The sequence below is a fragment of the Achromobacter deleyi genome, from assembly GCF_902859705.1.
Taxonomy (GTDB): Bacteria; Pseudomonadota; Gammaproteobacteria; order Burkholderiales; family Burkholderiaceae_B; genus Achromobacter; species Achromobacter deleyi.
Genome location: NZ_CADIJO010000026.1, coordinates 1 through 57,474 on the forward strand (window position 1 = coordinate 1; position 57,474 = coordinate 57,474).

The window sequence follows — 57,474 nt, forward strand, 5'->3', positions numbered from 1 at the left end:
AGTACCAAGTTTTTCAAGATTCCTGCGAATCGGGTGGTTGAGATGGGGATGCAGGTTGAACTTTAAGGTTCTTTTTTAGCGTTGTGGGTTCTTGAGACGCCCGGCGCGTTGTGCCTGCTTGACGGTGGGTTTGGCGGCGGTGTGCTTGGGGCCTAAAGTCTTTGGTGGGGCGGTGGGGCGCCAGAGTCGGCCGCGCGGGGGGCATTTTTTTGGCGTTTGGGCGGTGGGGTGTGTGAGGTTGCTGGATTTGCACGGATAAAAAAAGCCCCTTGAGCGATCAAGGGGCTTTTTGTTGGGCGGGAAGAATTACTTCTTCTTGGCCTCGTCCTTCAGTTGGGGCAGCGAGGTGCCGGAGGAGGAGAGCAGGCCGGTCTTCACGTAGGTGAACAGCTTTTCGCGGGTGTCGACGATGTCGAGGTTGCGCATGGTGAGCTGGCCGATGCGGTCGGCGGGGGTGAAGGGGGCGTTCTCGACCTTTTCCATCGACAGGCGCTCGGGGGCGTACGTCAGGTTGGGCGATTCGGTGTTGAGCAGCGAGTAGTCGTTGCCGCGGCGCAGTTCGATGGTGACTTCGCCGGTGATGGCGCGGGCGACCCAGCGTTGGGCGGTTTCGCGCAGCATGATGGCTTGGGGGTCGAACCAGCGGCCTTGGTACAGCAGGCGGCCGAGCTTGCGGCCGCTTTCGCGGTATTGCTCGATGGTGTCTTCGTTGTGGATGCCGGTGACCAGGCGTTCGTAGGCGATGAACAGCAGGGCCAGGCCGGGGGCTTCGTAGATGCCGCGGCTCTTGGCTTCGATGATGCGGTTTTCGATCTGGTCGCTCATGCCCAGGCCGTGGCGGCCGCCGATGCGGTTGGCTTCGAGCAGCAGTTCGACGGGGTCGCTGTATTCGACGCCGTTCAGGGCGACGGGCTGGCCTTCTTCGAAGCGCACGGTGACTTCTTCGGCCTTGACGACGACGTCGTCGCGCCAGAAGGCGACGCCCATGATGGGCTTGACGATGCGGATGCCGGAGTTCAGGTGCTCGAGGTCTTTGGCTTCGTGGGTGGCGCCCAGCAGGTTCGAGTCGGTGGAGTAGGCCTTTTCAGCCGACATCTTGTAGTCGAAGCCGGCTTGGCGCATGTATTCGGACATTTCCGAACGGCCGCCGAGTTCGTCGATGAAGCGCTGGTCGAGCCAGGGCTTGTAGATCTTGAGGTCGGGGTTGGTGAGCAGGCCGTAGCGGTAGAAACGCTCGATGTCGTTGCCCTTGAAGGTGCTGCCGTCGCCCCAGATGTTGACGTTGTCTTCCTTCATGGCGGCCACGAGCATGGTGCCGGTGACGGCGCGACCGATGGGCGTGGTGTTGAAGTAGGTGATGCCGGCGGTGGAGATGTGGAAGGCGCCGGCCTGCAGGGCGGCGATGCCTTCGGCCACGAGCTGCGCGCGGCAGTCGATCAGGCGGGCGTTTTCGGCGCCGTAGGCCAGGGCCTTGCGGGGGATCTCGTCGTAGTCGGCTTCGTCGGGCTGGCCGAGGTTGGCGGTGTAGGCGTACGGGATGGCGCCGTTGTTGCGCATCCAGAGCAGCGCGGCGCTGGTGTCGAGGCCGCCGGAGAAGGCGATGCCGACCTTCTGGCCGGTGGGAAGGTTCGGGAGGATAGTGGTCATTGTTTGAGGTAAGACGCCAACGGGGCTTTGACAGCAGACTTTGACAGCAACAGGCCGCCAAACAAGAAATCAGACCGCTATTTTAACTCTTTTGGTCCGGGCGGGCGGCGGGTGCGGCAGGGGCGTCCGGGCGGGAGCCGGGCAGGGGCCGGGCGTGGGGCCGCGCAGGGTCTGGCGGACGCCAACCTGTCCGAATTGTCAGGGAGCGGACAGCGTGCGGTCCCGCTGGGCTTTCTACAGTAGGGCCGTACTGACTGTCAGCCGCGCGGGCGGCGCCGAGAAAAATGAACACAGGCAAGCGGATAGCGCCCAGGCGGGCGGCGGTGGGGCTGGCGGCCCTGCTGGCCCTGGCCGGCTGTGCGGTGGGGCCGGACTATCAGCGTCCGGCCATGGACCTGCCGTCCGGTTACAAGGAATCGGGGCCATGGAAGACGGCCAATCCGGGTGTGATCGACGGGCGGCAGCCCTGGTGGGAGGCCTATGGCGATCCGACCCTGAATGATCTGATCGGGGCGGCCAACGCGGCCAACCAGACGGTGCAGCAGGCGCAGGCGCAATACCGCCAGGCGCGGGCGGCGGCGGACGCGGCCCGGGCGGGTTTCTGGCCGACGGTGGGCGCCAATGTGTCGGCGCAGCGTGCGCGGGCCAAGAGCAGCGGCGTGATCGGGGTGTCCAACAGCTACGCGGCGGCGATCGACGTGTCGTGGGAGCCGGACCTGTGGGGCGCGGTGCGCCGCCAGGTCGAGGCGAGCGACGCGTCGACCCAGGCCAGCGAGGCCAACCTGGCGGCAGCGCGGCTGAGCATCCAGGCGGCGCTGGCGCAAGATTACCTGCAACTGCGGGCGGTGGACCGGGAAAAGGACCTGTATGCCCGTACGTTGCAGGCCTACGAACGGACGCTGAAACTCACGCGCAGCCAATACGACGCGGGGGTGGCCCTGCGGTCTGACGTGGCGCAGGCCGAGGCACAGCTCAAGACTGCCCAGGCCCAGGCGATCGATCTGAACGTGTCGCGCAACCAGCTGGAACACGCCATTGCGATCCTGACGGGCCGGGCGCCGGCGCAGTTCAGCCTGGCGCCGCTGCCGGCCGGGCAGCCCTGGATGTTCCGGGTGCCCGAGGTGCCGACCGGCCTGCCGTCGGATCTGCTGGAGCGGCGCCCCGATATCGCGGCCGCCGAGCGCCAGGTGGCATCGGCCAATGCGGGCATCGGCGTGGCCCGGGCCGCGTATTTCCCGTCTCTGGTGCTGTCGGCTGCGGGCGGTTTTGGCGCAGCCAGTTTCGCGCAATGGTTCAACGCGCCGGGCCGGGTCTGGTCGCTGGGGGCGGCCCTGGCCGAGACGATATTCGACGGCGGCCTGCGCAAGGCTCGGGACGCCCAGGCGGTGGCGGTGTTCGATGCCAGCGCGGCCCAATACAAGCAGACGGTGCTGGGCGCATTCCAGGAAGTCGAGGACAACCTGTCCACGCTGCGCGTGCTGGACGACGAGGCGCGGGCGCAGGACGACGCGGTGGCGGCCTCGCGCCTGAGCGAGCAGTTGGCGCTGGCGCAGTACCGCGCGGGCACCACCACTTTCCTGGCCGTGGCCACGGCGCAGGCGCTGACGCTGTCGAACGAACGCAACGCGGTGCAGCTGCGCGGCCGCCAGATGGTGGCCAGCGTGGCGCTGATCAAGGCCGTGGGCGGCGGCTGGAATGCGTCCGCCCTGAATGCGCCGGATGCGCAGGCGCTGGCCGCGGCGGGCGGCGCGCCCGCGGTCAAGGCAACGGCAGCCGGTGCTGCGGCAGCCGACAAACCCTCTACCCAGAACGAGTAAGTCCATGGACAACGCGGTGACTTTTTCCCATCGGGGCGCGGGCGGCAAGAAGGCCGCGGTGCTGTTGCTGGCTCTGGCGGCCTGCGGGCTGGCGGCGTGGCTGCTGCTGCGCGGGCGCGGCGAGACGGCGCCGGTCGCGGTGCCGGCGGTGCCGGTGGCCACGGTGCTGGCGCAGCAGCAGGACGTGGCCCGCTATCTGACCGGCGTGGGCACGGTGACGTCGGCGGCCAGCGTGACGGTCAAGGCGCGCATCGACGGCCAGCTGGACAGCGTGGGCTTTGTCGAGGGGCAGGACGTGAAGGCCGGCCAGGTGCTGGCCAACATCGATCCGCGCGCGCTGCAGGCCCAATTGGCCCAGGCCCAGGCGCAGCGCGCCAAGGACCAGGCCACGCTGGTGAACGCGCGGCTGGACCTGCAACGCTATACCCGGCTGCAACGCGAGGACGCCGCGACCCAGCAGACGCTGGACACGCAGCGTGCCTTGGTGGCGCAACTGGAGGCGGCCACGCAGACGGACGATGCGTTGATCAGCTATGCCCGCGTGCAGCTGGACTACACCCGCATCGTGGCGCCGATCTCGGGCCGGGTGGGTGCGCGGCTGGTGGACCCGGGCAACATCGTGCACGCCGCGGACGCCAATGGCCTGGTGGTGATCAACCAGATCGACCCGATCACCGTGCTGTTTTCCCTGCCGGAAGAGGCGGTGCCGGGCATCACCGCGGCCATGGACAAGGGCCAGGCCCTGACCGTGGTGGCTTATGCCCGCGGCAGCAACGAGCCGCTGGAACAAGGCCAGCTGGTGCTGCTGAACAACCAGATCGACACCACCACCGGCACGGTGCAATTGAAGGGCCGCTTCGACAACCCGCGGCATCGCCTGTGGCCGGGCCAGTACGTGAACGCGCGGCTGGTGCTGGATGAACATGAAAGCGCCGTGACGCTGCCGGTGGCGGCGATTCAGCGCAGCCAGACGGGCACCTTCGTGTACACGGTGGACGGCGCGGGCGTGGCCCAGGCGCAGCCGGTCAAGGTGGAACGCATGCAGGACGGCCTGGCGGTGATCCAGGAAGGCGTGAAGGCCGGCCAGCGCGTGGTGGTGGACGGCCAGTACAAGCTCAAGCCGGGCAGCAAGGTGCGCGAACTGGCGCCGGCGGCGGGAGGTGGCCAGTGAGCATTTCAGCGAACTTCATCAAACGGCCGATCGGCACGTCGCTGCTGGCGCTGGCGATTCTGCTGGTGGGTATCGCGGCCTGGCCGCTGTTGCCGGTGGCGCCGCTGCCGCAGGTGGACTTTCCCACCATCCAGGTGCAGGCCAACCTGCCGGGCGGCAGTCCGGAAACCATGGCGTCCAACGTGGCGCAGCCGCTGGAACGCCAGTTTTCGCTGATCGCGGGCCTGTCGCAGATGACCTCGGTCAGCGCCATCGGCATGACCCAGATCACGCTGCAGTTCGACCTGAACCGCAGCATCGATTCGGCGGCGGTGGACGTGCAGGCCGCCATCAACGCGGCCACCGGCCAGTTGCCGGCCAACCTGCCTAACCCGCCGACCTTTCGCAAGGTCAATCCGGCGGACGCGCCCATCATGGTGATGGCGGTGCAGTCGGACACGCTGCCGCTGATCCAGGTGAACGACTACGCCGACAACATCCTGGCGCAGCAGATTTCGCAGATCTCGGGGGTGGGCCTGGTCAATATCGGCGGCCAGCAGAAGCCGGCCGTGCGCATCCAGGTGGACCCCGGCAAGCTGTCGGCGCTGGGGCTGAGCCTGGAAGACATACGCGGCGTCATCGCGACGACCACGGTGAACCAGCCCAAGGGCACCATCGACGGGCCGCGTCAGAGCTTCACCACCTATACCAACGACCAGTTGCTGTCTGCGGCGCCCTGGAACGACATGGTGCTGGCCTACCGCAACGGCGCGCCGATCCGCGTGCGCGACGTGGGCGTGGCGGTGGACGGGCCCGAAAACACCAAGCTGGCCGGCTGGGCCTACGCCGGCCCCGCGGCGCCGGCCGACAACACCATCACCAACGGCCGCTCGATCGTGCTGCAGATCAGCAAGCAGCCGGGCGCCAACGTGATCGACACCGTGGACCGCATCCGCGCGGCCCTGCCCAAGCTGGAAGCGTCGATTCCGCCGTCGGTGCACGTGAACACGATCATCGATCGCACCCAGACCATCCGCGCATCGGTGCAGGACGTGGAATTCACGCTGACGCTGACCATCATCCTGGTGGTGCTGGTGATCTTCCTGTTCCTGCGCAACGTGGCGGCCACGTTGATTCCCTGCGTGACGGTGCCGCTGGCGCTGATGGGCACGGCGGCCATCATGTACGTGGTGGGCTTCAGCCTGGACAACCTGTCGTTGATGGCACTGACGATTGCGGTGGGCTTCGTGGTGGACGATGCCATCGTGATGCTGGAAAACGTGTACCGCCACGTCGAGGCGGGCATGTCGCCGATGGAGGCCGCCTACAAGGGGGCGGGGGAGATCGGCTTCACCATCGTGTCGATCTCGGTGTCGCTGGTGGCGGTGTTCATTCCGCTGCTGCTGATGGGTGGCATCGTGGGGCGGCTGTTCCGCGAGTTCGCGGTGACGGTGACGCTGACCATCGTGGTGTCGGTGCTGGTGTCGCTGACGCTGACGCCGATGCTGTGTTCGCGCTACCTGAAGAACCACCACGGCGACCGCCACGGCCGCCTGTACCTGCTGTTCGAGCGCGGCTTCGATGCGATGCTGCACGGGTACGAGCGCGGCCTGAAGCTGGTGCTGCGGCATCAGTTCGCCACGCTGTGCGTGTTCCTGGCGACCGTGGGCTGCACGGTGGCGCTGTTCCTGGTGATTCCCAAGGGCTTTTTCCCGCAGCAGGACACGGGCTTCATCTTCGGCTTTGCCGAGTCGGCGCAGGATTCATCGTTTTCGCTGATGAACCAGCGCATGATCCAGATGGCCGACGTGATCCGGCAGGACCCCGACATCGCCAGTTTCGGTTTCAACGGCAGCCAGAGCACCTACAACACCGGCAACTTCTATATCGGCCTGAAGCCCAAGGACGAAGGCCGCACGGCGTCCGCCGACGAGGTCATCGCCCGGCTGCGGCCGCAGCTGGCCAAGCTGGAAGGCGTGACGCTGTTCATGCAGGCCGGGCAGGACATCAACGTGGGCGGGCGGCTGTCGCGCACGCAGTACCAGTACACGCTGACCGATTCGAACCTGGACGAATTGAACGTCTGGGCGCCGCGGCTGCTGGCGAAGTTCCGCGAATTGCCGGTGCTGACGGACCTGGCATCCGACCAGCAGAACGCCGCGGCGACCGCGTCCATCACGATCGACCGGGCGCGGGCCTCGTCGTTCGGGATATCGCCGGCGCTGATCGACGCCACCATCTACGACGCCATCGGCCAGCGCCAGGTGGCCCAGTATTTCACCCAGATCAACAGCTACCACGTGGTGCTGGAGGTGACGCCCAAGCTGCAGCAGGACCCGGACCTGTTCTCCAAGCTGTACCTGACCTCGCCTTTGACGGGCCAGCAGGTGCCGCTGTCGACCTTCATCAAGCTGGACACCAACAAGACCGCGTACCTGTCGATCAGCCACCAGGGGCAGTTCCCCGCGGTGACGATCTCGTTCAACCTGGCGCCGGGCGCCTCGCTGGGCGATGCGGTGCAGGCGATCCAGCAGGCGCAGGCCCAGATGGGCGTGCCGGCCAGCCTGACGGGGGCGTTCCAGGGCACGGCCAAGGCCTTCGGCGATTCGCTGTCGAGCCAGCCGTACCTGATCGCTGCCGCGCTGATCGCCGTGTACATCGTGCTGGGGCTGCTGTATGAAAGCTACATCCACCCGCTGACCATTCTGTCGACCCTGCCGTCGGCCGGGGTGGGGGCGCTGGCGATCCTGATGCTGGGCGGCTACGACTTGAGCGTGATCGCGCTGATCGGCATCATCTTGCTGATCGGCATCGTCAAGAAGAATGGCATCATGATGATCGACTTCGCCCTGACGGCCGAGCGCGAGCACGGCATGGCGCCGGCCGAGGCCATCTACCAGGCGTGCGTGCTGCGGTTCCGGCCGATCATGATGACGACCATGTGCGCGCTGCTGAGCGGCCTGCCGCTGATGCTGAGCCACGGCCAGGGGTCGGAATTGCGCCGGCCGCTGGGCTATGCGATGGTGGGCGGGCTGATCGTGTCGCAGGCGTTGACGCTGTTCACGACGCCGGTGGTGTACCTGTACCTGGATCGGGCGCATTTCTGGTACATGCGCAAGAAGCAGGAGCGGGCCGCGCGCAAGGCTGCCCTGGTGCAGCCTGGGCCGGGAGTTGAGTCAAAATAAGCGCCTGTGCATGTCGATACACCCTAGCGGGGCCGCAATGAAGATCCTGATAGTCGAAGATGAACTGAAGACGGCGGATTACCTGCGCAAAGGCCTGGGCGAACAGGGCTGCGCGGTCGATGTGGCGCACAACGGCATCGACGGCCAGCACCTGGCGCTGGAGCACGACTACGACGTGATCGTGCTGGACGCCATGCTGCCCGGCATGGACGGCTTTGCGGTGCTGCGCTCGCTGCGCAGCGTGCGCCAGACCCCGGTGATCATGCTGACCGCCCGCGACGGCGTCGAAGACCGCATCCGCGGCCTGCACGACGGCGCCGACGATTACCTGGTCAAGCCGTTTTCCTTCCTGGAACTGCTGGCCCGGCTGCAGGCGCTGACCCGCCGCGGCCGCGCCCAGGAACCGGTGCAACTGCGCATCGGCGACCTGCAGATCGACCTGATCAGCCGCAAGGCCTGGCGCGCCGGCACGCGGCTGGACCTGACCGCCAAGGAATTCGCGCTGCTGGCGGTGCTGGCCCGGCGCCAGGGCGAAATCCTGTCCAAGACGGCCATCGCCGAGCTGGTCTGGGACATGAACTTCGACAGCAACGTCAACGTGGTCGAGGTGGCCATCAAGCGGCTGCGCGGCAAGGTCGATGCGCCGTTCGACCGCAAGCTGCTGCACACCATCCGCGGCATGGGCTACGTGCTGGAACTGCGCGACGGCGAGTCGCCCGAATGAAATCGTCGCTGAAAACCCGGCTGGTGGCCATGTTCGCGGTGGCGGCGGCGGCGACCTTCGCGTTGACGGGCGTGGCGCTGTACGGCGTGCTGGACCGCCAGCTGGACCGCATCCAGCAGGACGCGCTGCGCACGACGGCGCACGAGGTCAGTTATTCCCTGACCCGCAGCGGCGACCCGGAACGCTGGGGCCGCTTCAAGGCCAAGCTCGATACCCTGACGCCGGCCGACGGCAGCCTGCGCTTCTGGGTGCTGTCCGACGACCCGGCCTATGAATACGGCAAGGGGCTGGCCGACATCGACCGGCTGGAACGCCGCGCCGATGGCTTTGGCAGCATCACGCTGCCCGACCGCGAAAACGCGCTGTTGACCATCACCGTCACGGTCGAGCCGTTTCAGCAGCGGCCGCGCGTGCGCCTGATCGTCGGCATGGATTCGGCGCCGTATGCGCACACGCTGCGGTATTTCCTGTGGGCCATGGCGGGGCTGTCGCTGACCGCGATCCTGCTGGTGGGCCTGTTGGGGTTCTGGGTGGCCCGGCTGGGCCTGCGGCCGCTGAACCGGCTGTCGGCCGAGGCCCGGGCGCTGCGGCCCAGCGCCTTGTCGCAGCGCTTGAGCATGGCCGCGTTGCCGGTCGAGCTGGAAGACCTGGCCACGTCCTTCAACGGCGCGCTGGCGCGGCTGGAAGGCGCCTACAACCAGCTCGAGGCTTTCAATGCGGACGTGGCGCACGAACTGCGCACGCCGCTGACCAATCTGATCGGCCAGACGCAGGTGGCGCTGTCGCGCCCGCGCAGTTCCGGCGACCTGCAAGAGGTGCTGCAGTCCAACCTGGAAGAACTGGACCGCCTGCGCGCCATGATCAACGACATGCTGTTCCTGGCCCGGGCCGACCAGGGCGAGGCCGCCACGGGCCGCATTCATGCGGTGCTGGCCGACGAGGTCGGCAAGACGGTGGAGTTCTTCGAATTCCTGCTGGACGAGGCGGGCATGCGCGTGCGCATCCAGGGCGAGCGGGACGCGGTGGCGTTGATCGACACGGCGCTGTTCCGGCGCGCGGTGACCAACCTGCTGCAGAACGCCATCCAGTATTCGTCGGCCGGCGCCGAGATCACGGTGGACGTCACGCGGCAGGGCGGCATGCTGGAGATCGCGGTCAGCAACCCCGGCCCGCCGATTGCGCCCGAACACCTGCCGCACCTGTTCCAGCGCTTTTACCGGGTAGACGCCGCGCGCCGCGGCGACGGGGTCGAACACAGCCATGGCCTGGGCCTGGCCATCGTCAAGGCCGTGGCGGCGATGCACGGGGGCACGGTGTCGGCGGCCAGCGCCGCGGGCGTGACGCGGGTGGCATTCAGCGTCGAGGCCGAGCCCACGCCCTGAAGCGGGCAGGGGGCGCTGCCCGGTTGGGGCGGGTGCCCAGGTCAGAACCCTTGGCTGGGCCCAGGCCCGCCTTCACGGCGCAAACAGCGCGGCCAGATTCAATTGGCGGATCAATTCGCCGGTAGCCGCCGCCAGCCGGGTGGCGGGGCGATGGCGGGCGCTGGCCAGCACCAGATTGTTGGTGATGGGCGGCGACTCGATGTCGCTGAGCGACAGCGCGTGTTCGGCCGCCGGCCCGCGCGCCGCCGAGCGCGGCAGGATGGCGTAGGCGTCGCCCTGCGCGGCCAGTTCCACGATGGTCTGCACGGCGTCCACCTCGGCCGCCACTTGCAGGCGCACCCCCTGGGCGCGGCAGACGCTTTCGACCAGGGTGCGGATGGCGTTGGGCAGGCTGGGCAGCACCAGCGGGTACGCGCCCAGCCCGGCTACGGCGATGCGGTCGGGCAGGGGCGGCTGGTGGTTGGCCGCCGCCACCAGCACCAGGTTTTCGCGAAACAGGGATTCATAGGCCAGTTGCGGCGATGGCGCGGGGTCGTACAGCAGGGCCAGGTCGACCCGGCCGGCCAGCAGCCATTCGCGCATCTGCGCGCTCAGGCCTTCGGCCACCGCGATGGATGCGTCGGGAAAGCGGCGGCGAAACGCCTGGACCAGGGGCGGGGTCAGCACGCGGGCGATGCGCGGCGGCAGGCCGACCACCACTTTGCCGGTGGGCGTTTCGCGCAGGGTCTGCAGGTCTTGCTTGGCGCGATCGGCCAGGGCCAGCAGGGCGCGGGCGTGTTCCAGAAAGCGCAGCCCGGCCTCGGTGGGTTCGGCGCCGCGGCCGTTGCGATACAGCAGGTGCTGGCCCAGTTCCAGTTCCAGCAGCCGCACCTGGCGGCTGAGGGTGGGCTGGGCGACGTCCAGCATTTCGGCCGCGCGCGAAAAGCTGCGCCGTTCGGCCACGCGCACGAAGTATTCGATCTGCTTGAGGTCCATGGGGTGGGTGTTGATATTTATATTTTCTATATCTGAAATCAAAGATATAGCATTGTTAGTCAGCCCGCAATCCGGGAGGATGGCGTTTTTCCCGCAGGAACCCGCCGTGCCCGATTGCCGTCCTCCGCTTGCGTCACCTTCCCGTCCCCGCCATGCGTTGCCGGCCGGGGCTTGCGACACGCACTGCCACGTGTTCGGCCCGGCCGACGTGTTCCCCTATGCCGAGGGGCGGTCGTATACGCCGCCCGATGCGCCCTACGCCAAGATGGCGGCGCTGCACGCACACCTGGGGGTGCAGCGCGCGGTGGTGGTGCAGGCCAACTGCCACGGCAGCGACCACGCCGCCTTGCTGGACGCGCTGGCGCAGAGCCAGGGGCGCTACCGTGGCGTGGCGCTGCTGGGGGCGGATGCCACCGCGGCCAGCGTGCGCCAATTGCACGAGGGCGGGGTGCGCGGGGCGCGCTTCAATTTCGTGCCGCACCTGGGCGGTGCGCCCGATCCGGCCGTGTTCGATCACGTCATCGGCCTGATCGCGCCGCTGGGCTGGCATGTGTGCCTGCACCTGGACGGCGCCATGCTGCCCGAGCTGCTGTCGCGCCTGCGCGCGCTGCCCGTGCCGTTCGTGGTGGATCACATGGGCCGCGTCAAGGCGTCCGACGGCGTCGATGCGCCGGCCTTTCGCGCGCTGCTGGACCTGGCCGCCGAACCCAAGGCCTGGGTCAAGGTGTCGGGCATCGACCGCATCGCCTCGGGCCGCCGGCCGTTTTCCGAAGGCATTCCCTTTGTACGGGCCCTGGTGGACGCGCTGCCCGAGCGCACGCTGTGGGGCACCGACTGGCCGCACCCGAACGTGGCGGGCGACATGCCCGACGACGGCGAGCTGGCCGACGCTTTTTTCCTGGCCTGCCCGGACGCGCCATCGCGCCAGCAGGTCCTGGTGGACAACCCGGCGCGCCTGTATGGATTTCCGTAGCGCGCTCATCGCCTGACCGCAGGCAACAACAAGACACGACAATCCCGAGGAGACAACCATGTTCAAGAAACTCGTATTCGCAGGCCTCATGGGCCTGGCCAGCCTGAACCCGGCGCACGCCGACGGCCCGGTGCGCCTGATCATCGCCTTCCCGCCCGGCGGCCCCGTCGACCTGGTGGGCCGGGTGCTGGCCGAACAGCTGGGCAAAGAGCTCAAGCAGCAGGTCATCGTGGAAAACAAGGCCGGCGCCAACGGCAATATCGCCGCCGCCTACGTGGCCAAGGCGCCCGGCGATGGCTCGGTGCTGTTCCTGACCAGCGTGGGCGCGGTCGCCATCAGCCCGGCGCTGTACAAGGACTTGCCGTATGACCCGGTGCGCGATTTCGCGCCCGTGTCGCGCGTGGTCAACAACGCCACCGTGTTCGTCGTGAATCCGGCCAACCCGGCCACCGACGCCGCCGATTTCGTCAAGCGCTCGCAGGCCGACAAGCAGTCCGTGGCCGTCGGTTCGTCGGGCATCGGCAGCATTCCGCACCTGACGCTGGAAATGTTCGCCGACGCCAGCCACGCCAACGTGCTGCACGTGCCGTACAAAGGCGCTGCGCCGGTCATCAACGACGTCATGGGCAACCAGGTGTCGGGTTTCTTCGGTGACGTGCCGGGCCTGATCGGCCACATCCAGGGCGGCAAGCTCAAGCCGCTGGGCATTGCCGCGCCCACGCGCCACCCGCTGTTGCCCGACGTGAAGACGCTGGCCGAGCAGGGCATCACCGGGGTCGAGTCCAACAACTGGTATGGCATCGTGGCGCCCGCCACCACGCCGGCCGCCACGGTGGACAAGCTGAACCAGGCGCTGCGCGCCACGCTGGACAACGCCGCCGTGCGCGCCAAGCTGGAGAAATTCGGCGCCCAGGCCGCGCCCAGCACGCCGCAGGAACTGGCCGCGCTGATCGCTGCCGACCGCGAGAAGTGGACCGCGCTGATCCAGCGCAAGAACATTCGCCCGGAGTAAGCCATGGATGCCTGCCGAGTCACACCGGTGGCGCCGGGCACGCGCCCGGCCCTGGCCGACATCGAATCGCGCATCGCGGCCGCGCGCGGCCGCATCTCGCCCCTGTACCAGGTGCTGCTGAACAGCCCCGCCGTGGTGCAGGGCTGGGAAGCGATGCTGACCGCCATCCGCCTGAACACGTCGCTGTCGCCGCGGGTGCGCGAGCTGATCATCCTGCGCGTGGCGACCCTGAACAACGCGCCCTATGAGTTCGACGCCCACGTGCCGCACGCACTGGCGGCGGGCATGCCGGTTGCTGTGGTGGAACAGCTGCGCGCAGGCCCGGCGGTGGCGGCCGTGACGGGCCTGGAAGCGGGTGAAGCCGACGTCCTGGCCCTGACCGATGCGATGACGCGCGACATCGAGGTGCCGGACGCATTGTTCGCACCGCTGCGCGCGCGGTACAACGACCAGGAACTGGTCGAACTGACCGCCACGGTCGCGGCCTACAACATGGTGTCGCGCTTTCTGGTGGCGTTGCGCGTCGGACACTGAAAGGAGCAGGGCATGGACAAGACGGTATTGCTGGTGTCTTTGGGCGAGCGCTTCGACGCCGCGCGCGCGGCCGATATGGCCGCGCGGTTGACGGACGGCCTGGCCGGCCTGCGGGTGCGGGCGTTCGCGGCCATCGAAGAAGACGACACCTATGTATATGTGGACGGCGACACGGGCGGCCTGCCGGAAGTGCAGGCCCGCCTGGCCGAACTGTTTCCGGGCGCCCAGGCGCGCGTGCTGCACCTGACGCTGGACCTGGCCGGCGCCTCGGCGGGGGCGGATGCGCCCTGGCACTACATCGTCGAGACCGATGTGCTGCCCGAGGCCGAGGCCGACCTGAATGCCTGGTACGACCAGGAACACCTGCCGGGCCTGGCCTCGGTGCCGGGCACGGTGCGCGCGCAACGCTTCGAATGCCGTGATGAGGGCCCGCGCTATCTGGCCTGCTACGACCTGCAGACCCGCGAAACCTTCGGCAGCCTGCCCTGGTTGGCGGTTCGCGCCACCGACTGGAGCAGCCGGGTGCGCCCGTCGTTCCGCAACACGCGGCGCACCATGTTCCAGAAGATTCTTTAAACCAGAAGAACGGGGAGACAACGATGAAAAAGCAGTGGGCAAGCTGGGTGCTGTGGGGCGCTGCCCTGGGCAGCATGGGGATGGCGGCACACGCCGCACCGGTGGCCGCCGACGCGCCGGCGGGCGCCGTGCAGCGCGTCACGGTGCTGCCGGGCAACGGGGCCAGCATCGAGGTCCTGGTGCAGGGCCAGGGGCCGGCGCTGGTCTTGCTGCCGTCGCGCGGGCGCGGCGCCGAAGACTTCGACGACCTGGCGGCGCGCCTGGCGCAGGCCGGCTATCGCGTCCTGCGGCCCGAGCCGCGCGGCATCGGCGCCAGCATCGGGCCGATGACGGGCATCACGCTGCACGACCTGGGCAACGACATGGCTGCCGTCATCCGCAACGTGGCCAGGCAGCCCGCCGTGATGGTCGGCCATGCTTTCGGCAACTGGGTGGCGCGCACCACCGGCGTGGATCACCCCGAGCTGGTGCGCGGCGTGGTCATCGTGGCGGCCGCGGCCAAGCAGTATCCGGCGGGCCTGAGCGAACACGTGGACCGCAGCGCCGACCTGTCGCTGCCCGATGCCGAACGCCTGAAATCCATCCAGTACGCGTTCTTTGCATCGGGCCACGATGCCCGCGTGTGGTTGAACGGCTGGTATCCCGAGGTCAGTGAAAGCCAGCGGCTGGCAGGGAAAGCCACGCGTCAGTCCGACTGGTGGTCCGGCGGCAACAAGCCGCTGCTCGACCTGCAGGCCGGCGCCGACCTGTTCAAGCCGGAATCGACCCGCAACGAGATCCGCGACGAATTCGGCGACCGCGTGTCGGTCGTGGTGATCCCCGGCGCCGGCCACGCGCTGGTGCCCGAGGAACCGCAGGCCGTGGCCGACGCGATCGTGCACTGGGAAAAGCGCCTGAAGCCTTGAGGGGCGTGGGTTGCTGTTGGCCCCTTCACGGGCCTTGGCCTGGCCAGGACGAAAAAAAAGCAGCCCGACGGGCTGCTTTTTTTGTGGGCGCGACGCTTACTTGATCTGGCCCAGCAGCAGGAATTCCATCAGCGCCTTCTGCACGTGCAGGCGGTTTTCGGCTTCGTCCCAGACCACGCTTTGCGGGCCGTCGATGACTTCGCCGGTGACTTCCTCGCCGCGGTGGGCGGGCAGGCAGTGCATGAAGACGGCTTCGGGGTCGGCGGCGGCCATCATTTCGGCGTCGACGCACCAGTCGGCGAACGCGGCGCGGCGTTCTTCGTTTTCGGCTTCATAGCCCATGCTGGTCCAGACGTCGGTCGTGACCAGGTGCGCGCCCTGGCAGGCCTGCATCGGGTCCTTGAACTGGCGCAGCACCTTGTCGGACGGGTTGCCGATGCGGGCGGCTTCGAGTTCGTAGCCGGCCGGTGTGGACACGTGCAGCGTGAAGCCCAGCATTTCGGCCGCGTGCAGCCAGGTGTAGGCCATGTTGTTGGCATCGCCCACCCAGGCGACCGTCTTGCCGGCGATGGGGCCGCGGTGCTCGATGTAGGTGAAGATGTCGGCCAGGATCTGGCAGGGGTGGAATTCGTTGGTCAGGCCATTGATGACCGGCACGCGCGAATGCGACGCAAAGCGCTCGATGCGGGTCTGCTCGAACGTGCGGATCATGACGATGTCGACCATGCGCGAAATGACGCGCGCGGTGTCTTCGATGGGCTCGGAGCGGCCCAGCTGGGAATCGTTGGAGGTCAGGTTGATGACCGAACCGCCCATTTGGTACATGCCGGCCTCGAACGACACGCGGGTACGCGTGCTGGCCTTTTCGAACACCATCGCCAGCGTGCGGTCGTGCAGCGGCATGTGGGGTTCATAGCGTTTGAATTTTTCCTTGATCAGGCGCGCGCGGTCCAGCACGTAGGCGATCTCGGCGGACGAGAAGTCCTTGAACTGCAGAAAGTGCCGCAACGGGCCGTTTTGAGTCGTGGGAGGAGTCATGGTGATGTCGCTAGTCTGGGGGCCCGGTCGGACTCGTGGCCCGGGCGGGAGGTTGATTATGTATGTTCGGCCAGAAACTGTCGAATCAGGGGGACCAGGATCTCTACGATCTGGTCGGCCTCCTGGCGCGACAGGATCAGCGGCGGCAACAGGCGCACCACGCGCTCGCGGGTGACATTGATGAGCAGGCCGGCGTCCAGGGCGCGGGCGGCCAGCACGCCGCAGGGGCGGGCCAGCTCGATGCCCAGCATCAGTCCGCGGCCGCGCACCTCGGTCACGCCCGGCGTGCCGGCCAGTTCGGCAGCAAGCCGGTCTTTCAGGTGGCTGCCGACCTGGTGGGCGTTATCCAGCAGGTTTTCGGATTCCAGGGCGTCCAGCACGGCCAGCCCGGCCGCGCACACCAGCGGGCCGCCGCCGAACGTGGTGCCGTGGCTGCCCGGGGTGAACACGCCCGCGGCGGGGCCGGCGGCCAGCATCGCGCCGATGGGGACGCCGCCGGCCAGGCCCTTGGCCAGGGTCATGACGTCGGGCACGATGTCGGCCCACTGGTGGGCGAACCACTTGCCGGTACGGCCGATGCCGGACTGGACCTCGTCGATCATCAGCAGCCAGCCGCGTTCGGTGCACAGGCGCCGCACGTCCTGCAGGAAGGCGATGTCGGACGGGCGGATACCGCCTTCGCCCTGCAGCGCCTCGAGCAGCACGGCCGCCACCCGGGGTTCGGCGTCACCGGCGGCGCGGATGGCGTCGGCGTTGTTGTAGGGCACCTGGATGAAGCCCGAGGGCAGGGGCTCGAAGCCCTTGCGCGCTTTTTCGCTGCCGGTGGCCGCCAGCGTGGCCAGGGTGCGCCCGTGCCAGGACGAATCCATGGTGATGATGTGCGCATGGCGATTGCCGCGCTGGTAGGCGTAATAGCGCGCCAGCTTGATGGCGGCCTCGTTGGCTTCCGATCCGCTATTGTTGAAGGCCACTTCGCGCATGCCGGACAACGCGGTCAGGCGGGCGGCCAGCGCGGTCTGCTGGGGCACGTCGTAGATGTTCGAGGTGTGGATGACCCGGGCCGCCTGCTCGCTGATGGCGGCCACCAGGCGGGGATGGGCATGGCCCAGACAGGAAACGCCGATGCCGGCCAGCGCGTCGAGGTATTTGCGGCCCTGGGCGTCCCAGAGCCAGACGCCCTGGCCGTGCGTGAACGATACCGGCAGCCGGGCGTAGATGTTGGCCAGAGGCGAGGTCATCGGGGGTCCTCCTGGGCTTTTTCCCTGGGCGGATCGCCTTTCGGGACAGGGCAAAGGATCAATCATATACAATTCGCGGCGCGGGGCGCATGTTTGATCACGCCGAAGATCCGGCCCAGTGAAGGGCGTCCCGTAGTGAAGAATCCATGGCAACTCGCGTCAGACAATTCGTAATTCATGGCGTTACCGAAAGCGGTAGCCGCTTTCGCCCCAGCGATTGGGCGGAACGGCTCGCCGGCGTAATGGCACAGTTCCGGCCCGCCGGCTGTGCTGGTAACCACCTCACCTATTCGCCCTACGTGCTGCCCGTCGTCATCGACGGCGTGCGCGGCATCGTGGTCGATCTGCGCCTGCGCGACCTTGAGCCGCTGGCGTACAAGTTCGTGGTGGATTTCGCCCGCGACAACAACCTCAAGACGGAAGAGCGCGAAATCTAGCGCCTGAAAACCCAAAAGCGCCCGAACCGGGCGCTTTTCTCATTCAGGCTTCCCCCGGTACGCCCCTTGCAAGCAAGGGGCGGGCTGCCCCCTACGTGCCGTATCGGTCCAGGATCTTGCGGATATCGCGCACCCCCGCGCCGTCCGGGCTGAGCAGCGCGCGGGCGGTGACGGATTCCAGGTGGTGTTCCAGCAGGTGCAGCACGTGCTTTTCATCGCGCGCCCGCAGGCTGGCGACGATTTCCCGGTGCTCGCTGACCGCGCATTCGCTCGAATGCGGCCGGCCGTAAAGCGCCAGGATCAATGAGCAGCGCGACACGATTTCATTGACGTAGCGGGCGTACACCGCGTTGCCCGACAGCTCGGCCATCAGGATGTGGAATTCGCCGGACAGGCGGATCGATTCGTTGACGCTGTTGCGCGAGCGCGCGGCCTCTTCCTGGGCCACGTGCTGTTCCAGGCGCGCCAGCCCGGCATCGGTGACATGCAGCACCAGCCGACGGGCGACGTCGCGTTCCAGGCAGCGGCGGGCTTCGAAGATGTCGTGCGCTTCTTCCAGGCTGGGGCGGGCCACCGCCGCGCCGCGATTGGGGCGCAGGTCGACCAGGCCTTCGCTGAACAGGCGGGTCAGGACGCCGCGCACGATGGTGCGGCTGACGCCGAAGCGTTCGCCGATGACGTCCTCGGGCAGCTTGTCACCGGGCAGCAGCGCCTGTTCGATGATCGCCTGCCGCAAGTTTTTGTATACGATTTCCGTGCGGTTCACGTCTTTCCGGGCAGGTTCGGCTGCCGGCGGCATGGGGGACGTCATCGTGGTGGGTTCTCCGTGGCGTGCGCGTTTCAAGGCGGCTCAAACCGGGCGGCAAGCCGCGCCGACGCGTACTTTCTAAGTGTGAAACAGCATACTACATCGGGCGATAAGGGTTACCGATAGCTTGAAGCCTCGGACCAATGGCGTACATTGTCGGCATAAATCGTATACAAACATTTATACAAAATCAGCGGAATGTCAGGCTGTTCGTAAAGTGTTTCGTATACAAAACGACCAGGGGTTTGATTCATGTCCGCAGCGCCCGCCATTGAGCTTTCCGCCAGCCTTGCCACCACGCCGTGCCGCCTGCTGGTGGTCAATGGCAATACCACCGATGACCTTACCGCCCGCCTGGCCGAGCAGGCCCGCGCCTTTTTCGGCGATGCGGCCCAGGTCCATGCCGTGACGGCGCCGTTCGGCCCCGCCTATATCGCCAGCCGCGCCCAGGCCGCCGTGGCCGCGCATGCCGTGCTGGAAACCGTCGAGCGCGAAGCCGCCCTGGCCGAGGCCGCCGGCACGCCCTTCGACGCCTGTCTGCTGGCCTGTTTTGGCGAACCGGGCATCGGCGCGGTGCGCGAGCGCCTGCGCGTGCCCGTGGCCGGCATGGCCGAAGCCGCCATCATGACCGCGATGCAGCGCGGCGACCGCTACGCCATCGTCACCGTCGGCCGCCTGTGGCCCGGCATGCTGCGCGAGCAGATCCGCCAACTGGGCGTGGAATCCCGCTGCGCGGGCGTGCTAGCCCTGCCGGGCAACGCGCTGGACTACGTGACCCGTTCGTCCGACACCATTGCCGCCGTCAGCCAGGCGCTGGACGACGCCGCTGCCCTGGGCGCCGACGTGGTCATCGTGGCCGGCGCCGCGCTGGCCGGCTTTCTGCCCAGCCTGCCGCGCCTGCCTGCCATTCCCGTCATCGATTCTTACCGCGCCGCCCTGGCGCAGGTGATGGCGCTGGCCACGCTTGACCGTGCCCAGCGCCTGGCCGCCGGCGGCTGAGTCCGCCGCCGCGGCCATGCATCCGCAAGCCTAGAAGTCCCCCAGAAGATCCCATACCCAATACGCAAGGGAGAATTTCCGCCATGAAGACGCTGCTGAAGTGGACCGCCGGGGCCGTGATCGCGCTATCGGCCATCACGGGCGCATCCGCCGCCAACACCTTGAAGTGGGGCGCCGCCCGCGACCTGGATTCGCTGGATCCGTATTCCTACGGCAGCACCTTCAACCTGGCCTTCCTGAACCACGTCTACGAAGCGCTGATCCGCTACGACGACAAGTTCAACATCACGCCCGCGCTGGCCGAGTCCTGGGAAACGCCGTCGCCCACCGTGCTGCGCTTTCATCTGCGCCACGGCGTGAAGTTCCATAACGGCGCGCCGTTCTCGGCCGACGACGTGGTGGCCTCGATGACCCGGGTGTCGGATGACGCCTCGCCGCTCAAGGGCAACCTGCCGGCCTTCAAGGCGGTACGCAAGGTCGACGACTACACGGTCGACATCGAAATGACGCATCCGTACCCGCTGATGCTCAACGACCTGACCAATATCTTCATCTTCAACCGCCAGTGGCTGGTCGACAACAACAGCCTCAAGCCCACCGACGCGGCCAAGAAGATCGAAGGCTACGCCACCCACAACGCCAACGGCACCGGCCCGTTCAAGGTCGAGTCGTACCGGCCCGACACCCGCACCGTGCTGGTGGTGAACCCGGCCTGGTGGGACAAGCCGCGCCACAACCTGGACCGCATCGAGTTCACGCCGATCGCCTCGGCGCCGACCCGGGTGGCGGCGCTGCTGTCGGGCGACATCAACTTCACCGAGAACGCGCCGCTGCAAGACCTGGACCGCCTGCGCGCCGCGCCCAACGTCAAGGTGCTGGCCGCGACCGAACTGCGCACCCTGTATTTCGGCTTCAACCTGGGCGACAGGCTGGTGGGGTCCAACATCACCGACAAGAATCCGTTGAAAGACCTGCGGGTGCGCCAGGCGCTGTACATGGCGCTGTCGCCCGACCTCTTGCAAAAGCGGGTGATGCGCGGGCTGTCGCGCACCACCGGCGCGCTGGTGGCGCCGTCGATCCCGGGCTATGAGGCCAGGCAGGAAGAACGCCTGCCGTTCGATGCCGCCCGAGCCAAGAAGCTGCTGGCCGACGCCGGCTACCCCGACGGCTTTTCGTTGTCGCTGCTGTGCTCGAACGACATGTTCGTCAACGAAGAAGAACTCTGCCAGGCCGCCGCCTCGATGTGGGCGCGGATCGGCGTGAAGGCCTCGCTGGCCAGCGGCCCTCGGTCGTTGCAGAACCCCAAGCGCTCGCGCGGCGAATTCGACATCACCATCCACGGCTGGGCCAACGAGCCGCAGATCGACGCGCTCTCGCTCTTGCTGCAGGTGATCCACAGCCGCACCGGTCCCAACGGCGTCTTCAACTGGGGCCAGTGGGGTGATGCCGCGCTGGACGCGCGCATCGAAGCCGCGGCGGCCGAAATGGACCGGCCCAAGCGCGTGCAGATGATGGCCGACATCCTGCAGACCCTGCACGACGACGTGCGTTTCCTGCCGCTGCATCAGCAGCCCATGGCCTGGGCCGTGGGCGCCAATGTGGGCGACGTCCTGCAGATGCCCGACAACAAGGCGCGCCTGTGGACCGTGCACATGAAGTGATGGCGGGCGGGCCGCCGCGGCGGCCCGCCTCGCGAGACTGAATCCGGGGGCGTCCATGCAGGCGTTCGTAACCAGGGCTGACAGGGGGCGCACATGCTGGCGTTCATAGTGAGACGGGTCTTCAATGCGGTCGGCGTGATGCTGGCGGTGGCGTTGATGGCGTTCGTGATTTTCCGTTTCGTCGGCGATCCCGTCGACATGATGCTCAACGAGCAGGCTTCGCAGACGCAGCGCGACGAGCTGCGCGAGCGCCTGGGGCTGAATGCCTCGGTGGGCATGCAGTTCGTGCACTTCGTGGCCAACGCCGCGCGCGGCGAGTTCGGCATTTCCTACCGTAACCAGCAAGACGTGTTCGCGCTGGTGGCCGAGCGCTTTCCGGCCACCTTCGAGCTGGTCATGATGGCGACCCTGCTGTCGCTGCTGGTGGGGGTGCCGCTGGGCGTGCTGACGGCCATCTACCGCAAGTCGCGGGTGGCGCAGGCGCTGCAGTTCGTGTCCATCCTGGGCATTTCGCTGCCCAGCTTCGTGGTGGGCATCATGCTGATCCTGCTGTTCTCGGTGCAGCTGGGCTGGCTGCCGGGCTTTGGCCGTGGCGACACGGTACGGATCGGCGGCTGGACCACGGGCCTGTTGACGCCGTCCGGCCGCGCCGCGCTGGTGCTGCCGTCCATCACCCTGGCGCTGTTCCAGATCACGCTCATCATGCGGCTGGTGCGGGCCGAGATGCTGGAAACGCTGCGCACCGAATTCATCAAGTTCGCCCGCGCCCGCGGCCTGCCCGACCGGGTGGTGCATTTCCGGCTGGCGCTGCGCAACTGCCTGATGCCCGTCATTACCGTCACCGGCATGCAGATCGGCAACCTGATCGCGTTCGCGCTCATCACCGAGACCGTGTTCCAGTGGCCCGGCATGGGGCTGCTGTTCATCCAATCGGTCATGTTCGTGGATATTCCCGTCATGGCCGCCTACCTGGTGATCGTGTCCTTCATCTTCGTGGCGTTGAACACGCTGGTGGACATGATGTATGGCGTGGTCGATCCGCGCCTGCGCAGCCAGCACGTCAAAGGAGGCGCCAATGCTCACTAAACCGTTTTCCGGCCAGGGCCGGGGCAGGCTGGCCCGGATGCTGCAAAGCGACCTGTGGTGGAGCCTGCGGCAGGACTACGTGGCGATGGGCGCGGGCATCGTGCTGCTGGCGGTGGTGCTGCTGGCCGTGTTCGCCCCGCTGATCGCGCCGCAGAATCCCTACGACCTGGCGCAGCTGGACCTGCTCAACGCCGAACTGCCGCCGCGCTGGGTGGCCGGGGGCGAGGCCCAGTTCCTCCTGGGCACCGACACCCAGGGGCGTGACGTCTGGTCCGCCATTCTGTATGGCTCGCGCATGTCGCTGGTGATCGGGCTGGCCACCGTGGTGCTGTCGCTGGCGATCGGCCTGCTGGTGGGCCTGGCGGCCGGGTATTTCGGCGGCTGGGTCGACAATGCGCTGATGCGCCTGGGCGATACGCTGCTCAGCATTCCCACCATTCTCGTCGCCATCCTGGTCACCGCCGTGTTCCGGCAACTGCTGCCGCCCGGCATGCGTGAAACCCTGTCGTCGGTGATTCTCATCCTGGCGATCTCGATGACCAACTGGGTGCAGTATGCCCGCACCGTGCGCGCCTCGGCGCTGGTCGAGCGCGGCAAGGAATACGTGCAGGCTGCCCGGCTGATCCGCGTCAGTTCGCTGCGCATCATGCTCACGCACATCCTGCCCAACACGCTGACGCCGGTCATGGTGACCGCCACCCTGAACCTGGGCCTGGCGATCCTGATCGAGGCCACCCTGAGCTTTCTGGGCGTGGGCATGCCGCCCACTGAACCGTCGCTGGGCACCTTGATCCGGCTGGGCAATCAGTTCCTGTTTTCGGGCCAATGGTGGGTGGTGGTGTTTCCCGCCCTGTACCTGAGCCTGATCGTGCTGGTCGTGAACCTGCTGGGCGACTGGCTGCGCGACGCCCTGAATCCCCGCCTGCGCTGAGCGCGGCATCGTACGGAGAGCAATGTAGAACCATGGATAACGCAACCCTATATACCCACGTCCGCCCGGCGGGCGGCGAAATCGCCTCGGTACTGGTGCGTGACGGGCGCTTCGCGGCCATCGACGGCCCGGTGCCCGACAGCGTGCCGCGGGTATACGGCGGCGGCGCGATCATGCTGCCCGGCCTGATCGACGCGCACGCCCACCTGGACAAGACGATGTACGGCATGCCCTGGTACCGCAACGAGGTGGGGCCGCGCCTGATCGACAAGATCGACAACGAACGGCTGGAAAAGCGCCGCCTGGGCATCGACCCGTACCGGCAGTCGGCGCGCCAATTGGTGATGTCGGTGGCCGACGGCACCAGCCACATCCGCAGCCACGTCGACGTGGACACCGACATCGGCGTGGCCGCCATCGAAGGCGTGATGCGTGCCCGTGACCAGTACCGCGACCAGATCGATGTGCAGATCGTCGCATTTCCGCAAAGCGGCCTGCTGATCCGCCCGGGCACGCTGGCATTGATGGACCAGGCGCTGCGCATGGGGGCGGACGTCGTCGGCGGGCTGGACCCGGCCGGCATAGACCGTGACCCCAAGGGCCACCTGGACGCCATCTTTGCCCTGGCCGACAAGCACGGCAAGCCTATCGACATCCACCTGCACGAAGCCGGCGAGCTGGGCGCGTTCTCGATGCAGATGACCATCGACCGGGTGCTGGCGCTGGGCATGCAGGGCAAGGTGACGCTGTCGCATTCGTTCTGCCTGGGCATGCCCGATGCGCAGGCAGTGCAAGGGCTGGTGGATGGGCTGCTTGAGGCGGGCGTACACATCATGACGACCGGCTCGGCTTCGCGGCCGGTGCCGAACGTGGCGCGGCTGCATGCCGCGGGCGTGGTGGTCTGTACCGGCAACGACGGCATGCGCGACACCTGGGGCCCTTATGGCAAGCCCGACATGCTGGAACGCACCATGCTGGTGGGCCTGCGCAACAATTTCCGCCGCGACGACGAACTGGCGCTGGCCCTGCACGTGGCCACCTACGGCAACGCCCGCGTCATGGACCTGGCCGACTACGGCCTGGCACCGGGCTGCCACGCCGACTTCGTGCTGGTCGAGGCCGAGACGGTGGCCGAAGCCATCGTCTCGCGCCCGGTTCGCAAGCTGGTGGTCAAGCGCGGCCAGGTGGTGGCGCGCGACGGCCGTGCGTTGGTAGAGGCGCCCTGATGGCCGCCCGCGACGACGCCACGCTGCTGACCGCCCGCTGGGTGGTGGGCCACGAAAATGGCCGCCACTGCCTGTACGAGAACGGCGAAGTCGTGTTCCAGGGCGACCGCATCGTCTACGTGGGCCACCGCTATCCCGGCGTGGCCGCGCGCCGCTACGACTACGGCCGCGCGCTGATCGGGCCGGGCTTCGTGGACCTGGACGCGCTGTCGGACCTGGACACCACCATCCTGGGTTTCGACAATTCGCCGGCCTGGCGCCGAGGCCGCATCTGGCCCGAGACCTACATGAAGCGGGGGCCGTACGAGATGTACACCCCCGACGAACTGGCGTTCCAGAAGCGCTACGCTTTTGCCCAGCTGATTCGCAACGGCATCACCACGGCGCTGCCGATCGCGTCGCTGTTCTATCGGGTGTGGGGCGAGACCCGCGACGAATTCCTGTCAGCGGCCCAGGCGGCCGGCGACCTGGGCCTGCGCGTCTACCTGGGCCCGGCCTACCGCAGCGGCCATACCTACGTGGACGAGCAGGGCGCCATCCGCTGCCACTACGACGAGGCGCGCGGCCTGGCCGGCCTGGCGCAGGCTGTGGCCTTCTGCGACGAGGTCGAAGGCCTGCATGGCGGCCGGGTGCGCGCCATGCTGTCGCCCGACCGTATCGAAACCTGTACGCCTGAACTGCTGCGCGCATCGGCGGCCGCCGCGCGCGAGCGCGATATTCCGATCCGCCTGCATTGCTGCCAGTCGCGGCTGGAGTACGACCTGGTCCTGGAACAGCACGGCATGAGCCCGCCCGAATGGCTGCAAAGCCTGGGTTTCCTGTCCGAGCGGGCCTTGCTGCCGCACGGTACTTATGTATCCGGCTCGCGCCATATCGACCGGCCGGGGCGCGACCTGGACATCATCCGCGACGCGGGCGCCAGCATCGTGCATTGCCCGCTGGTGTCGGCGCGCCACGGCGCCACGCTGGAATCGTTCGCCCGCTACCGCAAGCAGGGCATCAACATCGGCATGGGCACCGATACCTGGCCGCCGGACATGGTGCTGAACATGCAGGTGGGCATGATGCTGTGCCGGGTCACCGACCAGTCCACCGAGGCGGTGCGCTCGGAAGACTATTACGACGCCGCCACGGTCGGTGGGGCCGACGCCCTGGGCCGCCCCGACCTGGGCCGCCTGGCGCCGGGCGCCAAGGCGGACATCGTGGTGTTCGACTTTTCCCACGACCGCAACGGCCAGTTGATCGACCCGATCCAGACGCTGATGGTGGGCGGCAGCGGCCGCGACGTGTCGCAGGTCGTCATCGACGGCCGCTTCGTGATGGTCGACGGCCAGATTCCCGGCTTTGATGCCGCCCAGGCGCAAGCGCAGGCCCAGGCGCAGTTCGACGGCCTGGTGGCGCGCTACCCCGACCGCACCTGGGGCCATCCGCCCGTCGACGAGATTTTTTCATCCAGCTACCCGCGGCCCCCAAGGAGCCCGTCATGACGACCGTTTCCAGTCCCGCCGCCCCGACGCTGTCGGTGCGCGGCCTGTCGGTGGAATTCCCCACGCGCCACGGCACCCTGGTGGCCACGCGCGATATCACGTTCGACATTGCGCCGGGCGAGATCCTGGGCATGGTGGGCGAGTCCGGCGCGGGCAAGTCGCTGACCGGCATGGCGGTGATCGGCCTGCTGGAACCGCCGGGGCGCCTGGGCGGCGGCGAGATCCTCCTGGCCGGCCGGCGCATCGACAATCTGTCGCCCAAGGCCCGCCAGCAACTGCGCGGCAAGGAAATCGGCGCGATCTTCCAGGACCCGCTGACGAGCCTGCACCCGCTGTTCACGGTGGGCGACCAACTGGTCGAAACCATCCGCCACCACGACAAGGGTTCGCCCGCGGCGGCCCGCCAGCGGGCGCTGGAACTGCTGGTGGCGGTGGGCATTCCGGCCGCCGACCGCCGCATCGACCACTACCCGCATCAGTTTTCCGGCGGCATGCGCCAGCGGGTGGTGATTGCGCTGGCGCTGGCGGCCCGGCCGCGGCTGATCATCGCCGACGAACCGACGACGGCGCTGGACGTGTCGGTGCAGGCGCAGATCACGGCGCTGCTGCGCCGCCTGTGCCGCGAGCAGGGCACGTCGGTGCTGCTGGTGACGCACGACATGGGCGTGATCGCGGAAACGGCGGACCGGGTGGCGGTGATGTACGCGGGCCGCATCGTCGAGATCGGCCCGGTGCTCGAGGTGCTGCGGCGCCCGGGCCATCCCTACACGCAGGGCCTGATGAATGCGATTCCGGGCCTGCGCCACCGCGCGGCCCGCCTGAACCAGATCGACGGCGCGATGCCGCGGCTGCACGCGATGCCGGACGGCTGCGCGTTCCACCCGCGCTGCGCCATGGCCGGGCCGCGCTGCGGCCAGGCCCGTCCGGCGCTGGCGGCCTCGCCGTCGGGCGCGACAGTCAGCGCCTGCTGGCTGCACCAAGGAGGCGTCGCCCATGCCGCATGACCAAGATTTCCTGTTGCGGGCCGACGACCTGGCCTGCTGGTTCGATGTGTCGCCGCCCTGGCTGGAACGCACGCTGTCGCGCCAGCCCGAGCAAACGCTGAAGGCGGTGGACGGGGTGTCGCTGGCGGTGCCGCGCGGCAGCACACTGAGCATCGTGGGCGAGTCGGGCTGCGGCAAGTCGACGCTGGCCAAGCTGCTGGTGGGCCTGGTGGCGCCCACGCGCGGCACGCTGCGCTACGGCCGCGACCGCAAGGGCGGCACGCTGCACCCGCAAATGATTTTCCAGGACCCCTACGCCAGCCTGAACCCGCGCTGGCGGGTGGGCAATATCGTGGCGGAACCGATCATCACGCTGGGCCTGCGCGCCACCCCGGCGGACACGCGCCGCCGGGTGGACGAGCTGCTGGAGCTGGTAGGCCTGTCGGCCAGCGACGCAAGCCGCTTCCCGCACGAGTTCTCGGGCGGCCAACGCCAACGCATTTCGATCGCGCGGGCGCTGGCGACGGAAGCCGAGTTCCTGGTCTGCGACGAACCGACCTCGGCGCTGGACGTATCGGTACAGGCACAGATCCTGAACCTGATGGGCGACCTGCAAAAGGAATTCGGCCTGACCTACGTCTTCATCAGCCACAACCTGTCGGTGGTGCGGCACGTGTCGGATCGGGTAGCGGTGATGTACCTGGGCCGCATCGTGGAGCAGGCGGCGGCCGACGAACTATTCGAATCCCCAAAGCACCCCTATACGAAGATGCTGCTGGACACGATTCCGGATCTGGATGATCCGCGGCGGGATCGGGAGCCAATGGGAGGCGAGGTTCCGAATCCGATCATGCCGCCGGCAGGGTGCACGTTTCATACTCGGTGCGGGATGGTGCAGGAGATGTGCCGGAGTGTGGTGCCTGAGGTGGCTGTTGTTGGGGGGCGGGAGGTAAGGTGTCATTTGGTGGCTGGGGCGGTTTGAGGCGTTTCATTTTTTTTTGAACGGTGCTGATGCGGTGGGTTGTTCTTCGTAGGTCGCCCCTGGCGGCGGTGGCTTGCGGAGTGGGCGCCCACGATTGCGGTCCGGCGCGCGGGCGCCGGACTGCCTAGGCGGCCCCCCCCTTCGTCATCGTCGTCCGCCTTCGGCTCCCTTCCGATTCCCTCGGGCGCATCGAGGTTGCCCACTCCGCAAGCCACCGCCGCCAGGGGCTACGGTTTTCGAGAATTGTCGCGCTGCTAGACCCGTGTGCAAGGAATGAAACCTACAGGGCCGCCAAGCCGCGGCCGCGCGGGCGGCCACGTTTGGCATTTGTGTTGTTGATTGCGGTGCGGGGGCGCTTCGCGCTGATGCGGACTGGTTTTCTAGTGGGTCCGCAGTCAGGGGGAGGGGCGGTGATGGGCGGCGCGTGGTGGCACTGGCTTGCGCATGCTGGCCGTCTCGCGCGCCGCCCATCACCGCCCCTCCCACTTGATGTGCGCCTCATCAGAAAACCAACCTCCAACAGCGCGAAGCGTCATCGAGACACTTCCCGAAAACGCAATGCCAAACGTGGCCGCCCGCGCGGCCGCGGCTTGGCGACCCTGTAGATCTCATGCCCTGACCACAGGTCTAGCAGCGCGACAACCCTAGACGCACGTAGCCCCTTGCGGTGGCGGCATGCGGAGTGGGCAACCTCGATGCGCCCGAGGGAATCTGAAGGAGGGGCCGAAGGCCCGGACGAAGATGACGACGGGGCAGTCCGGAGCGAAGGCTCCGGACCGCAATCGTGGGCGCCCACTCCGCATGCCGCCACCGCAAGGGGCGACCTACGAAGCAACCACCGACGCACCCACAAACCTATTTGGAATAAACCAAATCCCGCAACCCCAACGACAACCCAGGCCAATAAGTAATCACAAGAAGGCAAACAATCACCACCCCCACGAACGGCACTAATGGCTTGATCAACCTCTCCAACGGCAACTTAGCCACCGCGCACGCAGCAAAGAGATTCACCCCGAATGGGGGGGTGATCATGCCCAGGGCCAGGTTCACCACCATGATGATGCCGAAGTGCACCGGGTCCACCCCGAACTTCAGCGCCACCGGCAGCAGCAGCGGGGCCAGCACCACGATCGAGGCCGAGGTTTCGATGAACATGCCGATCACGAACAGCGCTGCGTTCACGCCCATCAGGAACGTGAACTGCGTGTCGAATAGTTGCGACAGCCAGATGCCCAGCGCGTCCGGGATGCCTGCGCGGTTCAGCAGGAAACTGAACACCCCTGCGTTGGCGATCACGAACATGATCACCGCCGTCGATACCACCGACTTGTGCAGCGTGCCCGACAGTTGCTTGAAACTCAGGCGGCGGTAGATGAATTTGCCCACCACCACCGCGTACATCACCGCTACCACCGACGCCTCCGTCGGCGTGAACACGCCGCCGTAGATGCCGCCCAGGATGATCACCGGCATCATCAGCGCCAGCCAGGCGCGCTTGAACGCCGGCCACAGCGGCAGGCGGCCTTCGCCGTCGCGCTTGCCCAGGTTGTTGCGCTTGGCGTAGATCCAGACGTAGAACATCAGCGCCACGCCGATCAGGATGCCGGGCATCACGCCCGCGATGAACAGTTCGCCGGTCGACGTGTCAGTCGACACCGCGAACAGAATCATCGGGATCGACGGCGGGATGATCACGCCCAGCTCGGCCGCGCTGGCCTGCAACGACGCCGCGAAGGGGGCAGGGTAGCCGTGGCGGATCATCGCGGGGATCAGGATCGCGCCCACTGCGAAGGTCGTCGCCACGCTCGAGCCGGCGACCGCGGCGAAGATCATGCAGGTCAGCACGCAGGTGCAGGCCAGCCCGCCCTGGATGCCGCCCACCACGCTCTTGGCGAATTCCACCATGCGTTCGGAAATGCCGCCGGCTTCCATCAGGTTGCCGGCCAGGATGAAAAAGGGAATTGCGACCAGCGGGTATTTATCCAGCGCGGCGAACAGCTGCTGGGCCACCACCAGCCAGGGCAGGTTGGCGGCGCCGACGCCGGCCAGGCTGGCCAGGCCGATCGACACGGCGACCGGCACGGACAGCCCGAAGAAAATCAGCATCGAGACAATCATTAATTGGGACATGGCGATATCGTCTGCTTGGATTCGGGGCGGGGTCTCAGCCTTGCGCGTCGTTGCGCACGGGGACGTCTTCTTCCTCGCCGGCGCACCAGCGGGCCAGCACGGCGATGGCGGCGAGCGTCGCGCCCACCGGAATGGCCGAGTAGATCCAGGAAATCGAGATGTCCAGGCTGGGCACGTTCTGGAAGCGCACGCGGTACGTCATCTGGCCGCCGATCCAGGCGATGAAGACCAGGAAGCCGGCGCAGATCAGGCCGATCACGGCTTCCAGTACCCGGCGGCGCATGCCGCCCAGCAGGTTGCGCAGCAGTTCGACGCTGATCATCGCGCCGTGGCGAAACGCCAGGGCCACGCCCAGCAGTACCGTCCAGATGAGCAGGGCGCGGGTCAGCACCTCGCTCCAGTCGGCGGGCGAATGCAGCACGAAACGGGCGATGACTTGATAGAAGGCGGCCGCCGCGGCGGCCACCAGCAGGAGTTGGGCGACGACCGACACCAGCTTGAACAGGATGCGGTCGAAGGCGCAGAGCAATCGCATGGGAGTTTCCGGTAGCGAATAACAAAGGGGCAAGGCAACGCCAGGGGCAAGGCGGGCGAACGCGGCGCACTGGGCGCAAGCACACCGGGATGGAGTGCCCGGCCATCGGCCTCAAGAGGCATCCGGCCTGGCGTCACGCCTTCGGCGCAGCGGTCGCGGACGCGCACCGCGGTCCGGCGCAGGGCCGCGGCCGAAATGGAACGGGTTCCATCACGGCCGTAGCGCGTGCCGCCGGTTTACTTGGTGTCGCGGATCGCTTCGATCAGCTTCTTGTCGAACTTCTTGTAGTACTCGGGGTAGGCCGGCTCGACGGCGGCGGCGAAGGCCGCGCGGTCGACTTCAGACACTTGCATGCCTTCTTTCTTCAACTGCTCGACGCCGGTCTTCTCGATGTTGTCCACGTAGGCGCGCATGGCCTGGGCGGATTCCTTGCCGGCCTTGTCGAACTTGGCCTTGTCGTCGGCCGAAAGGCCGTCGTACACGTTGGACGACATCAGCACCAGCGCCGGGCCGTAGACGTGGCCGGTCAGCGACAGGTACTTCTGCATCTGCGACAGCTTGGCCGAGGTAATCACCGACAGCGGGTTTTCCTGGCCGTCGATGGTGCCCTGCTGCAGGGCGGTGGCCACTTCGGGCCAGGCCATGGGGGTGGGCAGGATGCCGATCTGGCGGAACGCCGTGATGTGGATCGGGTTCTCGGTGGTGCGGATCTTCAGGCCCTTGGCGTCCGCCGGGGTCTTCACCGGGCGCACGTTGTTGGTCAGGTGGCGAAAGCCCTGTTCGCCCCAGGCCAGCGCGATGATGCCGCGGCTGGGGAACTTTGCCAGCATATCCTGTCCGATCTTGCTGTCCAGCACGTTGCGGGCATGGGACAGGTCGCGCAGCAGGAAGGGAATGTCGAAGACGCCCGTCTCGGGCACGAAGTTCAGGGTGGCGCCGGTCGACACGACGGCCAGGTCGATCGTGCCGATCTGCAGGCCTTCGATCACTTCGCGTTCGCCGCCCAGCGCGCTGTTGGCGAATTGCTGTACTTTGTATTTGCCGTTGCTGGAGGCCTCGATGGACTTGGCCAGGGCGTCGGCGCCGGCACCGTAGTGCGACGACGTGGACAGGGCGTAGGCCATCTTCAAGGGGGTCTGGGCCGAGGCGGCCAGGGGAACGGCGGCCGCGCAGGCGGCAAGAATCGTGGCCGCGAGCCAGGATTTACGCATTGTCTTCTCCAGGGTTTTGGGTATTTTTGTGTAGCTATAGGTGCGGCGCCGCAAGGCGCTTCGCGCATGATAGCGGGATTCGGCCCCCATTCCGGCCGTTGGTTAACATTGGCAGATGATGGATTTCCCTGATGTCTCGCGGGCCCGGCGCCCCGGTTTCTGGACCACCCTGGCGCTGGGCGCCCGCATGATGATGCGCGACGCCCGCGCGGGCGAGCTGCGTCTGCTGGTGCTGGCCCTGGTGGTGGCGGTGGCCGCCGTGACCAGCGTCGGCTTCCTGGCCGACCGGGTCAGCCGGGCGCTCGAACGCGACGCCGGCCAGATGCTGGGGGCGGACCTGGTGCTCGATGCCGACGAGCCGGTGCCGGCGGCCTTCATGGACCAGGCGCGCGAACGTGGGCTGCAGGTGTCCAGCACCTGGCAATTTCCGTCCATGGTCAGCGCGGGCGACGGCGCCCAGTTGGCCGCGCTGAAAGCTGTCGAGCCGGGGTATCCGCTGCGCGGCGCGCTGCGGGTGGCCGATGCGCCGTTCAGCCCGGACGCGCCGACCCGCGAGATTCCGCCCGAAGGGGCGGTCTGGGTGGATGCCCAGGTGCTGTCGCTGCTGGGCCTGAAGGTGGGCGACACCCTGAACGTGGGCGATGCCCACCTGCGCATCGACCGCGTGATCACCTACGAACCCGACCGCGGCATGCAGTTCGTGAACGTCGCGCCGCGCGTGCTGCTGCGCGCCAGCGACCTGTCGGCCACGGGCCTGATCGCACCGGGCAGCCGTATCGGCTATGCGCTGCTGGCTGCCGGCGAACCGGACGCGGTGGCGGGGTATTCCGCCTGGCTCAACCAGAACCTGAAACGGGGCCAGAAGGTCGCCACGCTGGAGTCCGGCCGGCCCGAAGTGCGCCGCACGCTCGACCGGGCGCAGCGCTTCCTGTCGCTGGTCGCGCTGCTGGCCGTGCTGATTTCCGCGGTGGCGGTGGCGCTGGCGGCGGGCCGCTACATGACCCGCCACCGCGATGGCATCGCCGTCATGCGTTGCCTGGGCGCCGTGCAGTCGCAGGTGTCGCGCATGCTGACGCTGGAATTCGCGCTGGTCGGCCTGTTTGCCTCGGCGGCGGGCTGCCTCTTGGGCTACGCCGTGCACCAGGTGCTGGTGATGGTGCTGGCTTCGCTGATCGACACGGCCTTGCCGGCGCCGTCGGCGATTCCCGCCCTGCAAGGGCTGTTGACCGGGCTGCTGCTGTTGCTGGGCTTTGCCTTGCCCGCCCTGGCGCAATTGCGCCACGTGCCGCCGGCCCGGGTGTTGCGGCGCGATGCGGATTCGATCAGCGCCCGCAGTGCCACCGGGTACATCGTGGGCGCCGTCGGCTTTGCGCTGCTGATCTGGTGGTTCGCCGGGGATGCCAAGCTGGGCGGCGTGGTGGCGGGCGGGTTCCTGGGCGCATTCGCCGTGTTCGCGCTGGTGGCCTGGCTGTGCATCCTGGGCCTGGCGCGGCTGCGCGGCCTGGCGGCGGGCTTGCCGGCCCTGCGCTTTGCGCTGGCCGGGGTGGTGCGACGCCGCGCCGCCACCATCACCCAGGTCTGCGCGCTGGCGATCGGGCTGATGGCCTTGCTGCTGCTGGCCATGACCCGCACCGATCTGATCCAGGGCTGGCAGCGCACGCTGCCGCCGGATGCACCCAACCGTTTCCTGATCAACGTGCAGCCCGACCAGCGCCAGGCCGTGACCGATGCGCTGACCCGCGAGGGCCTGGGCGGCATCGTGCTGTCGCCGATGGTGCGGGGCCGCCTGATCGCTGTGAACGGCAAGCCGGTGGGGCCGGACGACTACGAAGAGCCGCGCGCCAAGCGGCTGGTGGACCGCGAATTCAACCTGTCCTATGGCGAAGAGATGCCGTCGTCCAACCGCATCGAGCAGGGCCGCTGGCTGACGCCGGGGTCGGCCGAGGTGTCGCTGGAATCGGGCCTGGCCAAGACCCTGGGCATCAAGCTGGGCGACAAGATGACTTTCGACGTCGCCGGCCAGCAGGTGGAAGTGGCGGTGTCCAGCACCCGCCGGGTCGATTGGGATACGATGCGCGTCAATTTTTTCGCCATCCTCACGCCCAAGTCCCTGGCCGATATGCCGCAAAGCTGGATCACGTCTTTCTACCTGCCGCCCGACAAGGCGCAGGTGCTGCCCGGGCTGGTGCGCCAGTTTCCCAACCTGACCGTGTTCGACGTCGGCGCCATCCTGCAGCAATTGCAGTCGGTGCTGAGCGAAGTCGGCCGGGCGGTGCAGCTGCTGTTCCTGTTCACCCTGGCCGCCGGCGTGCTGGTGCTGTCGGCCGCCCTGACCGCCACCCGCGACGAACGCATGCGCGAAGCCGCGGTGCTGCGCGCGCTGGGCGCCACCCGCAGCCAGCTGGCGCGGTCGCAGCGCCTTGAATTGTGGGCCGTGGGCGGGCTGGCCGGCCTGTTGGCCGCGGCCGGCGCCACCGCGATCGCTTGGGTTTTATCAACCCAGGTGTTCGATTTCACCATTACCCTCAGCCTCTGGCCCTGGCTGGTCGGGGTCGGCGCGGGTATGCTCGGCGCCTGGGCCGGCGGCGCGCTGGCGCTGCGCGGCGTGCTGCGCACCCCGCCCCTGGTCACCCTGAGAGAAACCTGATGAGTTCCCGCGTGCAGATCATTACCGAACCCGTGGATATTTCCCGCAGCATTTTCGACCTTCTGGGCGGCGAACCCGGCGTGCGCGCCCTGGTCGACCGCTTCTACGACCTGATGGACATCGAGCCCGACCTGAAGGAACTGCGGGCCGCCCACGGCCCCAGCCTGGACGAGGCCCGCGACAAGCTGTTCTGGTTCCTGTGCGGCTACTTCGGCGGCCCCGACCACTATATTCAGCGCTTTGGCCATCCGCGGTTGCGGGCCCGCCACCTGCCGTTCTCGATCGGCATCGTCGAGCGCGACCAATGGGTGGCCTGCATGGGCCGGGCCATGGAAGACGAAGGCATCGAGCCCGCGCTGGTCGAGCGCCTGTTGCAGTCGTTCTTCGGCGTGGCCGACTGGATGCGCAACCGTGAAGGCTAAGCCGGACGCTTCGGGCGCCCGGCGCCAGGCCTGGCCCGCGCCGCTGGCCGGCGCCATGCTCAGCGACGCCCGGCTGGGCGAGTCGGGCCCCGACATTTTCAACCCGTCCCATTACGGCGACCGGGCCCGGCCCGTGGATGCCGGCGGCCGCCAGGCCGCCTGGTTCGTGCAGGGGCAGGGCTGGCAGGGCGTGCTGCGGCGCTATCGCCGCGGCGGCCTCATCGCCAGGATCAGCCGCGACACCTACCTGTGGGCCGGCGAAGACCGCAGCCGCAGCTTCCGCGAATTCCGCCTGCTGGCCGCGATGCGCGCCCAGGGCCTGCCGGTGCCCGCGCCGCTGGCCGCCGCCTACTGGCGTCAGGGGCCCACTTATCGTGCGGCCATCGTGGTCGAACGCATTCCGGGCGTGCGGCCGTTGGCGCAAGCCCTGGCCGAACCGCTTTGGCAGCCGGTGGCCGAGGCCATCGTGCGGATGCACCGGGCCGGCGTCTGGCATGCCGACCTGAACGCCTTCAATATCCTGATCGGTTCCGACAGCCGGGTCTGGCTGATCGACTTCGACCGCGGCACGCAAGGCGGCCTGTCCGACCGCCAGCGCCAGGGCAACCTGGATCGCCTGCGCCGTTCGCTGGTCAAGGTGGCCGGCGACGAGGGCGAGCGCTTCTGGCTCAAATTGCGCGACAGCTACTGGACCGCCTGGGGCGTGGGCGTGCAGCCGTAAGGCGTGGCGCGCCCGGTTCATCGCAATCAGGGCCTAATTGCGGCAAATTCGGCTAAATCTGCCGGTAAAGTTGGTCAGGTCCTTGCTAAAAAGCTTTATGATTTCGCCTTTTGGTACTCCTGTAACTTACGGCGGATAGCTGGGGGGCTGGTAATGAAACTAAGGGCGGGAATGCGCTGGGCGCTAGGGACGATGCTGGTCATGGCAGCCACGTCGGCCGCGGTGGCGCAGAACAAGGTCGTCAACGTCTACAACTGGGCCGAGTACACGGCCCCGGACACGATTCCGGGTTTCGAGAAAGAAACCGGCATCAAGGTCCGCTACGACGTCTACGACAGCAACGACACCCTGCAGGCCAAATTGCTGGCCGGCAAATCGGGTTACGACGTCGTTGTCCCGTCCACGCACTATGCCTCGCGCCAGATCGAGGCCGGCCTGTTCCAGAAACTGGACAAGTCCAAGCTGCCTAACCTGAAGTACCTGGATCCCGACGTGATGGCGCTGGTCGCCACGGTCGACCCCGGCAATGAATACGCCGTGCCCTGGGGCTACGGCACCAACGGCCTGGGCTACAACGTCACCAAGGTCAAGCAGATCATGGGCGACAACGTCGACCTGGCCAACTGGGACATGATCTTCAAGCCCGAGAATGCCGCCAAGCTGAAAGAGTGCGGCATCTCGATGCTGGACGAAGCCGCGCAGGTGTTCCCGGCCGTGCTCAAGTACCTGGGCAAAGACCCCAACACCACCAACGCCGACGACTACAAGGCCGCGCTGGACGTGTTGAAACAGATCCGTCCGTACATCCGCCAGTTCAGTTCGTCCGGCTACATCGACGAACTCGCCGTGGGCGACTTGTGTATGGTCTATGGCTTCTCGGGCGACGTCATGATCGCGCGCAAGCGGGCCCAGGAAGCCAAGAAGTCCTACGAAGTGAACTACTTCATTCCCAAGGGCGGCGCCCCGGCCTGGTTCGACCTGATGGTCATCCCCAAGGACGCCCCGCATCCGGAAGAGGCCCTGGCGTTCATCAACTACATCGAAACGCCGCAGGTGCACGCCGCCATCACCAACACCATGTTCTACCCGAACGCCAACAAAGAGGCGCGCAAGTACGTGGTCAAGGACGTGGCGGACAACCCCATGATCTACCCGTCGCCCGAGGTCTCCAAGACCTTGTACGTCATCAAGGCCCAGCCCTTGAACATCCAGCGCCTGCAAACCCGCATGTGGGCCGAGCTGAAGTCTGGACGATAGCCATCATGACCGATAGCCGTTACCCGGCGCCGCATTCGGCTGACCCGGACGAATTCGTCCGGGTGGCCGATGTAGTAAAGATCTTTGGCGATGTGGTCGCCGTTCGTTCCGTCAATCTTTCGGTCAAGCGCAACGAGATTTTCGCGTTGCTGGGCAGCTCCGGCAGCGGCAAGTCGACCTTGCTGCGGATGCTGGCCGGCTTCGAGGAAGCCACCTCCGGCCAGATCCTGCTCGACGGCGAAGACATCACCAGCGTGCCGCCTTACCGCCGGCCCGTGAACATGATGTTCCAGTCGTACGCGCTGTTCCCGCACATGACGGTCGAGGCCAACGTGGCCTTCGGCCTGAAGCAGGAAGGCGTGGACCGCGCCGAAATCCACGACCGCGTGTTCGAGGCGCTGGACCTGGTCCAGATGGCGGGCTATTCGCGCCGCAAGCCCAACCAGCTGTCCGGCGGCCAGCAGCAGCGCGTGGCGCTGGCGCGCAGCCTGGTCAAGCGGCCCAAGCTGTTGCTGCTTGACGAGCCCATGTCGGCGCTGGACAAGCAGATCCGCCAGAAGACCCAGATCGAACTGGTCAAGATCCTGGAACAGGTCGGCGTGACCTGCATCATGGTCACGCACGACCAGGAAGAAGCCATGACCATGGCCCACCGCCTGGCCGTCATGACCGAAGGCCAGATCGTCCAATGCGGCACGCCGCAAGACGTCTACGCCTTCCCGAACTCGCGCTTCGTGGCCAGCTTCATCGGCTCGACCAACATGTTCACCGGCACCATCGTGGTCGACGAACCCGACCACGTCGCCATCGAAAGCCCCGAACTGAGCCGGCCGCTGTACGTCAGCCACGGCGTCAGCGAACCGCTGGGCATGGACGTGCACGTTTCCATCCGCCCCGAGCGCATGGTGGTGTCGCGCGGTCAGCCCGACGGCGACTACAACTGGGCCCACGGCATGGTCAGCCACATGGCCTGGATGGGCAGCTACGCGCTCTACCAGATCCGCCTGGATTCCGGCGCCATGGTCGAGGCCAGCGTGCCCAGCCTGCTGCTGGCGCAAATGGACGCCCCGGGCATCGACGAAGAAATCTTCGTCAGCTGGGACGCCGACAGCGCGACGGTGCTGGCGTCATGATCCGTTTTTCGCCCCGCGACTGGCTGCCCTCGGGCCGGACGCTGGCGGTGGTGCCGCCGTTCGCCTGGCTGGTGCTGTTCCTGCTGGTGCCCTTCCTGCTGGTGTTCAAGATCAGCTTCGCCGAACTCAAGTTCGGCATTCCGCCGTACACGTCGCTGGCGGAATTCAAGGACGAAGCGGTGCAGTTCAGCCTGCACCTGCGCGGCTACATCCTGCTGTTCACCGACAGCCTGTATTTCGCCACCTACCTCAGCTCGGTCAAGATCGCCGCCATCACCACGCTGGCCTGCGTGCTGATCGGCTATCCCATCGCGTACTACATCGCGCGTTCGTCGCCCGGCGTGCGCAACCTGCTGCTGCTGGGCGTGATCCTGCCGTTCTGGACCTCGCTGCTGCTGCGGGTGTATGCCTGGGTCGGCATTCTGCGCAACGACGGTCTCTTGAACAATTTCCTGCAATGGCTGGGCATCATTTCCAGCCCGCTCGAAATCTATCGAACCGACCTGGCGGTGTACATCGGCATGGTCTATGCGTATCTGCCGTTCTTCATCCTGCCTTTGTACGCCACGCTGGTGAAGATGGACTTGCGCCTGCTGGAAGCCGCCTACGACCTGGGCGCCAAGCCCTGGCAGGCGTTCTGGCAGATCACCGTGCCGCTGTCGCGCCAGGGCGTCATTGCCGGCGCCATGCTGGTGTTCATTCCGGCGGTCGGCGAATACGTCATTCCTGAAATGCTGGGGGGCGCCAATACGCTGATGATGGGCCGGGTCATGTGGAACGAGTTCTTCAACAACACCGACTGGCCGATGGCCTCGGCGGTGACCTGCGTGATGGTGCTGTTGCTGCTGGTGCCCCTGGCGCTGTTCCAGTACAACCAGGTCAAGCAGCAGGAACTGGCGACCGGAGGCCGCAAATGAACGGTCCCAACAAGACTTTGCGCGCCGTCGTGCTGGGGCTGGGCTACTTCTTCCTGTACGTGCCCATCATCAGCCTGATGGTGTTCTCGTTCAACGAGTCGCCCGCCGTCACGTCCTGGACCGGTTTCTCGTTCCGCTGGTATCACTCGCTGTTCAACGACGATGCGCTGCTGCGCGCGGCCTGGCTGTCGTTCCGCATCGCCGCCATGACCGCCACGGCTGCCGTCATCATCGGCACCTGGGCGGGCTACGTGCTGGGGCGCATGGGCAGGTTCCGCGGCTTCGCGCTGTACGTGGGCATGCTCAGCGCGCCGCTGGTCATCCCCGAAGTGGTGCTGGGCATCTCGCTGCTCTTGATGTTCGTGGAACTGCGCGGCCATCTGGGCTGGCCCGCCGAAAACGGCATCTTCACGATCTGGGTGGGCCACGTGACCCTGTGCATGGCCTTCGTGGCGGTGGTCATCCAGACCCGCATCCGCGACCTGGACCGCTCGCTGGAAGAAGCCGCGCTGGACCTGGGCGCCACGCCCATCACCGTGTTCTTCAAGATCACGCTGCCGCTGATCGCACCGGCGCTGGCCTCGGCCTGGCTGCTGTCGTTCACCCTGTCGCTGGACGACGTCGTGCTGGCGTCGTTCCTGTCCGGCCCCAGTTCCAGCACGCTGCCGATGGAAGTGTTCTCGCGCGTGCGGCTGGGCCTGAAACCCGAGATCAATGCGTTGGCCACCCTGTTCATCCTGGCGGTGGGCACCTGCGTGATCCTGGCCAACCGCATGCAATGGCGCAAGGAGTCCGAACCCAAATGAAGCAAACCACCCTGTATGGCCTGACCAAGTGCAGCACCTGCGTCAAGGCGCGCGATTGGCTGACCGAGCACGGCGTCGACCACCAGTTCATCGACTACCGCGACCATCCTGTGCCTGCCGCGACCCTGAAGGCCTGGTCCGGCAAGGTCGGCGGCTGGGAAAAACTGGTCAACCGGGCCTCGATGACCTGGCGCAACCTGCCCGATGACCGCAAGACCCCCGCCACCGATGCGCAATGGACCCAGCTGATCGCCGAGTTCCCCGCACTGGTGCGCCGGCCAGTCACCGTCACGCCCGATGGCGAGGTCGGCGTCGGCTTCAGCGAAAAGCGCTACGGCGAACGTTTCGCCTGACGCCGTGGCCCCCTCGGCCAACCAGGCATCGCGCCGCGCGGGCAACGCGCTGCCCGATGCCTTTTTCAATCGCGACGCCCGCACGCTTGCGCGCGACCTGCTGGGCAAGGTGGTGCGCCACCGGGTCGACGGCCTGTGGCTGTCGGCCCGCATCATCGAAACCGAAGCCTACTATCTGGAAGAAAAGGGCAGCCACGCGTCGCTGGGCTACACGCACAAGCGCCGCGCCCTGTTCATGGACGGGGGCGTGGTCTACATGTATTACGCGCGCGGCGGCGATTCGCTCAATTTCAGCGCCGCCGGGCCCGGCAACGCCGTGCTGATCAAGTCCGCCTACCCTTGGTCCGACGCGCTGTCCGGCCCCGAGGCGTTGGCCCGCATGCAGCAACTGAACCCCGACGCCCAGGGGCAACCGCGGCCGCCGGCCAGGCTGTGTTCGGGCCAGACGCTGCTGTGCCGGGCGTTGGGCCTGAAGGTGCCGGACTGGGACGCGCGCCGTTTCGATCCGCAAGCGCTGTATGTCGAAGACGTGGGCCAGGCGCCCGCGGCGCTCATCAGCACCACCCGGCTGGGCATACCGCCGGGGCGCGACGAACACCTGGAATACCGCTACGTCGATCCGGCCTACGCGGCCTTCTGCACCCGCAACCCGCTACGGCGGGGGCAGGTGGCGGGGCGTGATTACCAATGGGTGGATCGCGACGGGACGCTGCTGCCGCACGCGCCCTGAACCGGGCGCTTCGCGGCGCGGGGGGCGTTTCGATACGGGTCGTCAGACCTGCGCTTGCGAGCCGTCCTGGGCGGCCGCCCGGAGGGCGGCTTCGCGGGCCCGCCGCGCCATGGCGGCGCGCATGTCGGCATATTTGCGCTGGATGCGCTTGCGGTTCAGCCGTTTGCTCCAGGCATACACCGGCACCAGCGGCAGCACGCCGAAGCCGTCGATCAGGAACAGCCCGGCCTTGCCGTCCGCATTCTGGCCACAGGCGATATTGCTGGCCGACAGGTCATGCAGCACGACGTGTGCATCGGCCAGATCTTCGACGAACTCATCCAGTTGCGCGGACAGGTCCGCGTCCATCTTGCCCTGGCGCGCCAGGTCGGCCACTGTGGGGGCGATATTGCCCTGGCCATCGGTGATCTTTTCGACCAGCAGGCCCAGGCCCAGCGTGGTCTGGGCCACGCCGACGATGCGCGCCATCGGCACCTGCCACACGCCGGACGGACGCGTGGTGGTGGTGACGTATTCGGTGAATTCGTTCAGGTAGACGCGGTAGGCGCTTTCGCGCTGGTACTGCTTGTACCAGCGCTTGAAGGGGCGCGCTTCCAGGTAGACGGCGCGCGCCTGCATGTCCATCACCTTGACCAGCAGCGAAGGCGCATGGGGGTGCTGGAAGATATGGCGGTCACCGCCGATGGCGACGGGTGTCTCGTCATTGAGATTCAAGGGTCCGAAGACGGAGCCGAAGTCGACGGTGGCCGGACAGGATGTGGGGAGATCAGCGGTATTCAACTCTTTTTAAGGTTTTTATCTGTGTTGTTAACAGTTTAATGCCGTTGCTTGCCATTGGTCTTGCGTTGGATCGGCCAAGTCGTTTCGGATGGCTACAGGGGGCAGGGATGCGGCCCTATAATTTCAGGCAGCCGCCGTGGGTGCGGCGTGGGGAATGACCTTGTCCAATGATGTTTTGCTGTGGATTGCCGCCGGTGGCGCGGTGCTGGCCTGCCTGGCCGCCCTGATGGCGTGGCTGTCGCGTCCCAGCCACGATGGCCGCCTGGATGCGCTGCTGGACGGGTTGGAGCGCACAGAACGGGCCTTGCGCGCCGATATCGCCGAGGGCCAGCGCGGCTTGCGCACCGAATTCGCGGAATCCACCCGTGCGCTGCGCCAGGAATTGGCCCAGTCCCACGGCGACCTGCGCGCCGCGCTGAACCGCGACGCCCAGGCGGCCCGCGCCGAATCCGCCGACTCGCTGGGCCGTTTCGCCACGGGTTTCGGCGAGCAATTGCAGGGACTGATCCAGATCAACGAGCGCCGCCTGATGGAAGTGCGCACGACGGTGGACCAGCGCCTGCAGGCGTTGCAGGCAGACAACAGCACCAAGCTCGATGAAATGCGCCGCACGGTGGACGAAAAGCTCCATGCCACGCTGGAGCAACGCCTGGGCGAATCGTTCAAGCAGGTCTCGGACCGCCTGGAAGCCGTGCACAAGGGCCTGGGCGAAATGCAGGCGCTGGCTGCCGGCGTGGGCGACCTGAAACGGGTGCTGACCAACGTCAAGTCGCGTGGCACCTGGGGCGAAGTGCAACTGGCACGGCTGATCGAAGACAACATGACGCCCGAGCAGTACGCCAGCAACATCAAGCCGGTGCCGGGCAGCGACGCGGTGGTGGAATTCGCCATCCGCCTGCCGGGCCGCGGCGACGGCGGCGCGCCGGTCTGGCTGCCCATCGACGCCAAGTTTCCCAAGGAAGAGTACGAACGCCTGATGGATGCGCAGGACGCCGCCGACGTCGAGGGCGTCAAGGCGGCGGGCGCCGCGCTGGGCAAGGCTGTCGAGGTGCAGGCGCGCCTGATCGCGTCCAAGTACGTGGCGCCGCCGCACACCACCGATTTCGCCATCATGTTCCTGCCCACCGAAAGCCTGTATGCCGAAGTGCTGCGGCGTCCCGGGCTGCTGGACCGCCTGCACGATCTGCGCATCAACGTGGCCGGGCCCAGCAACCTGGCGGCGCTTTTGAACAGCCTGCAGATGGGCTTTCGCACGCTGGCCATCGAGCAGCGTTCGTCCGAGGTCTGGCAGGTGCTGCGCGCGGTCAAGACGGAATTCGGCAAGTTCGGCGACGCGCTGGCCGGCGTCAAGAAGACGCTGGACACCGCCAGCAGCAAGATCGGCCAGACCGAGGTGCGCACCCGCGCCATGCTGCGCAACCTGAAAAGCGTCGAGGCGCTGCCGGAAGCGGATGCGCAGCGCCTGCTGGGCGGCGAGGGGCTGGATGCGGCGGATGCCGAACCCGGCAGCGATGCCGAGGGCGAAGTCGGCGCCACGTCGCCGCCTGCGAACTGATCCCGGCGCCTGATCCGACCCCGTCCACGCTTGTGACCGGGGCGGTCTGTCGATATCCTCATCATTGCGGCAATTCGCCGTCGATATCTGGAGCATCGTAAGCATGGGCACCGCTGACCGACTTGATTCCTCTTCCTTCGACGCGATGGCGCTGGGCGCCGATATCGCCCAGGGAGCCACGACCGCGCTTGCCGCGATGCAGCAAGCCGTGGAAAGGGTGGCGGCGCGCAACCCCGTGATCAATGCGGCCTGCGGCGTGCAGGCCGAACTGGGGCTGGACCTGGCCCGAGCGCTGGACCAGGAACTGGCCGCCCTGACGTCTGCCCAACGGCTGGCATTGCTGCGTGAACGCCCCTTCCTGGGCGTACCCACCTTGCTCAAGGATCTGGGCACCGCTGCCCTGGGCCTGCCCAGCATGATGGGGTCGGTGCTGTATGGCCAGGTCGAATGGTCGGTCGATGCCGACATCGTCAAGCGCTACCGCCGCGCCGGCCTCATTCCGTTCGGCCGCACCACCAGCGCGGAACTCGGCCTGAGCCCCACCACCGAATCGCCCGTCTACGGCGCGCCTACGCAGAACCCCTGGAAGACCGGACATAGCGCCGGCGGTTCCAGCGGCGGCGCGGGGGCGGCGCTGGCCAGCGGCATGGTGCGCATCGCGCACGGTAGCGATGGCGGCGGCTCCATCCGCATTCCGGCCTCGTGTTGCGGCGTGCTGGGCCTGAAGCCCTCGCGCGGCATGATGCCGCTGGGCCCGCTCAAGGGCGAAGGCTGGGGCGGCCTGGCCACCGAGCACATGATGACGCTGTCGGTGCGCGATTGCGCCGCCTCGCTCGACATCAGTGCCGGCGCCGACGTGGGCGCGCCGTATGCGTCGCCCGCCAAGCCGCAGGACAGCTATCTGGACATCGTCTCGCGCGTGGGCGCCGACCCGGCCAGCGCGCCGCGCCGCCGCATCGCCTATATCAGTACCACCTATGAAGGCGCGGCGATCGACCCGGAAGTCGCGGCCGCCGTCGAAGAGGCCGCGCGGTTCTTCGCCGGCCTGGGCCACGAACTCGTCACGGCTGCGCCGCCCGTGGGGTCCGAGGAAGTGCTGTCGCCCATGCTGCCGCTGATCGCCAGCGCCGCGGCCAATGCCATCGACAGCTTCGTCGGCGCCCGCAACCGCCGCCTGGCCGCCGACGAATTGCAGCCCACCACGCTGGGCGCACGCGAGTATGCGCGCGCCATCTCCGGCGCGCAGTACGTGGCTTGCGTGGATGCCTGCCACGAGATCACGCGGCGCATCGGCCGCTTCCTGCATCGCGACGGCGCGCAGGGCCACGACCTGTTCCTGTCGCCGGTGCTGGCGCAATTGCCCGCGCCCATCGGCCGCTACGCCATGGACAATGCCGACTACCTGGCCTACCGTCTGGGCAAGAAGGGCGTGATCGGCTATTCCCCCTTCGCGCCGCTGGCCAACCTGACGGGAATGCCGGCGATTTCCATTCCATTCGGCCTGTCGGCCGACGGCCTGCCCATCGGCATCCAGGTCATGGGGCCGTTGGGCAGCGAGGCCTGGCTGCTGGAACTGGCCGCCCAGGTCGAAGCCCTGCGGCCGTGGCAGCGGGTGGCGCCCATCGCCAGATAGGCTGGGGGCGCCGGGCAGGGCAACGCCGCGCGCCCATCGCGCGCGGCGCATCAACGCATCGCCGGGAGCCAGCATGACTTCGTTCGCGACCCACACTGTGCTGAACCAGGTTCCGCCCCTGGAAGACTATTCGTTGTACGAGACCGATCCGGCGCTGCGTGACGCCGCGCAGCGCGAGGGTGCGGGCGCCTGGGCCGGCGACCTGGCCGCGCATGGCGCCTGGTTGGGCCGCGCCCAGACGCTGGCCGCAGGCGCCGAGGCCAACCGCTGTCCGCCGCGGCTCCAGGCCTACGACCGCAGCGGCCATCGCATCGACCATGTGCAATTCCATCCGGCCTGGCAACTGCTGATGAGCGGCATCGCCGCGCGCGGCCTGCACAGCCGGGCCTGGGCGCAACCGGTGCCGGGCGCGCAGGTGGCGCGCGCGGCGGCGTACCTGATGCAGGGCCAGGTCGAGGCTGGCACGCTGTGTCCCACCACCATGACCTTTGCCGCCGTGCCGCTGTTGCAGCGCGAACCGGCGGGCGTGGTCGATTACGGCGGCGACTGGCTGCCAGTGCTGTTCTCGCGCGAATTCGATGGCGCCGACGCGCCGCTGGCCGGCAAGCGGGGCGCCCTGATCGGCATGGGGCTGACCGAGAAGCAAGGCGGCTCGGATCTGCGCGCCGTCACCACCCGGGCCGAACCGCTCGGTCCGGCTGGCCGCGGCTGCGCGTACCGCATCGTCGGGCACAAGTGGTTCTTTTCGGTGCCGCAGGCCGACGCGCACCTCGTGCTGGCGCAGACGGACGCCGGACTCAGCTGCTTTTTCGTGCCGCGCTGGATTCCGGGCGGGCCGCGCAACGCCATCCGCATCCGGCGCCTGAAGGACAAGCTGGGCAACCACAGCAACGCCAGCGCCGAGGTCGAGTTCGAAGACGCCTGGGGCGCCATGGTGGGCGAACCCGGGCGCGGCCTGGCGGTGCTGCTGGAAATGGCTGCGACCACACGGCTCGATTGCGTGCTGGGCAGCGCCGCGCTGCTGCGTCAGGCCGTGGTGCAGTCGCTGCACCATGCGGGCCACCGACAGGCCTTCGGCAAGCCGCTGCTGGCGCAGCCGCTGATGCGCAACGTGCTGGCCGACCTGGCGCTGGAAGCCGAGGCCGCGCAGGCGCTGGCGCTGCGGCTGGCGCGGGCGGTGGACGAGCGCGGCGACGCTGCAGCGCGCGCATTGGCGCGCGTGGGCACGCCGGCCGCGAAGCTGTGGGTGTGCAAGCGGGCCATCGCGGCGGTGGCCGAATGCATGGAGGCCTGGGGCGGCAACGGCTATGTGGAAGAAGGGCCGATGCCGCGCCTGTATCGCGAAACCCCGGTCAATTCCATCTGGGAAGGCTCGGGCAACGTGATGGCGCTGGACGTGCTGCGGGCGCTGCAGCGCGAACCCGAGGCGTTGCCGGCGCTGGAAGCCGAATTCGCGCCCGCTAGCGGCCAGTACCGCGAGTTCGATGCCGCGCTGGCGGCCTGGCGCGCGCTGCTGGCGGACCCGGCCCAGGCCGAGTTCCAGGCCCGCCGCATCGCCAGCGGCCTGGCGCGGCTGTGGCAGGCTGCGCTGTTGATCCAACACGCGCCCCAGGCCGTGGCGCAGGGCTTCGTCGTCAACCGCCTGGGCGCCATGGGTGGCGTCTTCGGCGAGCTGGCGGGGGGCGCCGACGTGGCGGCGATCCTGGCGCGGGCGTGGCCGGCCGCGGCCGCATGCTAAATTTCCCCGCTCTACTCACCTGAATCGCATTTTTTCCCGCCATGCTCACCCAGCAAGAACTCAAGCAGCAAGCCGCCGACGCGGCCCTGGAACTCGTTGAACAGGTCGCCGGCCCCGATGTCATCATCGGCGTGGGCACCGGCTCCACGGCCGATCTTTTCATTGACGGCCTGGCGCGTTTCAAGGGCCGTATCGGTGGCACGGTCGCCAGTTCCGAACGCAGCGCGGCGCGCCTGGCGGGCCACGGCCTGAAGGTGCTGGACCTGAACGACGTGACCTCCATGCCCCTGTACGTGGACGGCGCCGACGAAATCGACGCCAACCTGCACATGATCAAGGGCGGCGGCGGCGCGCAGACGCGCGAAAAGATCGTGGCCTCGGTGGCCGAGCGCTTCGTCTGCATCGTCGACGAATCCAAGCTGGTGCAGGTGCTGGGCAAGTTCCCGCTGCCGATCGAAGTCATTCCGATGGCGCGCGAATCCGTGGCCCGCGCCATGGTCGCGCTGGGCGGCCAGCCGCGCCTGCGCGAGGGTTTCGTCACCGATAACGGCAACATCATCCTGGACGTCGCCGGCCTGTCGATCACCGACGCGCCGGGCCTGGAAGCCCGCATCAACAACCTGGCGGGCGTCGTGACCGTCGGCCTGTTCGCCATCGCCGGCGCCGACGTGGCGCTGCTGGCCACGCAAAGCGGCATCCGCCGCCTGGACCGCCGCGCCTGAGCGCGCGGCCGGTGCGCTCCGCCCGCGCTTGCCGGGGGCGGAGCCGCGATTCATAATCCTGTCACACTTGGGTCATAACCTTGCCGGTTGTGCAGGCCCATCTCGAGAAACTCTTTCATATCGGGGCAATGCAATGAGATCAACCACGCAGGGAGCCCGGATGACGGAGCATACAAACAAGCAGTTCGACGCTGATCTGGAAAGCGTCCGTTCGCAGTTCTTGCAAATGGGCGGCGTGGTCGAAGCCATGATCCAGGAGGCCATCGACGCGCTGGCCAGCGGCGATCTGACGCTGGTTGAAAAAGTGCGCGAGCGCGAAAAGGAAGTCAATCGCCACGAAGTGGAGATCGACGAAAGCATCAGCCGCATCCTGGCCCGCCACCAGCCCACCGCCATCGACCTGCGCATGCTGATGGCCGTGTCCAAGATGCTGACCGACATGGAACGCTCGGGCGACGAGGCCGAGAAAGTGGCCACCGTGGCCCGCCGCATCCACGAAGCCGACATGCCGCACATTCCGGTGATCGAACTGCGCCACATGGCCTCCAACGTGCGCACCATGCTGCACCAGGCCCTGGACGCTTTCGCCCGCCTCGACCCGATCCTGGCCGCCGCCGTCGTGCGCAGCGACAAGGAAGTCGACAAGGAATGGAAGGGCGCGTTGCGCCACCTGATCACCTACATGATCGAAGACCCGCGCACCATTTCGCGCGCCATCGACATGATCTTCATTGCCCGCGCCCTGGAACGCATTGGCGACCACGCCAAGAACATGTCCGAACGCGTGATCTACATGGTCAAGGGCGCCGACGTGCGCCATACCGGCGTGAAGAACACCGAGCGCCTGGCGCGCGGCGAAGAAGACACGCCGGCCGAATCGCAGGATTCCTGATCTGCGCCAACGCCCTGCCGCAGGCCGGCAAGGCAAGAAAAAACCCCAAGCGCGCTGGCGTCTTGGGGTTTTTTATTTGGGGGGCGTAGGCGTTACAGGCTGGCAGCGGCCGCCGAGGGCAGTGCGGCGCCCTGGCACAGCCGCGGGTCGGGCACGCCGGACTTGCCGGGGTTGATCCGTCCCGCCAGGCGGCGGCCGAAGGCGGGCAGGGCCTGCGCGGTCACTTCCAGGTCGTACCAGCCTTCGCAGCCGGCGTATTTCAGTTCCAGTGCGCCGCCGGCCTGTACGTGCGCCATGGCGCGCCAACCGTCACCCATGCGCGACTCGATCAGCACGGGCTGGTGGTGTTCGCCGTGGTTGATCAGGCGCAGGCGTACGCCCGAGGTCACCGGCACCAATTGCGTTTCCAGCAGGCCGGCGTCGCGCGCGTCGCCGCGGAACTGGCGATGAAAGCCATCCGGGCCCAGCAGCCAAAGATCGTAGGCCCCATGGGCGTCCAGACGCCAGCCGTCGTCCAGCCGCGCGCCTGCGCCGATGGTGTAGCGGCGCGGGGCGCGGTCCAGCGCCAGGCGGTCGTACACGTGCAGCACGGCGCCCGCGGTGCCGGGGTTGCGGAAGGTCAGGCGGTAGTGCTCGCCGTCGGCCGTCATGCGGCCCACGGCCTCCAGCGCGTAGGGCAGGGCGCAGGCGTGGCGGATGCTGTCGGCGTGCAGCGAACCGCGGTCGCCCACGAAGTCGAAGGCCGACGTCAGGTCGCCGGCCACGGCGCGGCGCCAGGCGCTGATGTTGGGTTCGGGCACGCCAAAGCGGGCCTCCAGGAAGCGGATCACCGAGGTGTGGTCGAACACCTGCGAATTGACCCAGCCGCCCCGGCTCCAGGGCGACACCACCAGCATCGGCACGCGCGGGCCCATGCCGAAGCCGCGGCCGTGCAGGGCGGGAGGATCGTCGGGGGTGCCGGCGCTGGGGCCGTGGCGGGCGTCGTGGTATTCGCCGTCCAGTTCCACCGTTGACAGGCCGCCCGAGTGGCTGCCCGCCTGGCCGCCCTGGGGGCGGGCCGGGGGCGCGGGCGGCGGCATGTGGTCGAAGAAACAGTCGTTTTCGTCGTAGGTGACCAGGAACACGCAGCCGCTCCAGACGGCGGGGTTGCGCGTCAGGATATCCAGCACCCGTTCGGTATAGGCGCCCCCCTGGCGCGGCGACGAGACTTCCGGATGCTCGGAATCGGTGGTGGGGGCGATGATCCACGACACCTGCGGCAGCGTCCCCTGGTCCACGTCGCGCGCCAGGTCATCCAGGGTATGGGTCGACAGGGCGCGGTCGCGCAGCGGGGCGTCGGCGGCCGTGCTGGCATGCTGGCGGCGGTATTGCCGAAAGCCCGCCAGCGGGTTGTCGTGGAAGTTGTCCGCCATGTCCTGGTAGATGCGCCAGTCGATGCCGGCGGCCTGGAGGCGTTCGGGGTAGGTGGTCCAGCCGTAGCCCTGGTCGGCCGGCCCCAGGCGGTCGAACGTATTGACCAGCGCGGGGCCGCCCGCGCGTCCCAGCGGATCGTTGGTGCCGGTCCACAGGAACAGCCGGTTCGGGTTGGTACCGGCGTGGATGGCGCAGTGATACGCATCGCACACGGTGAAGGCATTGGCCAGCGCGGTCTGGAACGGCACTTCGTGGGGCCGGTAGGCGCCCAGGCCCAGGCGGCTCTTGGCGGCCAGCCACTGGTCCATGCGGCCGTCGTTCCAGGCGCGCTGGGCGTCGTCCCAGGTATGCGGGGTGATGTAGCCTACCGGCGTGTGGCTGGCGTAGTCGGCGTGCAGCGCGTAGGGGCGCAGGGTCTGGCGGCCATGGGCCTGGGTCAGGATGTTGCCGGCGGCCGTGGGCACGAGATGCGGGTCGGCCAGCCCGCGCACGCCCGGCAGCGCGCCAAAGTAGTGGTCGAAGGACCGGTTTTCCTGCATCAGGATGACGACGTGCCGCACGTCGTCGAGCGTGCCGCGCTTGCGGTCGGGGGCGATGCCCAACGCGCGCCGGATGGCCGGGGGCAGATCGGGCGTGGCGGCGGAACTCGGTTCTTCGTTCATGACAGCATTAATACGGCCTGCGATATCGGAATCTTAAGGCCAGTGCGGGGGCGGGCGGCCGGGCGGGCCGCAAAAGCGCGAAGCCCCTCGCAGGCGAGGGGCTTCACTGGCGTGCCGCGCGCGGCGGCGCGGCGGGGCTCAGGCCGAGGGCGGAACGTAGCCCTGGGCTTCGACGCTGCCGTCCTCGAACAGGAAACGCTCCATTTGCTGCTGCAGGTACTTGCGAGCGCGGGCGTCGGCCAGGTTCAGGCGGTTTTCGTTGACCAGGCGCGTCTGCACCTGCTTCCACTCTTCCCAAGCTTCCTTGGAAATGCTCTGCCAGATACGGGTGCCGAGTTCGCCGGGGTAGGGCGGAAAATCCAGCCCTTCGGCTTCACGCTTCAATTTCACACAGTTGACGGTACGGGCCATGGTTCGCTGCCGGAAAGAATAGGTAATGGGGCATTTTAGCGGGCTTGGCGCGCGGACGGCGCCAAGCCCCTTCGGGCCCTGCGGGTAGGGCCGGGCGTTACAGCTTCTTGATGAACACCAGGCTGTTGCGCGAACGGTTGTAGTGGTTCTGCTTTTCGCGCGGCAGGTCGGTGATGCCGCCCTGCACGAAGCCGCGTTTCATGAACCAGTGCGAGGTTCGGGTGGTCAGCACGAACAGGCGCTTGGCGCCGGTCGCGCGGGCGCGCGATTCCATGTGGCGCAGCAGGATTTCGCCTTCGCCCGAGCCTTGCCATTCGGGGTGGACGATCAGGCAGGCCATTTCGGCCATCTGCTCGTCGGCGAACGTGTGCAGGGCCGCGCAGCCGTAGATCACGCCGTCGTGCTCGAGCACGGTGAAGTTTTCCACGTCGCGCTCGACCACGCTGCGCGGGCGCGGCACCAGCGTGCCGTCGGCTTCCAGGGGCTCGATCAGGCTGAGGATGGCGCCGACGTCGTCGATGGTGGCCGGGCGCAGGTCGTCCAGGGTGTCTTCGACCACCATGGTGCCCACGCCGTCGTGGGTGAAGATTTCGAGCAGCACGCTGCCGTCCAGCGCGAAGGGCACCAGGTGGGCGCGGGCCACGCCGCGCTTGACCGCCAGCGACGCGTATTGCAGGTAGGCGCCGGTTTCCTCGTCCAGCGAACCGGCGGCCAGCAGGCCGTCGGCGTCCACGCGGGCCAGTTCGGTGTCCACGGTGCCGTCTTCGTTCAGCACGCCTTGGCCGCTGGACAGGAAGATCAGCTTTTCGGCGCGCAGCGCCACGGCCACGCTGGTGGCCAGGTCTTCCATGGCCAGGTTGAAGGCGTCGCCCGTGGGCGAGAAGCCCAGCGGCGACAGCAGCACGACCGACGAGCCTTTTTCGATGGCGAACTTCAGCGCGTCGACGTCGATCTTGCGCACCTGGCCGGTGTGCTTGTAGTCCACGCCTTCGAGCACGCCGGTGGGGCGGGCGGTGACGAAATTGCCCGAAATGACACGGATGTGGGCATGCGACATCGGCGTATTGGGCAGGCCCTGGCTGAAGGCGGCCTCGATATCCAGGCGGATCTCGCCGGCGGCTTCCTTGGCGCATTCCAGCGCGGCGGCGTCGGTGGGCGCCAGGCCGCGGTCAAACTGCTGGGTGAAGCCCTTCAGGCGCAGCTGTTCGTTGACCTGGGGGCGCGAGCCGTGCACCAGCACCAGCCGGATGCCCAGCGAGGACAGCAGCGACAAGTCCTGGACCAGCGCGTTCAGCGCGCCGGCCTGCACCAATTCACCGCCAAACGCCACCACGAAGGTCTTGCCTCGGAACGCATGCACATAGGGCGCCACATCTCGGAACCATCGGACGAACTGGGCAGGGGCGAATTCAGGGGCTTCAAGGGCGGAGACGGTGTCTGGTTCCAGGTCGGGCATGATGGGTGGGGCAATTCCTGAGAGTGGCAACAACGCGGCAAGGCGCCGCGTCAACGCGCCGTCGCAAGGGCGGCGTGCCGAAATTATATGACCGCGGGGCGTTTATATAATAGGCAGCTAACCGGACAAATCGTACATGCCAGAATCTTCCCGCCCGCGGCCGCCTGAAGCGGCCGACGGGTCGACCCGTGCCCCCGGAAAACCGCGGGCCGACGGCGCAGCCCAGGCCGAGCGCCGGGCGCCACGCCCCGAACGGCCCATTCCGGCCGTTTCCTACCCCGAAGACCTGCCCGTCAGCGCGCGGCGCCAGGAGATCGCGCGCGCCATCGCCAACCACCAGGTGGTGATCGTCAGCGGCGAGACCGGTTCGGGCAAGACCACCCAGCTGCCCAAGATCTGCCTGGAACTGGGCCGCGGCCGCCAGAAGATGATCGGCCATACCCAGCCGCGCCGGCTGGCCGCGACGTCGGTGGCCAAGCGCATCGCCGAAGAGCTGAACACGCCGATGGGCGAGGTGGTGGGCTACCAGGTGCGTTTCAACGACCGCACCGGCCCCAACGCGTCCATCAAGCTGATGACGGACGGCATCCTGCTGGCCGAGTCGCAGCGCGACCCGCTTTTGCGCCGCTACGACACCATCATCATCGACGAGGCGCACGAACGCAGCCTGAACATCGACTTCCTGCTGGGCTACCTGAAGCAGCTGCTGCCGCGGCGCCCGGACCTGAAGATCATCATCACGTCGGCCACCATCGACGCCGAGCGCTTTGCCCGCCATTTCGCGGCGTCCGAAGACAAGCCCGCGCCGGTCATCGAGGTCTCGGGCCGGCTGTACCCGGTTGAACTGCGCTACCGCCCGGTGCGGGAAGAACCCGCCGAAGACGAAGCGCCCGCCAAGGCCGGGCGCGACCGCGAACGCATGTCCGGCGACGAAGAGCGCGACCTGATCGACGCCATCGTCGACGCGGTGGACGAATGCGCCCGCCACGGCCCGGGCGACGTGCTGGTGTTCCTGCCCGGCGAACGCGAGATCCGCGAGTCGGCCGAGGCCCTGCGCAAACGCCATCCGGCCGGCACCGAGGTGCTGCCGCTGTACGCGCGCCTGTCGCAGGCCGAACAGGAACAGATCTTCCATCCGCGCGGCAACGCGCGGCGCATCGTGCTGGCCACCAACGTGGCCGAAACCTCGCTGACCGTGCCCGGCATCCGCTTCGTGGTCGACAGCGGCCTGGCCCGCATCAAGCGCTATTCGTGGCGCAACAAGGTCGAGCAGCTGCGCATCGAGCCCATCAGCCGGGCCTCGGCCAACCAGCGCGCCGGCCGCTGCGGCCGCGTGGGTCCGGGCGTGTGCATCCGTCTCTACGACGAAACCGATTTCAACGCCCGCGCCGCCTTCACCGACCCCGAAGTGCTGCGCTCGTCGCTGGCCTCGGTCATCCTGCGGATGAAGTCGCTCAAGCTGGACGACATCGAGCAGTTCCCGTTCGTCGAGGCCCCGCCGGGGCGGGCGGTGGCCGACGGCTACCACTTGCTGCAGGAACTGGGCGCCATCGAACTGGCCACGGCCGACGACGATACCGATGCCACCCGCACCGGCGCCTCGTTCGTGCTGACCCAGACGGGCCACGAACTGGCCAAGCTGCCGGTCGACCCGCGCATCGGCCGCATGATCCTGGCCGCGCGCGAACAGCAATGCCTGGCCGAAATGCTGATCATCGCCTCGGCCCTGTCGGTGCAGGACGCGCGCGACCGCCCCATGCAGGAACGCGAGGCCGCCGAGGCCGCGCACGCCAAGTTCGCCGACGACAAGTCCGAATTCATTTCCTTCCTGAAGCTGTGGCGCTGGTACGGCGAACAGGTCCAGCACAAGGCCTCGCAGCGCAAGCTGGTGGGCCTCTTGCGGCAGAACTTCCTGTCGCCGATCCGGCTGCGCGAATGGCACGACGTCCATACCCAGCTGGCCGCGCTGGTGGGCGAGCAGGGCTGGCGCGTCAACCAGATCGAAGCCACCTACGAACAGCTGCACCTGGCGCTGCTGTCGGGCCTGCTCGGCAATATCGGCTTCAAGAGCGACGAGGGCGGCCATTACCAGGGCGCCCGCGACATCCGCTTCCATATCCACCCCGGCTCGCGCCTGGTCAAGAAGGCCGGGCGCTGGATCGTAGCCGCCGAACTGGTCGAGACCACCCGCCTGTACGCGCGCTGCGTGGCCCGCATCGACCCCGTCTGGCTGGAAAAGGTGGGCGCCCACCTGATCCGCAAGAACTGGTCGGACCCGCGCTGGGAAAAGAAGGCCGGCCAGGTGGTGGCCAACGAACGCGCCACGCTGTATGGGCTGACCATCTACACCGGTCGGCGCATCCAGTACGGCCGCGTGCATCCGCGCGAGGCGCGCGAACTGTTCATCCGCCAGGCGCTGGTGCCGGGCGAGATCGACACGCGCCTGGCCTTCGTGGCCCACAACCGCAAGCTGATCGCCGGCATCGAAAAGCTCGAACACCAGACCCGCCGCCCGGACATCCTGGTCGACGACGAGCTGATCTACGCCTTCTACGACCGTCAACTGCCGGCCGACATCTCGCAGACCGCCACGCTGGAAAAGTGGGTGGGCGGCCTGGACAAGGCCGCCGCGGCCAAGCTGATGCTGACGCGCGACGAGCTGATGCGGCATGAGGCCGCCGGGGTCACCACCGACGTCTTCCCCAAGAAGGTCGAGTGGCAGGGCGTGTCGATGGCGCTGGACTACCACTTCGAACCCGGCTCGCCGCGCGACGGCGTGACGCTGTCGGTGCCGCTGTTCGCCCTGAACCAGATCGACCCGGCGCGCTGCGAATGGCTGGTGCCCGGCATGCTCAAGGAAAAGGCGCACCTGCTGCTCAAGTCTTTGCCGCAGAAGCTGCGGCGCCACTGCGTGCCGCTGCCCGATTACGCTGCCGGTTTCTACGACCGCTGGTTCGAGCGCATGGCCGATCCCCAGATGGGCCTGGTCGACGCCCTGATCGCCGACATGTGGGACCAGGTGCAGGTGCGCCCGGCCGTGGCCGATTTCAAGCTGGAAACCCTGCCGGCCCACCTGTTCATGAACTTCCGGGTGGTCGACGAACACGGCCGCATGTTGTCCGCAGGCCGCAACCTGGCCCAGCTGCGCGCCGAATTCGGCAAGCAGGCCCAGGCCACCTTCCAGCAGCTGGCGGCCAGCGACACCCAGGTGGCCCAGGCGCTGGCGCATGAAAACCTGACCTCCTGGTCGTTCGGTCCGCTGCCGGAGATCCTCGAGATCAAGCGCCGCGGCCAGTCGGTCATCGGCTACCCGGCGCTGGTGGATCGGGGCGCGCATTGCGATCTGGACGTGTTCGACGACCCCGACGAGGCCCGCAAGGCCCACCGGGCCGGCCTGCTCAAGCTGTTCCGGCTGGGCCTGCGCGAGCAGGTCAAGTTCCTGGAAAAGAACCTGGCCGACCTGACCAAGATCAGCATGCTCTACATGACGCTGGGCACGCAGGAAGAGCTGCGCGACCAGATCATCGACTGCGCCCTGGGCCAGGCCTGCCTGGCCGAGCCCTGGCCAGTCAACGAGCAGCAGTTCGAGGCCCGCCGCGCCGAAGGAAAGGGCCGCCTGGGCCTGTTGGCGCAGGAGGTTGCCCGCCTGGCGGGCACGGTGCTGACGGAATACGCGGCCCTGCAGCGCAAGCTGCCGCAGGCCAAGCCGCACGCGTCCGCCTACGCCGACCTGCAGCAGCAGCTGGGGGCACTGATGCCCAAGTGGTTCATCCGCGACACCCCCTACGCCCAGCTGTCCCACTACCCGCGCTACCTGAAGGCGGCGGTGGCGCGCATCGACAAGCTGCGCGCCGACCCGGGGCGGGATGCCAAGCTGGTGGCCGAAATGGCGCCGCTGCTCACCCAGTACCAGCGGGCGCGCTCGGCCCTGAAGGGGGCGCCCGACCCCCGCCTGGACGAATTCCGCTGGCTGCTCGAAGAGCTGCGGGTGGCGCTGTTTGCGCAAGAATTGCGCACGCCCATGCCGGTTTCGGTCAAGCGCCTGATGAAAAGCTGGGAATCCCTGCAACGCTGATGACGGGGCGGCGCGAGCCGTCCCGTATTACAGACAGATTTCAGTCGTTTTCCGTTCAGAGACGCGTCATCTGGTTATGCTTCAATGCGCGGGCCTTTCCCCGCCGCTCCCTGGAGCATTGCCGACATGTTCGAGCTTTTCAGCACCCGGACCCGCCCGTCCTCGTCGTCCCGCTCCTCGCCCAACCGCTGGGACTGGGCGCTACTGCCCCTGGTCCTGGTGGTGCTGGCCGCCATGGCCTACGGCGCCTCGCAGATGAGCCGTCCCTTCGCCGTCGGCGAAGAACTGCCCATCTCGCTGGACCCGATCTACCTGCCGTACTACCTGTTGCGCACCATCCTGCGCATGTTCACGGCGCTGGCCTTCTCGCTGCTGTTCAGCTTTGTCTTTGCGGCCATCGCCGCCAAGTACCGCACGGCCGAAAAAGCGATGATCCCGATGCTGGACATCCTGCAGTCGGTGCCCATCCTGGGGTTCCAGGCCATCGCCATCGCCCCGTTCATTGCCCTGTTCCCCGGCAACCTGCTGGGGGTGGAATGCGCGGCGATCTTCGCCATCTTCACCTCGCAGGCCTGGAACATGGCGTTCAGCCTGTACCAGTCCATGCGCACGGTGCCGGCCGAACTGAACGAGGCCGCCCGCGTTTTCCGGCTATCGGGCTGGCAGCGCTTCTGGCGGCTGGAATTGCCCTACGCCACGCCGGGCCTGCTCTGGAACATGATGATGTCCATGTCCGGCGGCTGGTTCTTCCTGGTCGCCGCCGAAGCCATTTCGGTGGCCGGGCAGGACATCAAGCTGCCAGGCATCGGCTCATACATCGCCGTGGCCATCGATGCCGAGAACGGCACCGCCATCGCCTGGGCCATCGGCGCCATGATGGCCGGCATCCTGCTGTACGACCAGTTGTTCTTCCGCCCGCTGCTGGCCTGGGCCGACAAGTTCCGCTTCGAGGAATCGCAGGCCGACGTCGCCCAGCAGTCCTGGCTGCTGGACTGGACCCGCCGCAGCCGCTGGATGCAGGCCCTGTCCAACCTGTTCTGGGCCCGCATGCGCCGTGCGCTGGGCTGGTTCAGCGTGTCGTACGACGGCACCTCGATCCGCGCCCGCGCCAAGGCCCCGGACCCGCGCTGGACCCGCATCTGGGATTCCCTGCTGGCTGCCGGCGCGCTGCTGGCCACCTACAAGCTGGTGGTCTTCGTGCACGCGGAAGTGGGCTGGGCCGAAGTGCTGCACGTGGTGGGCCTGGGCGGCATCACGCTGGTGCGGGTGATGGTGCTGATCGGCCTGGCCTCGGCCATCTGGGTGCCCATTGCCGTCTGGATCGGCCTGCGGCCCAAGTATTCGCAGCGGGTGCAGGCCGTGGCGCAGTTCCTGGCGGCGTTCCCGGTCAACCTGCTGTTTCCGGCCGTGGTGTTCGTGATGGTGGCGCTGAAACTGAGCCCCAACATCTGGCTCAGCCCGTTGATCATCTTCGGCACCCAGTGGTACATCCTGTTCAACGTGGTGGCGGGGGCGT

General features: G+C 67.6%; 47 protein-coding genes (1 of these 47 only partly in view). 35 read left to right on the plus strand and 12 right to left on the minus strand.

Translation table 11 applies throughout. The features are described 5' to 3' along the window. Positions 1 to 306: 306 nt before the first annotated feature. The gene (argG, locus tag HV798_RS26155) at positions 307 to 1,647 is read right to left on the minus strand and encodes an argininosuccinate synthase (protein ID WP_175194718.1); all 1,341 of its coding nucleotides are present in this window, start codon (positions 1,645 to 1,647) and stop codon (positions 307 to 309) included. Between the two features lie 284 nt (positions 1,648 to 1,931). Between argG and HV798_RS26160 the strand changes: the two genes are divergently transcribed. The 5 genes from HV798_RS26160 to HV798_RS26180 are packed head-to-tail and all read left to right on the plus strand — an operon-like array spanning position 1,932 to position 9,905. Beyond that, positions 1,932 to 3,464: an efflux transporter outer membrane subunit gene (locus HV798_RS26160; RefSeq protein ID WP_175194716.1), complete on the plus strand. Its 1,533-nt coding sequence runs from the start codon at positions 1,932 to 1,934 to the stop codon at positions 3,462 to 3,464. A gap of 4 nt (positions 3,465 to 3,468) precedes the next feature. Beyond that, a complete protein-coding gene (locus tag HV798_RS26165) occupies positions 3,469 to 4,635 on the plus strand; it encodes an efflux RND transporter periplasmic adaptor subunit (RefSeq protein WP_175194715.1) in 1,167 nt (388 codons plus the stop codon). After that, entirely contained in the window at positions 4,632 to 7,799 is a 3,168-nt protein-coding gene (locus HV798_RS26170; protein ID WP_175194713.1) for an efflux RND transporter permease subunit, read from the plus strand. Before HV798_RS26165 ends, HV798_RS26170 begins: the two co-directional genes overlap by 4 nt. Before the next feature lie 37 nt (positions 7,800 to 7,836). After that, positions 7,837 to 8,523 (plus strand): heavy metal response regulator transcription factor, encoded by a 687-nt coding sequence (locus HV798_RS26175; RefSeq protein WP_175194711.1) that lies wholly within the window; start codon positions 7,837 to 7,839, stop codon positions 8,521 to 8,523. Next, positions 8,520 to 9,905 carry a heavy metal sensor histidine kinase gene (locus tag HV798_RS26180; protein ID WP_175194709.1) on the plus strand — a complete coding sequence of 462 codons (1,386 nt, stop codon included), beginning with the start codon at positions 8,520 to 8,522 and terminating at the stop codon, positions 9,903 to 9,905. Before HV798_RS26175 ends, HV798_RS26180 begins: the two co-directional genes overlap by 4 nt. A 72-nt stretch (positions 9,906 to 9,977) precedes the next feature. Here the strand turns inward: HV798_RS26180 and HV798_RS26185 are convergent, their stop codons facing one another. Continuing rightward, a complete protein-coding gene (locus HV798_RS26185) occupies positions 9,978 to 10,880 on the minus strand; it encodes a LysR substrate-binding domain-containing protein (protein ID WP_175194707.1) in 903 nt (300 codons plus the stop codon). Positions 10,881 to 10,986: 106 nt separating this feature from the next. On the opposite strand from HV798_RS26185, the gene HV798_RS26190 reads away from it, so the two are divergent. Genes HV798_RS26190 through HV798_RS26210 form a run of 5 tightly spaced genes read left to right on the plus strand, consistent with a single transcriptional unit; the run spans position 10,987 to position 14,880 of the window. Continuing rightward, complete coding sequence (locus HV798_RS26190; protein WP_175194705.1) at positions 10,987 to 11,853, plus strand: amidohydrolase family protein; 867 nt, start codon at positions 10,987 to 10,989, stop codon at positions 11,851 to 11,853. A 58-nt stretch (positions 11,854 to 11,911) separates the two neighbouring features. After that, positions 11,912 to 12,865, plus strand: a complete 954-nt coding sequence (locus HV798_RS26195; RefSeq protein WP_175194703.1) for a Bug family tripartite tricarboxylate transporter substrate binding protein — start codon at positions 11,912 to 11,914, stop codon at positions 12,863 to 12,865. Positions 12,866 to 12,868: 3 nt separating this feature from the next. Next, the gene (locus tag HV798_RS26200; RefSeq protein WP_175194701.1) at positions 12,869 to 13,399 is read left to right on the plus strand and encodes a carboxymuconolactone decarboxylase family protein; all 531 of its coding nucleotides are present in this window, start codon (positions 12,869 to 12,871) and stop codon (positions 13,397 to 13,399) included. Between the two features lie 12 nt (positions 13,400 to 13,411). After that, positions 13,412 to 13,975: a DUF4286 family protein gene (locus tag HV798_RS26205; protein ID WP_175194698.1), complete on the plus strand. Its 564-nt coding sequence runs from the start codon at positions 13,412 to 13,414 to the stop codon at positions 13,973 to 13,975. Between the two features lie 23 nt (positions 13,976 to 13,998). Next, a complete protein-coding gene (locus tag HV798_RS26210; RefSeq protein ID WP_246289185.1) occupies positions 13,999 to 14,880 on the plus strand; it encodes an alpha/beta fold hydrolase in 882 nt (293 codons plus the stop codon). 96 nt (positions 14,881 to 14,976) lie between these two features. On the opposite strand, the gene argF is transcribed toward HV798_RS26210, so the two are convergent. After that, entirely contained in the window at positions 14,977 to 15,918 is a 942-nt protein-coding gene (gene argF, locus HV798_RS26215; RefSeq protein WP_025141357.1) for an ornithine carbamoyltransferase, read from the minus strand. Positions 15,919 to 15,974: 56 nt separating this feature from the next. Then, positions 15,975 to 17,156: an aspartate aminotransferase family protein gene (locus HV798_RS26220; protein WP_175194696.1), complete on the minus strand. Its 1,182-nt coding sequence runs from the start codon at positions 17,154 to 17,156 to the stop codon at positions 15,975 to 15,977. Between the two features lie 146 nt (positions 17,157 to 17,302). On the opposite strand from HV798_RS26220, the gene HV798_RS26225 reads away from it, so the two are divergent. Then, positions 17,303 to 17,593: a DUF3579 domain-containing protein gene (locus HV798_RS26225; RefSeq protein ID WP_013392635.1), complete on the plus strand. Its 291-nt coding sequence runs from the start codon at positions 17,303 to 17,305 to the stop codon at positions 17,591 to 17,593. Positions 17,594 to 17,684: 91 nt separating this feature from the next. Here the strand turns inward: HV798_RS26225 and HV798_RS26230 are convergent, their stop codons facing one another. Next, positions 17,685 to 18,359, minus strand: a complete 675-nt coding sequence (locus HV798_RS26230; RefSeq protein WP_246289188.1) for a GntR family transcriptional regulator — start codon at positions 18,357 to 18,359, stop codon at positions 17,685 to 17,687. A 294-nt stretch (positions 18,360 to 18,653) separates the two neighbouring features. Between HV798_RS26230 and HV798_RS26235 the strand changes: the two genes are divergently transcribed. The 8 genes from HV798_RS26235 to HV798_RS26270 all read left to right on the plus strand — a co-directional run bounded on the left by HV798_RS26235 (position 18,654) and on the right by HV798_RS26270 (position 27,756). Then, positions 18,654 to 19,400 (plus strand): aspartate/glutamate racemase family protein, encoded by a 747-nt coding sequence (locus HV798_RS26235; protein WP_175194693.1) that lies wholly within the window; start codon positions 18,654 to 18,656, stop codon positions 19,398 to 19,400. Between the two features lie 83 nt (positions 19,401 to 19,483). Next, complete coding sequence (locus tag HV798_RS26240; protein WP_175194691.1) at positions 19,484 to 21,061, plus strand: ABC transporter substrate-binding protein; 1,578 nt, start codon at positions 19,484 to 19,486, stop codon at positions 21,059 to 21,061. Positions 21,062 to 21,154: 93 nt separating this feature from the next. Then, positions 21,155 to 22,147, plus strand: a complete 993-nt coding sequence (locus HV798_RS26245) for an ABC transporter permease (protein WP_175194689.1) — start codon at positions 21,155 to 21,157, stop codon at positions 22,145 to 22,147. Further along, positions 22,137 to 23,078, plus strand: a complete 942-nt coding sequence (locus HV798_RS26250; RefSeq protein WP_175194686.1) for an ABC transporter permease — start codon at positions 22,137 to 22,139, stop codon at positions 23,076 to 23,078. Before HV798_RS26245 ends, HV798_RS26250 begins: the two co-directional genes overlap by 11 nt. 32 nt (positions 23,079 to 23,110) lie before the next feature. Next, complete coding sequence (locus tag HV798_RS26255) at positions 23,111 to 24,304, plus strand: amidohydrolase family protein (protein WP_175194684.1); 1,194 nt, start codon at positions 23,111 to 23,113, stop codon at positions 24,302 to 24,304. After that, positions 24,304 to 25,791 (plus strand): amidohydrolase family protein, encoded by a 1,488-nt coding sequence (locus HV798_RS26260; RefSeq protein ID WP_175194681.1) that lies wholly within the window; start codon positions 24,304 to 24,306, stop codon positions 25,789 to 25,791. Before HV798_RS26255 ends, HV798_RS26260 begins: the two co-directional genes overlap by 1 nt. Next, positions 25,788 to 26,795, plus strand: coding sequence for an ABC transporter ATP-binding protein (locus tag HV798_RS26265; protein ID WP_175194679.1), 1,008 nt, complete (start codon positions 25,788 to 25,790; stop codon positions 26,793 to 26,795). Before HV798_RS26260 ends, HV798_RS26265 begins: the two co-directional genes overlap by 4 nt. Continuing rightward, on the plus strand, positions 26,785 to 27,756 hold the full coding sequence (locus HV798_RS26270) for an ABC transporter ATP-binding protein (RefSeq protein WP_175194678.1): 972 nt from the start codon (positions 26,785 to 26,787) through the stop codon (positions 27,754 to 27,756). Before HV798_RS26265 ends, HV798_RS26270 begins: the two co-directional genes overlap by 11 nt. An 855-nt stretch (positions 27,757 to 28,611) precedes the next feature. Here the strand turns inward: HV798_RS26270 and HV798_RS26275 are convergent. From HV798_RS26275 to HV798_RS26285, 3 genes are all read right to left on the minus strand, one after another. After that, positions 28,612 to 29,889, minus strand: a complete 1,278-nt coding sequence (locus HV798_RS26275; protein ID WP_175194676.1) for a TRAP transporter large permease — start codon at positions 29,887 to 29,889, stop codon at positions 28,612 to 28,614. Positions 29,890 to 29,923: 34 nt separating this feature from the next. After that, entirely contained in the window at positions 29,924 to 30,424 is a 501-nt protein-coding gene (locus HV798_RS26280) for a TRAP transporter small permease (protein ID WP_175194674.1), read from the minus strand. A gap of 236 nt (positions 30,425 to 30,660) precedes the next feature. Next, complete coding sequence (locus HV798_RS26285) at positions 30,661 to 31,635, minus strand: TRAP transporter substrate-binding protein (RefSeq protein WP_175194672.1); 975 nt, start codon at positions 31,633 to 31,635, stop codon at positions 30,661 to 30,663. Between the two features lie 115 nt (positions 31,636 to 31,750). Between HV798_RS26285 and HV798_RS26290 the strand changes: the two genes are divergently transcribed. The 9 genes from HV798_RS26290 to HV798_RS26330 all read left to right on the plus strand — a co-directional run bounded on the left by HV798_RS26290 (position 31,751) and on the right by HV798_RS26330 (position 40,621). Further along, complete coding sequence (locus tag HV798_RS26290; protein WP_175194670.1) at positions 31,751 to 34,282, plus strand: ABC transporter permease; 2,532 nt, start codon at positions 31,751 to 31,753, stop codon at positions 34,280 to 34,282. Next, positions 34,282 to 34,704, plus strand: coding sequence for a group II truncated hemoglobin (locus tag HV798_RS26295; protein ID WP_081821791.1), 423 nt, complete (start codon positions 34,282 to 34,284; stop codon positions 34,702 to 34,704). Before HV798_RS26290 ends, HV798_RS26295 begins: the two co-directional genes overlap by 1 nt. A gap of 55 nt (positions 34,705 to 34,759) precedes the next feature. Next, positions 34,760 to 35,425 carry a 3-deoxy-D-manno-octulosonic acid kinase gene (locus tag HV798_RS26300; protein WP_246289191.1) on the plus strand — a complete coding sequence of 222 codons (666 nt, stop codon included), beginning with the start codon at positions 34,760 to 34,762 and terminating at the stop codon, positions 35,423 to 35,425. 153 nt (positions 35,426 to 35,578) lie between these two features. Continuing rightward, a complete protein-coding gene (locus HV798_RS26305) occupies positions 35,579 to 36,682 on the plus strand; it encodes a polyamine ABC transporter substrate-binding protein (RefSeq protein WP_025141146.1) in 1,104 nt (367 codons plus the stop codon). Positions 36,683 to 36,687: 5 nt separating this feature from the next. After that, positions 36,688 to 37,815, plus strand: a complete 1,128-nt coding sequence (locus HV798_RS26310; RefSeq protein WP_025141147.1) for an ABC transporter ATP-binding protein — start codon at positions 36,688 to 36,690, stop codon at positions 37,813 to 37,815. Further along, on the plus strand, positions 37,812 to 38,732 hold the full coding sequence (locus tag HV798_RS26315; RefSeq protein WP_025141148.1) for an ABC transporter permease subunit: 921 nt from the start codon (positions 37,812 to 37,814) through the stop codon (positions 38,730 to 38,732). The genes HV798_RS26310 and HV798_RS26315 overlap by 4 nt, the downstream gene beginning before the upstream one ends. Beyond that, positions 38,729 to 39,538 (plus strand): ABC transporter permease subunit, encoded by an 810-nt coding sequence (locus HV798_RS26320; protein WP_006384055.1) that lies wholly within the window; start codon positions 38,729 to 38,731, stop codon positions 39,536 to 39,538. The genes HV798_RS26315 and HV798_RS26320 overlap by 4 nt, the downstream gene beginning before the upstream one ends. Further along, positions 39,535 to 39,891 carry a Spx/MgsR family RNA polymerase-binding regulatory protein gene (locus HV798_RS26325; RefSeq protein ID WP_175194665.1) on the plus strand — a complete coding sequence of 119 codons (357 nt, stop codon included), beginning with the start codon at positions 39,535 to 39,537 and terminating at the stop codon, positions 39,889 to 39,891. Before HV798_RS26320 ends, HV798_RS26325 begins: the two co-directional genes overlap by 4 nt. A 4-nt stretch (positions 39,892 to 39,895) precedes the next feature. Next, a complete protein-coding gene (locus HV798_RS26330; protein WP_175194660.1) occupies positions 39,896 to 40,621 on the plus strand; it encodes a DNA-3-methyladenine glycosylase in 726 nt (241 codons plus the stop codon). 42 nt (positions 40,622 to 40,663) lie between these two features. Here HV798_RS26330 and HV798_RS26335 read toward each other — a convergent pair whose 3' ends face one another. After that, entirely contained in the window at positions 40,664 to 41,401 is a 738-nt protein-coding gene (locus tag HV798_RS26335) for a YrbL family protein (protein WP_025141151.1), read from the minus strand. A gap of 154 nt (positions 41,402 to 41,555) precedes the next feature. Between HV798_RS26335 and HV798_RS26340 the strand changes: the two genes are divergently transcribed. The 5 genes from HV798_RS26340 (at position 41,556) to phoU (ending at position 47,941) form a co-directional block, all read left to right on the plus strand. Next, positions 41,556 to 42,956 (plus strand): DNA recombination protein RmuC, encoded by a 1,401-nt coding sequence (locus HV798_RS26340; RefSeq protein WP_175194658.1) that lies wholly within the window; start codon positions 41,556 to 41,558, stop codon positions 42,954 to 42,956. A 103-nt stretch (positions 42,957 to 43,059) separates the two neighbouring features. Beyond that, positions 43,060 to 44,589: an amidase gene (locus HV798_RS26345; protein ID WP_175194656.1), complete on the plus strand. Its 1,530-nt coding sequence runs from the start codon at positions 43,060 to 43,062 to the stop codon at positions 44,587 to 44,589. Positions 44,590 to 44,662: 73 nt separating this feature from the next. Beyond that, positions 44,663 to 46,327, plus strand: coding sequence for an isovaleryl-CoA dehydrogenase (locus HV798_RS26350; RefSeq protein WP_175194654.1), 1,665 nt, complete (start codon positions 44,663 to 44,665; stop codon positions 46,325 to 46,327). A 41-nt stretch (positions 46,328 to 46,368) separates the two neighbouring features. Further along, positions 46,369 to 47,049: a ribose-5-phosphate isomerase RpiA gene (rpiA, locus tag HV798_RS26355; protein WP_175194653.1), complete on the plus strand. Its 681-nt coding sequence runs from the start codon at positions 46,369 to 46,371 to the stop codon at positions 47,047 to 47,049. Between the two features lie 160 nt (positions 47,050 to 47,209). After that, complete coding sequence (gene phoU, locus HV798_RS26360; protein ID WP_025141156.1) at positions 47,210 to 47,941, plus strand: phosphate signaling complex protein PhoU; 732 nt, start codon at positions 47,210 to 47,212, stop codon at positions 47,939 to 47,941. Positions 47,942 to 48,033: 92 nt separating this feature from the next. On the opposite strand, the gene HV798_RS26365 is transcribed toward phoU, so the two are convergent. From HV798_RS26365 to argA, 3 genes are all read right to left on the minus strand, one after another. Next, positions 48,034 to 50,016, minus strand: a complete 1,983-nt coding sequence (locus HV798_RS26365) for a phosphocholine-specific phospholipase C (RefSeq protein ID WP_175194651.1) — start codon at positions 50,014 to 50,016, stop codon at positions 48,034 to 48,036. Between the two features lie 138 nt (positions 50,017 to 50,154). Beyond that, positions 50,155 to 50,427, minus strand: a complete 273-nt coding sequence (locus HV798_RS26370; protein ID WP_006384045.1) for an oxidative damage protection protein — start codon at positions 50,425 to 50,427, stop codon at positions 50,155 to 50,157. 97 nt (positions 50,428 to 50,524) lie between these two features. Beyond that, positions 50,525 to 51,883, minus strand: a complete 1,359-nt coding sequence (argA, locus tag HV798_RS26375) for an amino-acid N-acetyltransferase (RefSeq protein ID WP_175194648.1) — start codon at positions 51,881 to 51,883, stop codon at positions 50,525 to 50,527. Between the two features lie 136 nt (positions 51,884 to 52,019). Between argA and hrpA the strand changes: the two genes are divergently transcribed. Continuing rightward, entirely contained in the window at positions 52,020 to 55,958 is a 3,939-nt protein-coding gene (hrpA, locus tag HV798_RS26380) for an ATP-dependent RNA helicase HrpA (protein ID WP_175194646.1), read from the plus strand. Positions 55,959 to 56,084: 126 nt separating this feature from the next. Next, positions 56,085 to 57,474, plus strand: the 5' portion of a protein-coding gene (locus HV798_RS26385; protein ID WP_175194644.1) for an ABC transporter permease. The gene runs 344 nt beyond the window's last position; 1,390 of the gene's 1,734 nt are visible here — the first part of the coding sequence; it begins with the start codon at positions 56,085 to 56,087; the stop codon falls past the right edge of the window.

Bases quoted from the DNA above. Each gene is read 5' to 3' on its own strand.
- HV798_RS26310 (WP_025141147.1), top strand. From the start codon at position 36,688: ATGACCGATAGCCGTTACCCGGCGCCGCATTCGGCTGACCCGGACGAA.
- HV798_RS26245 (WP_175194689.1), top strand. From the start codon at position 21,155: ATGCTGGCGTTCATAGTGAGACGGGTCTTCAATGCGGTCGGCGTGATG.
- HV798_RS26305 (WP_025141146.1), top strand. From the start codon at position 35,579: ATGAAACTAAGGGCGGGAATGCGCTGGGCGCTAGGGACGATGCTGGTC.
- HV798_RS26365 (WP_175194651.1), bottom strand. From the start codon at position 50,016: ATGAACGAAGAACCGAGTTCCGCCGCCACGCCCGATCTGCCCCCGGCC.
- phoU (WP_025141156.1), top strand. From the start codon at position 47,210: ATGACGGAGCATACAAACAAGCAGTTCGACGCTGATCTGGAAAGCGTC.
- HV798_RS26235 (WP_175194693.1), top strand. From the start codon at position 18,654: ATGTCCGCAGCGCCCGCCATTGAGCTTTCCGCCAGCCTTGCCACCACG.
- HV798_RS26325 (WP_175194665.1), top strand. From the start codon at position 39,535: ATGAAGCAAACCACCCTGTATGGCCTGACCAAGTGCAGCACCTGCGTC.
- rpiA (WP_175194653.1), top strand. From the start codon at position 46,369: ATGCTCACCCAGCAAGAACTCAAGCAGCAAGCCGCCGACGCGGCCCTG.
- HV798_RS26180 (WP_175194709.1), top strand. From the start codon at position 8,520: ATGAAATCGTCGCTGAAAACCCGGCTGGTGGCCATGTTCGCGGTGGCG.
- HV798_RS26295 (WP_081821791.1), top strand. From the start codon at position 34,282: ATGAGTTCCCGCGTGCAGATCATTACCGAACCCGTGGATATTTCCCGC.
- HV798_RS26265 (WP_175194679.1), top strand. From the start codon at position 25,788: ATGACGACCGTTTCCAGTCCCGCCGCCCCGACGCTGTCGGTGCGCGGC.
- HV798_RS26260 (WP_175194681.1), top strand. From the start codon at position 24,304: ATGGCCGCCCGCGACGACGCCACGCTGCTGACCGCCCGCTGGGTGGTG.
- argA (WP_175194648.1), bottom strand. From the start codon at position 51,883: ATGCCCGACCTGGAACCAGACACCGTCTCCGCCCTTGAAGCCCCTGAA.
- HV798_RS26315 (WP_025141148.1), top strand. From the start codon at position 37,812: ATGATCCGTTTTTCGCCCCGCGACTGGCTGCCCTCGGGCCGGACGCTG.
- HV798_RS26275 (WP_175194676.1), bottom strand. From the start codon at position 29,889: ATGTCCCAATTAATGATTGTCTCGATGCTGATTTTCTTCGGGCTGTCC.
- HV798_RS26290 (WP_175194670.1), top strand. From the start codon at position 31,751: ATGATGGATTTCCCTGATGTCTCGCGGGCCCGGCGCCCCGGTTTCTGG.
- HV798_RS26280 (WP_175194674.1), bottom strand. From the start codon at position 30,424: ATGCGATTGCTCTGCGCCTTCGACCGCATCCTGTTCAAGCTGGTGTCG.
- HV798_RS26250 (WP_175194686.1), top strand. From the start codon at position 22,137: ATGCTCACTAAACCGTTTTCCGGCCAGGGCCGGGGCAGGCTGGCCCGG.
- HV798_RS26300 (WP_246289191.1), top strand. From the start codon at position 34,760: ATGCTCAGCGACGCCCGGCTGGGCGAGTCGGGCCCCGACATTTTCAAC.
- HV798_RS26240 (WP_175194691.1), top strand. From the start codon at position 19,484: ATGAAGACGCTGCTGAAGTGGACCGCCGGGGCCGTGATCGCGCTATCG.
- HV798_RS26210 (WP_246289185.1), top strand. From the start codon at position 13,999: ATGAAAAAGCAGTGGGCAAGCTGGGTGCTGTGGGGCGCTGCCCTGGGC.
- HV798_RS26345 (WP_175194656.1), top strand. From the start codon at position 43,060: ATGGGCACCGCTGACCGACTTGATTCCTCTTCCTTCGACGCGATGGCG.
- HV798_RS26195 (WP_175194703.1), top strand. From the start codon at position 11,912: ATGTTCAAGAAACTCGTATTCGCAGGCCTCATGGGCCTGGCCAGCCTG.
- HV798_RS26200 (WP_175194701.1), top strand. From the start codon at position 12,869: ATGGATGCCTGCCGAGTCACACCGGTGGCGCCGGGCACGCGCCCGGCC.
- HV798_RS26255 (WP_175194684.1), top strand. From the start codon at position 23,111: ATGGATAACGCAACCCTATATACCCACGTCCGCCCGGCGGGCGGCGAA.
- HV798_RS26175 (WP_175194711.1), top strand. From the start codon at position 7,837: ATGAAGATCCTGATAGTCGAAGATGAACTGAAGACGGCGGATTACCTG.
- HV798_RS26220 (WP_175194696.1), bottom strand. From the start codon at position 17,156: ATGACCTCGCCTCTGGCCAACATCTACGCCCGGCTGCCGGTATCGTTC.
- HV798_RS26320 (WP_006384055.1), top strand. From the start codon at position 38,729: ATGAACGGTCCCAACAAGACTTTGCGCGCCGTCGTGCTGGGGCTGGGC.
- HV798_RS26340 (WP_175194658.1), top strand. From the start codon at position 41,556: ATGACCTTGTCCAATGATGTTTTGCTGTGGATTGCCGCCGGTGGCGCG.
- HV798_RS26285 (WP_175194672.1), bottom strand. From the start codon at position 31,635: ATGCGTAAATCCTGGCTCGCGGCCACGATTCTTGCCGCCTGCGCGGCC.
- HV798_RS26205 (WP_175194698.1), top strand. From the start codon at position 13,412: ATGGACAAGACGGTATTGCTGGTGTCTTTGGGCGAGCGCTTCGACGCC.
- hrpA (WP_175194646.1), top strand. From the start codon at position 52,020: ATGCCAGAATCTTCCCGCCCGCGGCCGCCTGAAGCGGCCGACGGGTCG.
- argG (WP_175194718.1), bottom strand. From the start codon at position 1,647: ATGACCACTATCCTCCCGAACCTTCCCACCGGCCAGAAGGTCGGCATC.
- HV798_RS26185 (WP_175194707.1), bottom strand. From the start codon at position 10,880: ATGGACCTCAAGCAGATCGAATACTTCGTGCGCGTGGCCGAACGGCGC.
- argF (WP_025141357.1), bottom strand. From the start codon at position 15,918: ATGACTCCTCCCACGACTCAAAACGGCCCGTTGCGGCACTTTCTGCAG.
- HV798_RS26350 (WP_175194654.1), top strand. From the start codon at position 44,663: ATGACTTCGTTCGCGACCCACACTGTGCTGAACCAGGTTCCGCCCCTG.
- HV798_RS26270 (WP_175194678.1), top strand. From the start codon at position 26,785: ATGCCGCATGACCAAGATTTCCTGTTGCGGGCCGACGACCTGGCCTGC.
- HV798_RS26165 (WP_175194715.1), top strand. From the start codon at position 3,469: ATGGACAACGCGGTGACTTTTTCCCATCGGGGCGCGGGCGGCAAGAAG.
- HV798_RS26160 (WP_175194716.1), top strand. From the start codon at position 1,932: ATGAACACAGGCAAGCGGATAGCGCCCAGGCGGGCGGCGGTGGGGCTG.
- HV798_RS26225 (WP_013392635.1), top strand. From the start codon at position 17,303: ATGGCAACTCGCGTCAGACAATTCGTAATTCATGGCGTTACCGAAAGC.
- HV798_RS26370 (WP_006384045.1), bottom strand. From the start codon at position 50,427: ATGGCCCGTACCGTCAACTGTGTGAAATTGAAGCGTGAAGCCGAAGGG.